This is a genomic window from Flavobacterium soyae, from assembly GCF_021245985.1.
GTDB lineage: Bacteria > Bacteroidota > Bacteroidia > Flavobacteriales > Flavobacteriaceae > Flavobacterium > Flavobacterium soyae.
In genome coordinates this window covers 57,672-115,342 of record NZ_JAJQXA010000004.1, presented here as the reverse complement: position 1 = coordinate 115,342, position 57,671 = coordinate 57,672, and the positions used below count along the sequence as shown (strand labels likewise).

Genomic DNA, 57,671 nt, shown 5'->3' with positions numbered 1-57,671 from the left:
CAAATACTACTGAAAGAATGAAAATAAGCGGTTCTGGAAAAGTAGGAATTGATGTAACAACGTTTCCAACAAATCCACTTTATGCAAACTATAAACTTTTTGTAAAAGGAGGTATCTTAACAGATGAAATTCGTGTTAGTTTAAGTTCAAATGGAACTTGGGCTGATTATGTATTTAATGATAATTATAAATTAAAGCCTTTATCTGAAGTAGAAAGTTTCATAACTGCTAATAAACACTTACCAAATGTTCCTTCTGCTAAACAAGTAAAAGAAGATGGAATTAACGTATCAGAGATGTTTAGAATTCAACAAGAAAAAATAGAGGAGTTAACACTATATATTATAGAGCAGAATAAAAAAATAGAAGCACTTGAAACGATAGTAAAATCTAAGAAATAGTATAAAAATCATTTTTAAAAAGAAGAATGATTTGATTTTAAAAACAGCATTTATATATTAAATAACTGCCTAATTAATTTTAGGCAGTTTTGTTTTTTATGATAGTTCTATAATTTTCAAAACACTTACATTTGCGTTGTATAAATAATCATTATGAAAAGAATACTTATTACCGGAGCAGCGGGTTTTTTAGGATCACATTTGTGCGATCGATTTATCAAGGAAGGTTATTTTGTTATTGGAATGGATAATTTGATTACTGGAGATCTTAAAAACATTGAGCATTTATTCAAATTAGAGCATTTTGAATTTTACCATCACGATATTACAAAATTTGTCCACATACCTGGAGACTTAGATTATATTTTACATTTTGCTTCACCGGCAAGTCCTATAGATTACTTAAAAATTCCAATTCAGACTTTAAAAGTTGGTTCGTTAGGAACGCACAATTTGTTAGGATTGGCAAGAGTTAAAAAAGCTAGAATTCTTATCGCTTCAACTTCTGAAGTGTACGGAGATCCTTTAGTACATCCGCAAACCGAAGAATACTACGGAAACGTAAATACAATTGGGCCCAGAGGCGTTTATGACGAAGCTAAACGTTTTCAGGAATCAATAACGATGGCTTATCATACTTTTCATGGAGTAGAAACCAGAATCGTTCGTATATTTAATACATACGGACCAAGAATGAGACTAAATGACGGACGTGTAATTCCTGCATTTATTGGGCAGGCACTTCGCGGAGAAGATTTAACTATTTTTGGAGATGGTATGCAGACCCGTTCATTTTGTTATGTTGACGATCAGGTCGAAGGTATTTTTAGATTGCTGCATTCTGATTATGTATATCCTGTAAACATTGGAAATCCGGATGAGATTACTATAAAAGATTTTGCAGAAGAAATCATAAAACTTACAGGTACAAATCAAAAAGTAGTATATAACCCATTGCCTGTAAATGATCCATTGCAGCGTCAGCCGGATACGACCAAAGCAAAAGAATTATTGGGATGGGAAGCAAAAGTAAGCCGTTCCGAAGGGATGAAAATTACTTATGATTATTTTAGATCACTTTCTAAAGAAGAACTTTCTAAAGAAGAACATAAAGACTTTTCAAGTTATATTAAATAATATCAATTAGAATTGTTTTCGAACTATATAAATTTGTATACCATAGTACAGTAGCTATATATGACTGCATTTCACACAGGAAGATATTCAAAATATATTCGGCCAATAAGTATTTTAATCGACCTGTTTGTGATCTCGATAGTCAGTTTTTTTGTTTTTAATAATCAGGTTTCAAATATCTGGATACTTATTTTATATCAAAATGCAGCATGGGGTATAGTTGCATTTTCGATTAAATTTTACAATGTATACCGTTTTACGACGCCAATAATTATTGCATCAAAAATAATAAAACAAGCAACTCTGTTTCTTCTAACGATTATTGCATTTTTCCCATTTTCAAGACAAGCGATTTTTAGCGAGTCAAAGATTGTAGTATTTATAACTTTGATTCTAGTTCTGGTTACGGTTTTTAAATTTGCTTTGTTTTTTTATCTAAAAGAATATAGAATTATAACCGGCAGTAATTATAGAAATGCTGTTATTATTGGGTTTACGCCAGAAGCGATTCGATTAAAAGATCTTTTTGAAACAAGAAGAGATTATGGATATAGGTTTCTGGGATATTTTTCAGATAAAAAAATAAGCCAAAAAATTACAGGTAAACTAGCTGATTTAAAATCCTTTGTGATTGAGAACGAGGTCGACGAAATTTATTGTTCTTTAAATGAAGTTTCGAATAAAAGTTTGAAAGACCTGATTGATTTTGCAGATGAAAATAACAAAACCATAAAGTTTATTCCAGATACAAAAGAGATTTTTTCGAAAAACTTAAAAATAGATTATTACGATTTTTTTCCGGTGCTTTCGTTAAAACAAACAATGCTTAATGAGCCGGCAATAAAATTTATGAAACGCCTTTTTGATGTTTCATTTTCAATATTAGTGATTGTTTTTTTGTTGTCATGGTTAATTCCGTTACTGGCGATTTTAATAAAATTAGAATCAAAAGGACCGGTATTTTTTAAGCAGGGAAGACCAGGAATAGAAGAGAATGAATTTGTATGTTATAAATTCCGTTCGATGTACATTAATAAAACAACAGAAAAAGAAGCTTCAAAAGACGACCCTCGTGTTACAAAAATGGGACGATTTATGAGAAAAACAAGCATCGATGAGCTTCCGCAATTTATAAATGTTTTGTTAGGAGATATGTCCGTCGTAGGACCAAGACCGCATTTATGGTCTCAGAATAAAGAATATGGTAATAGGGTTAAAAAATACATGATTCGTCATTGTGTAAAACCCGGAATTACCGGATTAGCACAAGTAAGCGGATTTAGAGGAGAAATAACAGCAGAAAGAGACATGATTAACAGAATAAAATTTGACGTTTTTTATATCGAAAACTGGTCTTTAATTCTAGATTTAAAAATAATTTCGCAAACGATAATAAACATTTTTAAAGGCGATAAAAAAGCATATTAATGAACAATCTGGTATCTATTTTAACACCGACATATAATACTGAAAAGTTTATTAGAGCTACTATAGAATCAGTTCAAAATCAGACGTACCAAAATTGGGAAATGATTTTGGTTGATGATGCGTCGACAGATGAAACGGCCAAAATTATTTCTGATTTTGCAGATAAAGACAGCCGAATAAAACTCTTCAAATTACCTAAAAATTCCGGAAATGGCTTTGCAAGAAATGTTGCTTTAGAAAAAGCTTCCGGAAAATATATTGCTTTTTTGGATGCCGATGATTTGTGGTTTACAAATAAACTCGAAAAGCAGCTTCAGTTTTTAAAAGCAAACAATCTACCATTTACTTTTAGTTTTTATGATTGTATCGATGAAGAAGGTAATAATTTAAACAGAAGAGTAGAAGCGCCTTTAAACCTAACGTACAATCAATTGTTTTTTTGCAATTACGTTGGCAATTTAACCGCCATTTATGATGCAGATTACTTCGGAAAAATTGTAATTGAAGCTACCCAAAAAAGACAAGACTGGCGTTTATGGCTTACGATTTTAAAACAAATCAAAGAAACAAAACCAGTTCCAGAACCTTTAGCTTTTTATAGAATTAGAAAAGATTCTATTTCATCTTCAAAATTTAAATTGATAAAACACAACTTTGGTGTTTATCGAGATTTTCATGGTTTTAATTTCGTGTCTTCTGTTTTATTGATGATACGATTTCTATTTACTCAGCTGGTTATAAAACCAAGATATATAAAGAAAGTTTAAATATTCTCTCTAAGGTCGCAAATTGCGACCTTGAAAAATCGCGATTAGAATTTGGAGGTCACAATTTGTGACCTCCAATTATCAAATGAAGTTGTTTTAAGATAGAATATTCGCAAAAACTTGAGGTCGCAAACTGTGACATCAAGTTTCTAAGGTCACAATTTGTGACCTTAGAGAATTAATTTTTATACCCAATCTTGATTCTTTCAATTTCATTTTCTTTTTTCTCAGTTAGTTCATCTAAATAAGAAAAAACCAGTTCAATATTTTTATCATGATTCTCTAACTTCTTTTGAATGTGAAGAATATCAACTTTAATTTCTGTTGTATCGAGAAGCATTTTTCTCACTTTCGTGAAAATACGCATGATTTGAATATTGGTTTGAATCGCTTTGTCGCTTTTTAACACGCTTGATAGCATTAGAACTCCATGTTCTGTAAAAACAGAAGGGAGTTTTCTAATTCCTCCCCAACTTGATATCACAAATTGTGATTTCAAGTTATTAAATTCACTTTGTGATAATTCAAACATGAAATCTTCAGGAAATCTAGCAATGTTTCTTTTCACTGCTTGTTTCAAAACTCTTGTTTCAATTCCATAAAGTAGAGCTAAATAAATGTCAATCATCACTTTTTGACCACGGATAAAATATATTTTATTAGAAATACTTTCTTCAGAAAGCAGAGATTGATCGTCCATAAGTTTTTATTAGAAAAACAAATGTAAGATTTTATTTATATTTATAAATATGATTTAAACTGTTTTAATTTCCCACGATTGGATCTTTCTAAAACAGATTTTCTTGTAAAAGTGAAGTTTAAATTGGGCTCTAAATATAAATCTATGGCTTCTTTTATTTTTTGAATTTGTTGTGAAACCAATTCTTTTTCAGCAGCATATTCAATTTCAAAAGTATCTAAATGAGTTTGTTTGATTATAAATTCTTTTACGTTTCCATCATCTTCAATAATGCTTTTGGTTACATAATAAAATGTCAAACCAGGAGATTTTTTCCCGCTTGGCAAAATCGCAACATCATTTGTTCTCCCAATTAATTTTTTTAAGATAGGCTTTTGAGGAGTACTTTTTTCATCGAGAATCCCAATGTCGCCAATTTCATATCTGATAAAAGGGTTTGCTTTATTGAATAAAGATGTAATTACGATTTTGCCTTCTTTACCGTAAGGCAGAACCTCATTGTTTTCATCTAAAATCTCTACAAAAAGAGTTTCAGCATTTACCTGCCATTCGCCTTGTGGATTTTCAAAAGCAATTAAATCAAGTTCAGAAGCGCCATATTCACTGATAATTGGAATACCAAATTGTTTTTCCAGCAGTTTTTTATCCGTTTCAAAAAGCATTTCCGAAGTCACAAAACAAGCTTTTAATGTTGGACAGATTTCATTTAATATGATATTTTTTTGTTCTAAAAATTTAGCAAATAATACAATAGAACTGGTATAACCATTGATATAATCGAATTTTTTCGATCTGAATTTCTGCAGAAATTTCTCGAAAATTTCATCAGATAAATCAAAAACCGGAAATCTAAAACGATGCGTTAGAAAATCTTTGAAACGTTCTTTTTGATATCCAATAAAATCCATCGGAATTCCATAAAAGCGTGCTTGGTACGAATGATTAAAATCAATATTAAACCAGCCAAAACGCATTATATTTGACGCCCAGGTTAAGGCGTGCGAGTATTTATCTTTAGCAAAAACAAAAGGAGTTCCGCTTGATCCGGATGTTTTGTTGAGGTAAATATTGCTTTTTGAGTAACCGTTTGAAAGTCTTTCTTCGAGTGGTTTTTGTAAATTTTGTTTGTTCAAAATGGGTAAATTTTCCCAATTTTGAACATTTATATTTCCAACTAATTCTCTATAAAAAGAATTATTCTTTAAATGAAAATCAACAATTTCTTTCTTTTTACTTTCGAGAAATGAAACATATTCTTCTTCAGAAAAATGAACAATTTTATCCAATTCGGCTTTGGCTTTCTTTATAGGAAAACCATTTAATTGAAGGGAAAGATCAAAAAGACGAATCATTTTTAGGATAATTTTCGTCAAAAATAATATTTACCAATTACTAACAGCGAAGAATCAACAAGTTTTTAAGATTTAATTATTTTTTACGTGTAAAAGCAATTATTTTTGCACCACAACATAAATACAACTATACCATGACAATTTTATTATTGGGATCAGGCGGAAGAGAACATGCTTTTGCGTGGAAAATGATTCAGAGTCCGCTTTGCGAAAAACTTTTTGTTGCACCAGGAAATGCAGGAACAGCTGCAATTGCTGAAAATGTAGCAATTGCTCCAACTGATTTTGAAGCAATAAAAGCATTAGTGCTTAAAGAAAATATAAGCTTAGTAGTCGTAGGGCCAGAAGATCCGTTGGTAAAAGGTATTTATGATTATTTTAAAAACGACGAAAGTTTAAAAAATATCCCGGTAATTGGGCCATCAAAATTAGGAGCGCAGTTAGAAGGAAGTAAAGAATTTGCAAAAGAATTCTTGATGAAACATAATATCCCGACTGCAGCTTACGATAGTTTTACTGCCGAAACGGTTGATGAAGGATGTAAATTTTTGGAAACATTACAACCTCCATTTGTTTTAAAAGCAGACGGTTTAGCAGCAGGAAAAGGAGTTTTGATTATTCAGGATCTTGAAGAAGCAAAAACAGAACTTAGAAACATGTTGGTTCACGAGAAATTTGGAGCAGCAAGTTCAAAAGTGGTTATCGAAGAATTTCTGGACGGAATTGAATTAAGCTGTTTTGTTTTAACAGATGGAAAAAGCTATAAAATTCTTCCAACAGCAAAAGATTACAAAAGAATTGGTGAAGGTGATACAGGATTAAATACAGGCGGAATGGGAGCAGTTTCTCCAGTTCCTTATGTTGATGCTGTTTTGATGGAAAAAATTGAAACACGTATCGTAAAACCAACTATTGAAGGTTTCCAAAAAGACGGAATCGAATATAAAGGATTTGTATTTATTGGTTTGATCAATGTAAAAAACGAACCAATTGTTATTGAATACAATGTAAGAATGGGAGATCCTGAAACTGAAGTTGTGGTTCCTAGATTAGAATCTGATTTAGTTGAATTGTTCCTTTCGGTTGCGAATCAAAAATTAGATGAATTCGAATTAAAAATTGATCCAAGAAGTGCAACTACAATTATGGTAGTTTCTGGCGGATATCCTGAAGATTTCGAAAAAGGAAAAGTTATTACAGGTTTAGAAAATATTACTGATTCGATAGTTTTTCACGCCGGAACAAAATTAGATGGCGAAAATGTCGTTAGTAATGGAGGACGTGTTTTGACAGTAACATCATACGGAGATGATTTTCAACAGGCCATAAAAAAATCTTACCAAAATATAGATAAACTAAATTTTGATAAGATGTATTTTAGAAAGGATATCGGCTTCGACTTACTTTAAGAAAGAGTGAGCCGTTGTATCTTGGTTTTCAGTTCCTGCAGCATCAAAAATACGTAATTGTTTAATCCAATATACGATTGCTGCAGAACAGATAATCATAAAAATCCAGTTGATAGTGTTTGCACCAAACCATGTAACTAATTCCAAACGACGTAAAAAGTCAAGGGGAGCAAACAAAATGTTAACGAATAAGTATTGTATTCCTTCAAAAAAAGCTGTCATAATTTTATAAAATTATATGTTATTATTGTTTTAACGCATTGAAGCAAAATTCAAAAAACAGAGAATCTTTTTTCAACTTGTTGGTTTTCCTTTTTAAACAAGTATTATATTTACAGTCACAAAAGTATAAAATATCCTTATGATAACAAGTGTTTTTAAAAAATCTACGCCATTAAATTATTCATTGGTTGTAATTTTGATACTGGTTTTCTTCTTTATGTTTCAAATTCGAGAAACGTCTTGGATAAATTCTTATTTTACGATATTTCAAAAAGTAAGTTTACTGTGCTTTATTTTTGCTTCATTTTTCATGATTAATTTCATTGTCAAAAAAAACGGGCTCAGTAAAGATAACGGTTACGCGATATTTTTCTATTTATTATTCATTCTGTTTTTCCCAACAATATTCAATCACCCAAATGTTGTTTATGCTAATTTCTTTGTATTATTGGCACTTCGCAGATTGATTTCACTTCAGTCTTTAAAATCATCAAAAGAAAAAATTTTCGATGCTTCTTTTTGGATTTTTATGGCTTCTTTATTTCAATTTTGGAGTATTCTCTTTCTTATTTTAGTTTTTATATCGATAATTTTTCACGTTTCGAGAGATTATAGAAACTGGGTTTTGCCATTTATTGCGCTTTTGGCAGTAGCAGTAGTCTTTTATATGATTTCATTAATGTTTCACATTGATGCTGTTAAGTTTGTTCAGGAACGTGCTATAATCGATTTTAGAATAAATTATTTTAAGAATAATTACGAAAATGGAGCGCTTTCGATATATGCAGCGGTTGTCGTATTTTTTGTGTTTTCAATGTTAACAACCTTGTCAAACAGACCGCAGATTGTGCATACATCATATAAAAAAGTTGTGGCTTGTTTTTTTATTGCTGTTCTTGTTTATATTATTTCGCCAGACAAAAGCAATGATTTATTATTGTTCAGCATTGCACCATTAGCAATGATGGCGGCAAGTCATGTAGAATATATGCAGCAAAAACTCAATAACGAAATTGTATTTTATGTGTTGATTTTGTGCAGTTTATTTACTTTTTTCTCTCAGTTATAATTTACTTCCGTACGCAAGATCACCGGCATCACCTAGTCCTGGAACAATGTAATTTTTCTCATTTAGTTTTTCGTCTAAAGAAGCAACCCATAAATGGCAGTTTTCGGGAAGGTTTTTTTCAAGATGGGCAATTCCTTCCGGTGCAGCGATAACAACTACAATATGAAATTCTGTTGGCGCAGCATTTTCTACTAACTTTTTATGTACAGCAACGATAGACTGCCCAGTTGCAAGCATAGGGTCAAGAAGTAAAACCGTTTTATTATTTAAGTTTGAAATTGCCTGATATTCAACTAAAATTTCAAACTCATCGTCATTATTTGGATGATGTCTGCAGGCAGAAACAAAGCTGTTTTCGGCATGGTCAAAATAATTTAAAAAACCATTATGAAGCGGTAATCCGGCCCTTAAAATTGGACATAAAACCAAATCAGGTTCAATCTCTGTTGTTTTTTTAATACCCAGCGGTGTTTGAATTTCAACATTTTTATAAGGTAAAATTTTGCTTAATTCATAAGCCATAATTTCCCCAATGCGTTCAATATTTTTTCTAAAACGCATGCTGTCGTTCTGCACATTTACATTTCTAATTTGTCCCAGAAAATGATTTAGAACACTATTGTTTTCAGATATATAATGAATTTTCATGATGTATTTTTAATTTATTAACGAACTATTATATAAAAACAAAAATTAATTTCTTTTTTTCGCAGCATAAAAGTATAAAAAGTATCTTTGTATCTCTAAAAAATAAAGACATGTTTTCAAAATTAGCATATTCTGTTTTCGAACAAAGCATTAAAGATTATCATCAATTTGATAATGTTGACCAGCCTATAAACAATCCATTTCCAAAAGATAAATTCGAACATTTATTATATTTAAAAAACTGGATTGATACTGTTCAATGGCATTTTGAAGATATCATTCGTGATCCGCAAATTGATCCCGCAGCGGCTTTGACTTTAAAAAGACGAATCGACGCTTCAAATCAGGAGCGTACTGATATGGTTGAATATATCGATAGTTACTTTTTGCAAAAATACAGTCATGTAAAAGCAAAAGACGGAGCAAAAATCAATTCTGAAAGCCCGGCTTGGGCATTTGACAGATTGTCTATTCTGGCGTTAAAAATTTATCACATGAACGAAGAAGCGACTCGCGCAGAAGCGACTCAGGAACATAGAGATAAATGTCAGGAAAAATTAAATATTCTTTTAGAACAAAGAACAGATTTATCTACAGCAATCGAAGAATTATTGACAGATATCGAAAATGGTGATAAATTCATGAAAGTATACAAACAAATGAAAATGTATAACGACGATGATTTGAACCCGGTTTTATATCAAAATAAAAAATAATTTGGCAGAGTTGTCTAACAGCCAGATTAAACATATAGCCGTCATGAGACTATCCGCAATGGGAGATGTCGCCATGACGGTTCCTATTTTACGTGCTTTTGTAAAGCAATATCCAACGGTGAAACTGACCGTTATTTCGCGTCCTTTTTTTAAACCTTTTTTTGACGGAATCCCGAATCTTGAGTTTTTTGCTTTTGATGAAAAAGAAAGACACAAAGGTTTTACCGGGCTTTTACGATTATTTAACGATGTAAAAAAACTCAAAATAGATGCTTTTGCAGATCTTCATAATGTGTTACGATCAAAAGTGGTGAGTTTGCTTTTTGCTTTAAGCGGAAAAAAAAGAGCAACCGTTGATAAAGGCCGTGAAGGAAAAAAAGAATTAACTAGGGCAGAAAACAAAATTTTCAAGCAGTTACCAACCATGTTCGAAAGACATGCAAAAGTATTTGAAGAGCTTGGTTTTCCTGTAGATTTATCATCCCGAAACGTCGGGATTGAATTTCCTAAGAAAGCAGTTTTTGGTGCAGAAATCACAGATTTGGTTGGAGAAAATTATCAAAAACTGATCGGGATTGCTCCTTTTGCCCAATACGATTCTAAAGTTTATCCTTTAGATTTAATGAAGGAAGTAATAACAAAACTGGCAGAAAATAAAGATTATACGATTTTGCTTTTTGGAGGAGGAAAAAAAGAAATTGAAATTTTGAATTCACTTTCAGAACCTTTTAAAAACGTAATAAACGTTGCCGGAAAAATTAAATTTCAGCAGGAATTAAAATTAATAAGCAATCTTGATGTAATGCTTTCTATGGATTCTGGAAATGCGCACATTGCAGCAATGCTTGGAGTAAAAGTCATTACGCTTTGGGGCGCAACACATCCTTATGCCGGATTTTTACCTTTCAATCAAAGCTTAGAAAATGCTTTAACTTCAGACAGAAATCAATATCCAAAACTGCCAACGTCTGTTTACGGAAATAAAATTGTAGAAGGTTATGAAGATGCAATGAGAACAATTTCTCCAGATGAAGTTGTTTCTAAAATAAAAAACCAATTATAATATATTATTGTCAGACTGAGCGAAGTTGAAGTCTTCTGAGCATATAAGTCTTTCGACTTCGCTCAGGGTGGCAAAAAGCAAGAATTAAGGTTAAATAAAAAATTCCAAATTCCAATTGTAACGTTGGAATTTGGAATTTTTTTTATTGGAAATTTTATATAATTTATTTTGGAATTTCTCATAAATCCAGAAAAAGATATCCCAATGCTTTCTTTTTATTTTTATCAACTACAACTTTTACAAAATGATTTTCTTTTTCAGTAGTTAATAAAATGTATTCAAAATCATTGGTTGAATTTCTGTAAACTTTATGTACCAATTGAGATTCTTTAATTTTTTTCGATAAAATTTTAGCTGCTTTTAATTCACTTACATAAGGCCAAATATTAAAAAAGCTATCATTAGAGATTGATATTTCTGTCATTCCCTCATTCTTTGAGCAATCATACTTTTCTTTTGAAAGTAGTTTAGGAGCTTTTCTTTTTTTTCTTTTTTTGATTACGAAGTAGAGACAAAAAAGAGAAGTTATTACAAAAAGTAATATAAAAGTTAGACGGAGGTAGTGATGCATTGCCATAATATTGAATGTTTTAAAAACGTGTTGACAAGTCTTAAGTACACTACTAATATACTAAATTTCAAGCATGTTTTTTAAAAATAACCCAATAATCTAAATGCTTTTTTGTATATTTCTTAAACCAGAAAAGTATACTTCCAAAATTTTAAACCTGATAAAAGAAATAACTCACAAAAAAAATTCCAAATCCCAATAGTAAAATTGGAATTTGGAATTTTATATTTTAGAATTTAACAGACTAAACGTCGTCGTAGTCAATATAAATAGTATCTGAAGTTGGGTGTGCCTGGCAAGTTAAAATTAAGCCTTCAGCAATTTCACTATCAGTTAAAATAGAATTTTTTGTCATTTCAGCTGTACCGGCAGTAACCCTTCCTAAACAGCTGCTGCAAATTCCGCCCTGACAAGAATAAGGAGCATCAACGCCATGTTTTAGAGCGGCATCAAGAATGGTTTGTTTTTGAGACATCTCAAAAGTAACTTCTTCATCATCAACTAAAACTGTAATTTTTGTATGTCCTTCTAATGAAGTTTTAATTTCATTTTCCTGAGAAGAAGTAGTAAAAAGCTCAAATTTAATAGCAGATTCTTTTACGTTTTTCTCTTTCAAAACATTCGAAACTGTATTGATCATTTCTTCAGGTCCGCACAAATAAAACTTATCAAATGCTAATTCTTTGTGTTTGTTGTTCAATACAAAATTCACGGTTGATTTTTCGATTCTTCCAAACAATGCATTTTCAACTTTCGCCTGGCTGTAAACATAATGCACAAAAAAACGGCCAACATACTGTAGTTGTAAATCGTGTAATTCCTGATGAAAAATAGTTGCTTCAGGAGTTTTGTTTCCGTAAACCAATACAAATGAACTTTTTGGCTCATTCTTTAAAACTGATTTTAAGATAGAAAGTACCGGAGTGATTCCGCTTCCGGCAGCAAACGCCACATAATTTTTTTGTCTTTCAGCATCAGGTTCAAAAGTAAATTTTCCTTCCGGATGGCCCACTTCAAGAACATCTCCTGCTTTTAACTTTGTATTGGCAAACTGAGAAAACAAACCGCTTTTTACGGCTTTAACTGCAATTCGCAATTCGCCGCTTTCTGGCGCAGAGCAAATAGAATAAGCACGACGAATTTCTTGATTATCAAGCGTTAATTTTAAATTTATGTATTGTCCGGCTATAAATTTATAGTCTTGTTTAAGTTCTTCTGGAACATTAAAAAGTATTGAAACAGCATCGGCAGTTTCACGTTTTACCTCTTTAATTATAAGTTTTAAGAATGAAGGCATGATTTAATTTTTTTGCAAAAGTAGCAAACCATAAGTAATTGACACTTACTAAAATATTTTTTTTAACTTTTTTTGTAACGTTTTCCTACATTTGATCTCTTACTACAAAAATCAAAACCAATTAACCATGATTAAAAAGTTTATTTATCTCGAATGGAAAGCCTTTATCAGGTCGGCATCATTTGGTAAAAATCTGGCAATGAAAATTATAATGGGATTTTTAATGATCTATTTTTCATTAATTTTTATTGCAATGGGTATTGGCGCATTTTATATTCTTAAAGAGATGCATCTGGAACCATTAGTAACCGTAAACCGATTTCTGATTTATTATTTTCTTTTTGATTTAGTAATTCGTTTACTGCTGCAATCAATTCCTGTTTTGAACATAAAACCATTATTAGTTTTACCTTTTAAAAAACCCGTAATTGTTCATTTTTCATTGGGCAAAACCGTTTTGTCCTTTTTTAATTGGGTTCACGCTTTATTTTTTGTTCCGTTTTCAGTTGTTTTGGTAATAGAAGGATATGATATAACAGCTATTATTTTTTGGAATCTGGCAATGCTTTCTTTTATATATATCAACAATTTTTTGAACATAATTTTAAGTAATATCGATAAATTATTTGTTGTTTTTGTTGGATTAATTCTTGTTTTAGGCGGCGCGCAATATTATAAATTGTTTGATGTTACAACTTTTACAACTCCCTTTTTTCAAGGACTTTATACTATAAAAGGGTTGTTTTTAATTCCCATTTTAGTATTGGCTGGCTTATATATTTTTAGTTTTAAATTTTTGAAAAAAAATCTATATCTCGATGCCGGGCTTTCTGTAAAAGAAGATGTTGCAGTAACAGAAAATCTTTCGTGGCTGAATCAATTTGGAACTTTGGGAACTTTCCTTAAAAATGACATTAAACTTATCAAGAGAAATAAAAGATCAAAGACAACTATTTTTATGAGTGTTCTCTTTTTATTTTATGGATTTTTGTTTTTTGGAAATACGCACCAGCCGCCTGTAATGCACATTTTTGCCGGAATATTTGTTTCCGGTGGATTTTTGTTTGTCTTTGGGCAGTTTGTACCAAGCTGGGATAGTTCGTATTACCAATTAATGATGACCCAGAATATTCCGTATCGCGGTTACATCACTTCAAAATGGTGGCTTATTGTTATCGCTACTTTTTTCTCGACAATAATTGCATCGTTTTATTTGTTTTTTGGCTGGGAAATTTACCTGACAATTGTAGTTGGAGCGATTTACAATATTGGAGTTAATTCACATTTGGTTCTTTTAGGCGGCGCTTTTACCAAAACGCCAATTGATTTAAGCAATGCCGGCGGTGCTTTTGGAGATAAAAAAGCGTTTAATGTAAGTGCGATGTTATTAACGCTCCCAAAAATTTTACTGCCTTTGGCATTGTATGCAATCGGACTTTATTTAAATAACAAAAACCTCGGATTAGCCTTAGTTGCCGGCGCGGGCGTTTTAGGTTTTATTTTTAAAGACAAGGTTTTTTCTTTAATCGAAAAAAGATATAAAATCGAAAAGTACAGTACAATAAATGCTTATAAACAAAAGAGTTAATTAGAGAATCTGTCAATTTGATAATGAGATAATTTTATCAGATAGAAATCTAAAATCAACAATCCAATATCTAAAATTACACCATGATACAAGTAAATCAACTTTCAAAAAAATATAACGGTACTACAGTTTTAAATATTCATAATCTTGAAATTCCAAAAGGGCAGAGTTTTGGATTGGTAGGCAACAACGGAGCAGGAAAAACAACTTTTTTCAGCTTACTTTTAGATTTAATCCAGCCTTCGACAGGAAATATAACAAGCAATGATATTCAGGTAAATACGAGTGAAAACTGGAAATCTTTTACAGGTTCTTTTTTAGATGAAAGTTTCCTGATTGGCTATCTGACTCCCGAAGAATATTTTTATTTTATTGGAGATTTACGCCATCAAAATAAAGCTGATATTGATGCATTGTTAGCCAGACATGAAGAATTTTTTAATGGAGAAATTTTAAACAATAAAAAATACCTTCGCGATTTATCTAAAGGAAATCAAAAGAAAGTTGGAATTATTGCAACACTTATTGGAAACCCTGAAGTAGTAATTTTAGATGAACCTTTTGCAAATTTAGATCCAACAACAGTGAGCAGGTTAAAGAAAATTATTAAAGAATTAGCTGAAAATCCAAAGGTTACCGTTTTAGTCTCGAGCCACGATTTACAACACACCGTTGAAGTTTGTGATAGAATAGTTGCCCTTAATAAAGGTGAAATTGTAAAGGATATTCAAACCTCAGAAGAAACCTTACAAGAACTGGAATCTTTTTTTGCTGTATAAGTCCCTAAAGTTTCAAAAAAGAAGTGTATTTTTACAAGTCATTATACTAAAAATGCTTTTTAGAAGTTAATGCTTTAAAATCAGTTCTATTGAAAAAGAATACTCTTAAATATAGTTTTTTTCTCACATTTTTTCTCTTTTTGATAGCATGTTCTACCAAGAATAATACTTTTGTGAACAGAAATTCTCACGCTTTAAGTACAAAATACAATATTTTGTATAACGGAGGAATTGGTCTTGAAAAAGGACTGCTGTCTATTCAGGCCAACAATCAGGATAATTTCTGGAAACTCCTTCCAATTGAAAAAATGCAGTTTGATGAAAATTTTTCGGAAGGATCTAAAACAAAAAATCCTGATTTTGAAAAAGCAGAAACAAAAGCAACAAAAGCAATTCAAAAACACTCCATGAATATTGGAGGAAGAGAAAGAAACTATCAAATAGATGAAGCATATTTAATGCTTGGAAAAGCCAGATATTATGATCAGCGTTTTATTCCGGCCTTAGATGCATTCAATTATATTCTTTACAAATATCCAAATAGCAGCAATATTTACACTGCTAAAATCTGGCGCGAAAAAACCAATATGCGTTTAGGAAATGATGCGATTGTGGTTAAAAACATTAATTTGTTATTAAAGAAAACAGATTTAGATAAACAGACATTTTCGGATGCCAATGCTTTATTGGCCGAAGCTTTCCTAAATTTAGAAGAAAGAGACAGTGCCGTTGCCAAACTTAGAATTGCAGAAGAATTTTCAAGAATAAATGAAGACCGCGCCCGTTATAAATTCATCTTAGGGCAGATGTATCAGGAAGTTGGAAATAAAGACAGTGCAACATATTATTATGATGGTGTGATCGACATGAATCGCAAAGCCAATAGAAAATATATGATGCACGCTTATGCAAAAAAAGCACAGATGTACGATTATGAAAAAGGCAACGACACCATATTTTTAAAAATCTATAATAAGTTAGTTGCAGATCGTGAAAACCGACCTTATTATGATGTTCTTTTTTATGAAATGGGAGTTTTCTATGATAAAAAGAAAGACAATGAAAATGCATTAAAATTCTACAATAAATCTTTAGGCAGAAAATCTACAGATCCCTACTTAATGGCATCGGCTTATCGAAATATTGGAAACATGTATTTTAAAAATACAGATTATACAATGGCTGCTAAGTATTATGACAGTACATTGACAAAGTTAGACCCAAAAACAAGGGAGTTTACTTTTATCGAAAAAAACAGAAAAAATCTTGACAACGTAATTAAATACGAAGGAATTGCAAAACGAAACGACAGTATTATTAAAGTATACGGACTGCCAGATACTGAAAGAAAAATTTACTTTGAAAATTATATAGCAGAACTTAGAAAGAAAGATGAAGCTAAACGAATTCAGGAAGAAAAAGAAAAAGAGAAGTTAGCTAATATTGACCGAAACACAAATGCATCGAATGCACCAACTGCAGTAAATCCGAATTCATTAGGTAAACCTATAGATCCTGATGACGGAATAAGACCCCCATCTGGAAATGATGCTGCTGCAAGTACTTTTTATTTTTATAACCCAACGACAGTTGCCTACGGAAAGTTGCAGTTTAAAAAAATGTGGGGTAACAGAACGCTTGGCGGAAACTGGAGACTGGCCACAATAAAATCTGCAAATGATGCAGCGATGCTCAATGACAGTATAAATGAAGCAGAGGCTGCTAAATTGAAAGACACAGTTGTTATAGAAAAGTATACAACTGCTTTTTATGAAAAACAGCTTCCGAAAACACAAACAGCAATGGACAGTATTGGTAAAGAACGCAATTTTGCCTATTATCAATTAGGTCTTATATATAAGGAGAAATTTAAGGAATATAAATTGGCAAGTGATAAACTGGAACAATTACTTAAAAATAATCCTGAAGAAAAATTGGTGCTTCCGTCGATGTATAATTTGTATAAAATCTATCAAATTACTGATCCGGAAAAAGCAGCAAAAATTAAATCAGACATAACAACAAATTATCCAACTTCGAGATATGCTCAGATTTTGAATAATACAAATGCTGATGATATAGCGTCACCCGAAAAGGAATACCAAAAATGGTATAAACTATTTCAGGAAGAAAAATTCGATATTGTATTAGATAATATCGATAATTTAATCAATCAATATTCCGGAGAAGATATTGTTTCTAAATTTGAATTACTAAAAGCAAACACTTTAGGAAAAGTCAACGGATTAGAAGCCTATAAAAAAGGTTTAGAAAACGTGGCAGATAATTATCCAAATAGTGAAGAAGGAAAAAATGCCAGAGAAATTCTTGAGAAACAAGTTCCAACTTTAGAAAGACTTAGTTTTACAACTGTAGATAATAAAAACTGGAAAATTTTATATTTAATTCCTAATAATGATTCTAAAACGCTTAAACAAATTGAAGAAGCTATTAGAGTATTTTTGTTAGTCGAAAATTTTGAAAGATTAACAACTTCCTTTGACAAATATAATAGAACACAAAGTTTTGTGGCTATTCATGGTTTAAAATCAGAAGCATATGCCAATGATGTTGCGGGAGTTTTGAGAGATGATAAAAAATATAAAATTGTACATCCGGCAATAATTATGTCAACGGATAATTACAAAGTGGTTCAAATTAAAAAGAACCTAGACGCCTACCTCGCCCCAAAAAACCCATAATATAATGTTTGACAAAGTAAAAAAAAACGGAACAGAACTTTTAGGAAAAACAAACCGAATTGTTGAAGGAACTTCTATTGTAGGAGACATTGTCTCAAAAGCTGATTTTAGATTAGATGGCGAATTGATTGGAAATTTCACCTCGCAGGGAAAATTAGTGATAGGCGCAACAGGCGTAATAAAAGGAGAAATCATTTGTAATAATGCTGATATTGAAGGAGAATTTCATGGAAAAATTAAAGTTCTCGAAATCCTTAATATTAAAGCATCGGCAAAAATTCACGGCGAAGTTGCCGTTGGAAAACTTTCTATAGAGCCGGGAGCAGAGTTTACAGCAACATGTACAATGCTTACTCATAATAAAGAAGTAACGGTAAAAGATGGAAAAGGATCCGAATAAAAAACAAAACAATAAATGGATAGCCCTCATAAATATTCCTATTCAAATGGGGGTTATTATTTTTTTGTTTTCTTATTTAGGAACCTGGTTAGATGAAAACCATCCAAATGAAAAGATATACTATAATAAGATATTGGTTATGGTTGGTGTTGCAATTGCATTATATAATGTAATCCGTCAGGTAAACGAAATCAACAAAACAAAGTAAATTAAGTTTTAAAAACAGCTTGAATAAATATTGCATCTTTGCAAAAAATTGTTCAGGATGTTTTTAAAAAACTACAAACTTATTCTTCATTTGCTTATTCTGGCATTTGCTTCCTATGTAATACATAAGGGAGCTTTTTATGTTTTTGAAATCAACGATCAAAACTTTTATTATAGTGTAGAAGTATTGTATTTGATCTTTTTATTTTTTTCTGTCTTATTATTAATACTAACAGTAAAATTCAAAAAAGATAAATTCGACAGCATCGGAATGTTTTTTATGCTTGGAACTTTTATTCAAATGTTTCTGTATTATTTTGTTTTGCGGCCGATTTTATCTGATAAGATTCACAATATCCGTGTTGAAAAAATCAATTTTTTCGTAACATTTATTCTGTTTTTGTTATTTCAAACGATTTTAACTATCCGATTATTAAATGAAAAGCGTTAAAATGAGGATTCTTTAAAACAAGGTTCAAAAATAATTTTTCATATCCTTTTGAATATTAATAAAAAATGTACCTTTGCACCAAATTTTAGAAACATAAAAAATAAGAATTTCCACAGATATGGTGATTTCAAACAAACCACTCAGATTTATTCTTGCAGCTTTTGTAGCTTGTCTTCCACTAATGAGCTTTTCTAATTCAGAAAAAGACTCGGCGCATGTTCAAACTGAAACAGCTCATGAAGCAGCTTCTGAAGGGCACCATGCAGAACCAACTGATGTAAAATCTAAAATTAAGGCATTTATTGGCCACCACGTTTTGGACTCTCATGATTTTACTTTAACACAAGATGATGAGACAGGTAAATATTATGGATTTCCATTACCGGTAATTATTTGGGATAATGGTCTTCAAATTTTTTCTTCTTCAAAATTTAACCACGGTCATGCAGTAGCAGAATCAAACGGAAATTATTACGTGATTAATCATCATGATGGTAAAATCTACAAAACAGATGCTGCCGGAACAATTACAGAAGATGAAAAAACTGGTCATCCAACAAATGTTCGTCCGTTAGACTTTTCAATTACAAAAACAGTACTTTCTATTTTTGTTGCAGCTTTATTAATGTTTTGGTTATTTACAAGTTTAGCAAAATCATATGCTAAAAATGGAGGAATCGCTTCTGGAGCAGGAAGATTTTTCGAACCGCTTGTAGTTTTCATTCGTGACGAAGTTGCTATTCCTAATATTGGCGAAAAGCATTATAAAAAATACATGAGTTATTTATTGACAATATTTTTCTTTGTATTGTTTTTAAATATTTTTGGATTAACCCCACTAGGAATTAATGCTACAGGTAATTTAACAATTACATTTTCGTTAGCAATTCTTACTTTCTTAATTACAAACCTTACCGCAAATAAAAACTACTGGGGTCACATTTTCTGGATGCCGGGAGTGCCAAAACCAATGCGAATTATTTTGGCTCCAATTGAATTGTTAGGAGTTTTCATCAAACCATTTTCATTAATGATTCGTTTGTATGCAAATATCTTTGCAGGTCACATTGTATTAATGAGTATCATTGGATTAATGTTTATTTTTAAAAGCTGGATTGGAAGCAGTTTATCTTTTGGATTATCATTTGCACTTTCTATACTAGAGATTTTAGTTGCATTTTTACAAGCCTATATTTTTACAATGCTGTCTGCACTTTATTTTGGTTCAGCAGTAGAAGAGCATCATCATGAGGAAGCTCACCATTAAAATTAGATTTCAGAGTTTAGCTTTTCAGATTATTTCAATCTAAAAGCTGCATTCAAAAATCTAAAATCAAATTGAATGTTTAATTTTTAATATATACATATATGAACGGTTTAAATTTCATTGGAGCAGGATTAATCGTAATCGGAGCTGCTTTAGGTATTGGTAGAATTGGTGGTTCAGCAATGGACGCAATTGCTCGTCAGCCAGAAGCTTCAGGAAAAATCCAAACAGCTATGCTTATTGCTGCTGCACTTATTGAAGGAATTGGTTTCGCTGCGTTATTCGCTGCTTAATTAAAACACAAAAAACAATAGTTGCAACGGTTGGTTGTAACTATTGTTTTAAAAATAAAACATTAAAATTGCCTTGGCAGTTAAAAAGACATAATTTAAAATTTATAATCATATATAATGGAAAAGTTAATAAATCAGTTTGAGTTCGGTTTGTTCTTTTGGCAGATTCTAATATTTGTTGGATTAATATTTTTATTGAAAAAATTCGCCTGGAAACCAATTCTTGATGCAGTAAACGAAAGAGAGCAAGGTATTAAAGATGCATTACTTTCTGCTGAGAACGCTAGACAGGAAATGGAAAACTTGCAAGCTGACAATCAAAGAATATTGAACGAAGCTCGTGCAGAACGTGATGCTATGTTAAAAGAAGCTCGCGAAATGAAAGAGAAAATGATTGCTGATTCTAAAAACGAAGCACAAGCACAAGGTCAAAAAATGATCGAACAGGCTAAAGCCGCTATCGAAAGTGAAAAAAATGCTGCAATGGCAGAATTGAAATCTCAAGTTTCAACTTTATCATTAAGTATTGCTGAAAAATTATTGAAAGAAGAATTATCTAACAAAGAATCTCAAACTAAATTAGTAGAGAAAATGTTAGGTGACGTAAAGTTAAACTAAGATTATGGCAAGTACAAGAGCAGCAATTCGTTATGCAAAAGCAATTCTAGACTTAGCAAACTCTAAAGGTGTTGCCGAAGTTGTCAATAACGATATGAAGTCAATTGCTTTTGCAATTGAGACAAATGCAGAATTGAGTACATTTATTCAAAACCCAACTACAAAAGTTGAGGTTAAGCAAAGTGCTCTTTTAGAAGTTTTCGCAAATGTAAATGGTGTAACAAAAGGTTTATTTCATTTATTATTTGAAAATAAAAGATTTGAAATTCTAGATGCAATTGCAGTAGAATACAGCAAATTATTTGATCAAAGTAATGGTATTGAAGTAGCAAAAGTTACTACAGCAATTCCTATGGATGCTGTATTAGAAGCTAAAGTTTTGGCTAAAATTGCAACTTTGTCAGATAAAAAAATTACAATTGAAAATATAGTAGATCCTTCAATCATTGGTGGATTTATTTTAAGAATAGGAGATAATCAATACAATGCATCAGTAGCAAACAGATTGCAAGTATTAAAAAGAGAGTTAAGTAATTAGTTTTATTACACATAAAAAGTGTCTAAATTATAAATTAAGATGGCGGAAATCAAACCTGCTGAAATTTCAGCAATATTAAGAAAGCAAGTAGAAGGTTTTGAATCTGGTGCTACGCTAGAGGAAGTAGGAACAGTACTTCAAGTTGGAGATGGTATTGCTCGTGTTTACGGGCTGTCTAATGTTCAATATGGTGAGTTAGTAGAATTCGATAACGGTATGGAAGGTATCGTATTGAACCTTGAAGAAGACAACGTTGGCGTGGTACTTTTAGGACCATCAACAGGAATCAAAGAAGGATCTACTGCAAAAAGAACTCAACGTATTGCTTCTCTTAAAGTAGGTGAGCAAATGGTAGGACGTGTAGTTAACACTCTTGGTTTTCCAATCGACGGAAAAGGACCAATTGGTGGAGATTTATACGAAATGCCTTTAGAAAGAAAAGCGCCAGGAGTTATCTTCCGTCAGCCAGTAACTGAACCATTACAAACTGGAGTCAAAGCGGTTGATGCTATGATCCCGGTAGGTCGTGGACAACGTGAGCTTGTAATTGGTGACCGTCAAACAGGTAAATCAACTGTTTGTATCGATACAATCTTAAATCAAAAAGAATTTTTTGATGCAGGAAAACCTGTATTCTGTATATATGTTGCAATTGGACAAAAAGCTTCAACTGTAGCGGGAATCGCAAAAATGTTAGAAGAAAAAGGAGCAATGGCTTATACAGTTATTGTTGCTGCAAATGCTTCTGACCCAGCTCCAATGCAAGTTTACGCTCCTTTCGCAGGTGCTGCAATTGGAGAATACTTTAGAGATTCAGGTCGTCCGGCACTTATTGTGTATGATGATTTATCTAAACAAGCTGTTGCTTACCGTGAGGTTTCTCTTTTATTAAGAAGACCACCGGGACGTGAGGCTTACCCTGGAGACGTTTTCTACTTGCACTCTCGTTTATTAGAGCGAGCTTGTAAAGTAATTGCTGATGATGGAATTGCTAAAAACATGAATGACTTACCAGATTCTATCAAGTCTATCGTAAAAGGTGGTGGTTCTTTGACTGCTTTACCAATTATTGAAACTCAGGCTGGTGACGTTTCTGCATATATCCCAACAAACGTAATTTCGATTACTGATGGTCAGATTTTCCTTGATGGAGATTTGTTCAATTCAGGGGTTCGTCCTGCAATTAACGTAGGTATCTCTGTATCTCGTGTTGGAGGTAATGCTCAAATTAAATCAATGAAAAAAGTTTCAGGAACTTTAAAATTAGATCAAGCTCAATTCCGTGAATTAGAAGCGTTTGCTAAATTTGGTTCTGACTTAGATTCTGTTACTTTAAACGTAATTGAAAAAGGAAAAAGAAACGTTGAGATCTTGAAACAAGGTTTAAACGATCCTTATACAGTTGAAAATCAAGTAGCTATTATTTACGCTGGTTCTAAAAACTTATTAAGAAACGTTCCTGTAAATAAAGTAAAAGAATTTGAAGCTGATTTCTTAGCTTACTTAAACAGTAAACATAAAGATACGCTTAACGCGTTGAAAGCTGGTAAATTAGATGACAACATTACTGATGTTATCGAAAAAGCAGCAAAAGAAATTTCAGCAAAATATAACTAATTAGATAATTGGTAAATTAGATAATTAGAAAATGACTTATCATTGTTCTGATTATCTAATTTTCAAATTGTCACATTTTCTAATTAATAGATGGCAAATTTAAAGGAAATCCGTAATAGAATTACTTCCGTTTCATCGACGATGCAGATTACATCGGCTATGAAAATGGTTTCTGCTGCAAAGCTTAAGAAAGCACAAGATGCAATCACTGCAATGCGCCCTTATGCCGAGAAATTAACGGAGTTACTGCAAAATCTTTCTGCTGCACTTGAAGGTGAAGTAGGAGGAGATTACACTACACAACGTGAAGTAAAAAAAGTATTGCTTGTTGCTATAACTTCAAACAGGGGTTTGTGTGGCGCATTCAATTCAAATGTTATTAAAGAGATTAAGAATCGTACCGATTTTTATGCAGGAAAACAAGTTGACGTTTTTGCTATTGGTAAAAAAGGAAATGATGCTTTAACTAAAACGCATAAAGTTCACGGTCATCATAATGCAATTTTTGATAATTTAACTTTCGAGAGTGTTGCCGGAATTGCTGATAATTTGACTGAAAAATTCTTATCTGGAGAATATGACAGAATCGAATTAATCTACAATCAATTTAAAAATGCTGCGACTCAAATTGTTCAAACAGAGCAGTTTTTGCCTTTAGCACCGCTTAAATCTGATGCAGCAGTTTCTACTGGAGATTATATTTTTGAACCTTCAAAAGAAGAAATTGTTTTGACTTTAATTCCTAAGTCTTTAAAAACGCAATTATACAAAGGTATTCGTGATTCATTTGCTTCAGAGCATGGTGCACGTATGACAGCTATGCATAAAGCAACTGATAATGCGACAGAATTAAGAAACCAATTGAAATTAACTTACAACAAAGCACGTCAGGCAGCTATTACAAACGAAATTTTAGAGATCGTTGGTGGTGCAGAAGCTTTGAATGGATAATTAATTCATTGATATATAAAAAATAGCCAGCAAATATTTGCTGGCTATTTTTTTTTGGAAGTTTTCTTTTTTAAGAATATATCTATAAACAAGAAATTTTATAAAATGGTGATTCTCAATTTACCCAAAAACTGAGAATCAATACCATTTTATAAAATTATTGACACAGATTTTATCACTCTGTTGCTTTGTTTTTCATGGGAACAAACTAGCTTTATTAATCCCAGTGCTCTGTTTTTTTAAGGGTTACATTTCAGCAGAATCAATCCCTGTGCTTTGTTTTTCATGGGAACAAACTAGCTTTATTAGTCCCAGTGCTCTGTTTTTTTAAGGGTTACAATACAGCAGAATCAATCCCTTATGCTTTGTCTTTTATGGGAACAAACAAGCTTTATCAGTCCCAGTGCTTCCTTTTTTATGAGGGTTGTATCTAGCTTTCTCAATCCCTTTGTAACAAATTTAAGAAAGACCATTAAAAAAAAGTTACATAATTTTCGGCTTTAATTTATATATTTCACATGTTAGGGTGTTGTTAATTATATAACTCGCTTAAAAAAAATAATTAATTTTGACCTCTATTTCTATCACAATGGCTTTACAAATACGCGAATTTACTACGATTGACGAAATGCTGGCTCAAATTGACACCATTAGATTTTTATATCCCAACTTGACTTTAGAAAAATACCAATCATTTCTTTCTGAAATGGTTCCACATAATTACATCCAGATTGGAGTTTTAGAAAATGAAGTTTGTTTGGGTATTACAGGATGTTGGTCAGCAACCAAATTATGGACAGGAAAATATCTCGAAATTGACAATTTTGTGGTAAATCCAGAATATCGCTCTAAAGGAATTGGAAAAATGCTTACGGATTATATTGAACAAAAAGCACTAGACTTAGGCTGCAGCAGTATTGTTCTTGACGCTTTTACGGGAAATTTTGGGGCACATAGATTTTATTATAATCAGGGATATGGTCCAAAAGGTTTTCATTTTGTGAAAGTTTTAGACGAAAATAAATTAACACATTAAAATTATCGCTAAGTTTTTTTATTGAACCGTCAAAAACACTAATAAAACCAAAGAATTGGTTATTTTTGTTTTGCGAACTTTATTACTAATTATTTTGGGATTATATAAAAATCTATTCAAACAAACTGCAATTTATGGACTGGCAACCGTTTTACCACGAATGCTCAGTTTTTTATTGGTCAGATTATATACAGGTATTTTACCGACCGCCGAATATGGCGAAGTTTCAATCGTTTTGTCTTGGATGGTTTTCTTTAACGTAGTTCTTTCTTATGGAATGGAAACCGCCTTTTTTAGATTTTATAGTGCCGAAGAAGATAAAAAAAATGTAATCGCTACTTCTACAATATCAATATTTTGGTCATCAATTGGATTCTTATTTGCGGCTTTAATTTTTAGAAATACCCTGGCAAACTGGGCCGAAGTTGATGCGCAGTACATTACTTATTCTGTTTGGATTTTAGTTTTAGATGCATTGGTTTTAGTACCGTTTTCAAAATTAAGAGCTAATCAAAGGCCAATGGTTTATGCTGCTATTAAAATTGGAAACGTGGTAATTAATTTACTGCTGAATATTTTCTTTTTACTGTATCTGCCAAAACTTGCAGCTTCACATCCTAATTCGGTTTGGGATAATTTATATGTAGAAAATTTCCAGATTGCCTATATTTTCATCGCTAACCTGCTGGCAAGTTTAGCAACTTTCATTGTACTTTCTCCAAATTATCTTTCGCTTGGGCGAAAATTTGATCCCATACTTTGGAAAAAAATGATGAAATACGGTCTGCCAATTTTAGTTGCCGGACTTGCATTTGCAGTTAATGAACATTTCGATAAAATCTTATTAGGATATTTACTTCCTGAAAATCTTGCAAAATCAGAAGTTGGAGCATATTCTGCCTGTTATAAACTAGGTTTATTTATGGTTTTGTTTGCAACCGCTTTTAGATTAGGAATTGAACCTTTCTTTTTCAGCCATGCAAAAAACGAAAATGCACCGCAGACTTATGCCGTAATTACAAAATATTTTGTGATTCTGGGTTCACTGATTTTATTAGGAGTTATTGTTTTTGCAGACATTCTTAAATATCTTTTATTAGACAATAAATCCTATTGGGAAGCCATGAAAGTAGTTCCGTTAATTATTCTGGCAAATTTCTTTTTAGGAATCTATAACAATTTATCGGTTTGGTATAAGTTAACAGACAAAACAAAAATTGGAGCATACATTTCAATTGTTGGAGCAATTGTAACCTTGCTTTTAAATTATTTTTTAATTCCAAAGTATAGTTATTACGGTTCAGCAATTGCAACAATTTCTGCCTACGGAAGTATGATGTTAATATCGTATGTTTTAGGAAACAAATATTATCCTATTCCATACGACATGAATAAAATTTCGGCTTATTTAGGAATCTCAATTTTATTTTCTGCCATTTCTTTTTACGGATTTAGAGAAAATTATTTCGTTGGAATTCCATTATTGTTAGGCTTTATGTACTTTGTTTATCACAACGAAAAAGACACAATCAAAGGAATAATGAATAGAAAGTAAAAGTGCTTTTTTAATCTTTTATAATAAAAATGAAAATACAAATTATCAATAAATCACAACACGATTTACCAAATTACGAAACAATTGCTTCTGCAGGAATGGACTTGCGTGCCAATATTATAGAACCAATTACGTTAAAACCTTTAGAAAGAACAATTGTAAAAACCGGACTTTTTATTGAATTGCCAATTGGTTACGAAGCACAGGTTAGACCAAGAAGCGGTTTGGCTGCAAAAAAAGGAGTTACCGTTTTAAATTCTCCGGGAACCGTCGATGCTGATTACAGAGGTGAAATAGGAGTGATTTTGGTAAATTTATCAAATGAAGAATTTGTAATTGAAAACGGAGAAAGAATTGCGCAGTTAATTATAGCCAAACACGAAAGAGCAGAATGGGTTGAAGTTGAAGAACTAACAGAAACTTCAAGAGGAGCAGGCGGATTTGGAAGCACTGGAGTGAAATAAGTTTCCAGTTTCAGTCGCAGTTTACAGTTTTTTTGATAAGGCTGTAGAACTTCTGTAAATTTTAAAAATTAAAACTTGAACTAACCAAACTGAAGATTTTTTTAATCTTCCCACATAAAATAAAAATAGATGAAAATAATCGTTCCAATGGCGGGTCGCGGATCAAGACTGAGACCTCATACTTTAACTGTTCCAAAGCCATTAATTCCGGTTGCAGGAAAATCAATCGTGCACCGTTTAGTGGAGGATATTGCAAAAATATTAAAAGAACCAATTGAGGAAGTTGCATTTATTCTTGGAGATGAGGCATTTTTTGGAGATGATGTTGTCGCAAGTTTACAAGATTTGGCACAAGGTTTAGGAGCAAAAGTTTCAATTTATCGTCAGGATTTACCTTTAGGAACCGGGCATGCTATTATGTGTGCAAAAGAATCGTTATCTGGACCAGCGGTTATTGCTTATGCTGATACTTTAATTAGAGCCGATTTTGAATTAGATCCGGCAGCCGATGCTGTAATTTGGGTAAAACAAGTTGATCAGCCGGAAGCTTTTGGTGTTGTAAAATTAAATCAGAATAATGAAATTATAGAATTGGTTGAAAAACCAAAAGAATTTGTTAGTGATTTGGCTGTGATTGGAATTTATTATTTTAAAGAAGTTGGAGATCTGAAAAAAGAGCTTCAGGGAGTTTTAGATAATAACATTCAAAATGGAGGTGAATATCAAATCAACGACGGCATCAAAGCCATGATGGCTAACGGTAAAATTTTCAAAACCGGAAGTGTTGACGAATGGATGGACTGCGGGAACAAAGATGTTACCGTTGAAACCAACAGTAGAATGTTAGGATTTTTGCATAATGATGGAGAACATTTAGTTGATTACGATGTAACTTTAGAAAATGCAACAATCATTCCTCCATGTTATATTGGTGAAAATGTTGTGCTGAAAAATGCAACAGTTGGACCAAATGTTTCAATAGGAAAAGGCTGCCATGTAATCGACAGTTCTATTAAAAATAGCTTAATACAGACTTATTCTCAAATAAAAAATGCTAACTTAGATAATGCTATGATTGGAAATCATGTTAGTTATGATGGAAAATTTACAAGTATTAGCATTGGAGATTATTCGGTTTTAGAATAAAAAAGAGATTTGTAAAAAAATGAAAAAAAGGATTTTGATAATTTTATTTTTTGCTTTACTAAGCAATTCAGCTTCGGTTTTCGCACAAACGGAACCAGAAGATATTGCTTTAGCACCAGATGAATACCAAGATGCTTTTTACGAATCTTTGAAACAAAAAGGGATCGAAAACTACGATAAAGCAATAACATCTTTAGAAAAATGTATAAAAATAAAGCCTTCAGATGCTGTCGCTTATTTTGAACTTGGAAAAAATTATCTGGCATTAAAAGAATATCAAAATGCCCAAAAAGCATTTGAAAAAGCCACACAGCTAAATCCAAAAAACAAATGGTATTGGTTAGGAATTTACGATGTAAGTTATGAAACCAAAAACTATCCTCTGGCGATAGAAACGATTCAAAAAATCATTGTTTTTGATGAAGAATATAAAGACGATCTTATTTCGTTATATATGCTTACAAATCAATACGATAAAGCGCTTGTGACGATTAACGAAATGAACGATAAATTCGGAAAATCAGAAGATCGTGATCGCTATAAAACACAGATTTTATCACAGGGGAAATATCAAAACGCTGAGATTTCAAATTTAATTGATCAAATTAAAAAGAATCCGAAAGAAGAATCAAATTATGTAAATCTGATTTTTTTATATTCAAAATCAGAAGAAACAGATAAAGCTTTAGAAGTTGCAAAACAATTGGCAAAAGAAATTCCAAATTCTGAATGGGGACAAGTAAGTTTGTTTAAAAGTTATTTAGATGCAAATCAGGCAGACAAAGCCATTAAGTCGATGAATGTAATTTTGTCAAGCTCAAAAATTGATTCAAAAATTAAACATCGAACTTTAAATGAGTTTTTGATTTATGTAAATAAAAATCCGCAATATGCTCCGGATTTAGAAAAAGCCATTTCTTATTTTGACAATGATAAAGATGTTGACGTTGCTAAAGAAATTGGAAAATTTTATCATAGTAAAAACCAGTTTGAGAACGCTATTAAATATTACGAAAAAGATTTAATTGCCAATTCAGACACAGATCGTGAAACTAACTTGCTTTTGCTTGATGCTTATGCTCAGGCAAAACAATTTGCACCAATGACAAAAAGAGCTATGACGATGATCGAAGTTTATCCAAGCCAGCCTCAATTTTATTATTATGCAGGTTTGGGAAGCAATCAGCTGCAACAATTTAAAAACGCAAAAACCGTTTTAGAAATGGGACTTGATTATGTCGTTGATGATAAAAAATTAGAGGCAAATTTTAATATTCAATTGGGAGAGGCATATAATGGATTAGGAGATGCTAAGAAAAAAGAGGAATACTTTTTGAAGGCAAATGAATTATTAAAACAAAAGAAGTAAGGAGAAATTAAGATGAAAAAATATATTGCAATTGCATTAATGCCGGTTTTTATGATTTCATGTAAATCAAAAGCCGTCGTTGTTCAAAACAATAATACTACCGAAGTTGTCGCAAAAAAAGACAATAAAGCAATCGAAAAACATTACGAAAACAAATTAGATTTTTCGACTTTAAGTATAAGAGCAAGCGCAAGATATGAAGACGAAAAGCAAAGTCAGAATGTTACAGCCGATATAAAAATCGAGAAAGATAAACAGATTTTAATAAGTGTTAGATTCTTAGGAATAACAATGGCAAAAGCTTTAATAACGCCAACAGTTGTAAGTTATTACGAAAAAATAAACGGCACTTATTATGAAGGGGATTTTAGCAGTTTGAGTAAATGGCTGGGAACGGAATTAGATTATAATAAAGTTCAGAATTTATTGATTGGAGAAGCTTTTGATGATTTAAGAAAGGGAGATTATACACAGACAATTGTAGAAAATCTTTTTCGTTTAGAAGATCAAAAAGAAGAGAATATTAAAAAAGCATTTTATTTAGATCCGGAAAAATATTTGCTTCAAAAAGAAGAGATTTCGCAGCCATCTGAAAACAGAAAATTAGAAATTAATTATTCAGATACTAAAACTTTCAATCAGGGAACTATTCCAACATCATTAGTAATTAATGCGTTGCAGCCAAAAGGAACAACCAATATTAATTTGAATTATAATAATATATCATTTAATGAAGAACTTTCTTTTCCGTATAGTGTGCCGAGCGGTTATAAAAAAGTTTTAATTAAGTAAATTTGTAAAAAGATAAATAGAAAGATGCCAAAATTTCTCCTAAGCCTAATTTTTGTTTGCGCCACGACTTTTGTCTGGGCACAAGATTCGCAGCAAGAAAAACTTGAACAGCGCAAAGCGCAGATTCTTCAGGAAATAAAAGACAACGAAAAAATGCTGCAGTCTGTAAGGAAAAAAGAAAAATCAGCAGTGAATGAATATTTAATTCAGGCAAATAAAATTAAACTTAAAGAAAAGCTGATCAATACAACAGCAAAGCAGGAAAGAATTTTAAGCAACGATATGTATATTAACCAGGTTCAGGTTAATAAGCTGAAAAAAGAACTGGCTGTTTTAAAAGAAGATTATGCAAAAATGATTTTGAAATCGTATAAAAGCCGTTCTGAGCAAAGCAGGGCAATGTTTATTTTATCTTCAGAAAGTTTTTTACAAGCCTACAAAAGAGCGCAATATTTAAAACAATATACTAATTTCAGAAAAAATCAAGGTTTAGAAATTCAGTCTAAAACTGCACAACTAGTTGAATTTAATGCAAAACTAGATGGGCAGAGACAAGTTAAGAAAAAGATTATTGTTGAAAACGAAAAAGAAAAACAAAGTTTAGAAGTAGAGAAAAAAGAACAGCAAAAGCTTGTTAATGCGATTAAAAAAGATAAAAACAGAATTGCTGCTGATATTAGAGCAAAACAAAGCGAATCAAAAAGAATTGACAGACAAATTGATCGTTTGATTCGTGAAGCAATTGCCGAAGCAAACAGAAAAGCAGCGTTAGAAAAAGCAAAAGAAAATCCTGGGTCTACAACTGTAAAACCAGTCTCATCTTCTAAAATCGCAATGACTCCGGAAGATAAAGTTTTAGCTGCCGATTTTAAAGCGAATAAAGGAAGACTGCCTTGGCCGGTAGAAAAAGGATTTATTTCACTAGGTTATGGAGATCAGCCTCACCCACTATATCCTTCAATTTCTGTACATAATTCAGGAGTTGAAATTACAACAGAAGACGGGGCAAACGCAAGATCTGTATTTGCAGGTGAAGTTTTCAGTGTAATGGTTTTATCTCCGGTAAATACCGTAGTTATGATTCAGCATGGAGATTACTTTAGCGTTTACCAAAACCTGAGTAAAGTATTTGTAAGCAAGGGAGAAAAAGTTTCTATCAAACAAAGTATTGGAAAAGTAAGAACTAGCGGCGATACCGGAAAAACGGTCATCAAATTTTTGATTCTGCAAAATACAACAAATACTGATCCTGAAAATTGGTTACAAAACAGATAATAAAAAGGGAGCTATTTTAGCTCCCTTTTATTTAATCATATTGTTCTAAAAAATATTTAATAACATCAGTTGTTGTTACAATCCCTTTCAGTTCTCCGTTGTCTACAACCGGAAGAGCGTGAAATTCTTCTTTTACAAATGTCGATGCTAAATCCTTAATAATAGTATCAGAAGAAAGAGTTTTTGGTTTTGATGTCATAACCTGAGGAATCGTAAGCATGTCTAAAATAGCTTCATCAACACCCTCTTGTCCGTCGAACAAAGCACCAAAAGTAAGACGGTTCACATCTGTACGGCTGATAATGCCCACTACTTCTTTACCGTTTACAACTGGAATATGTCGAATAGAATTCGATTTTAATTTTTCTACTACTTTTCTTAAATCGTCATTTTGATTTACAGTCACCACGGTTTTAGTCATGATGTGACTAATTGGTTCTCTTTTTTTCATAATAGATCAGTTTTATATTTACACCAAATATGTAAAATAATTCTGATAAATAATATGATTTTTATCAGCTTTTATAAGAATTAAAAAAGGTAGAAGACAGCTGTTTCTTGAGAGTAGTACATTAAAAACAAGACAAAAATTCAATAATAATTCTTTACTTAATTTGAAATTGCATCGAATGAATTTAAAAATAGTATTTTTGCACTATGGAAACAAATAGACAGAAAAAAATAGGCAGTGTCATCCAAAAAGATTTGGTTGATATTCTGCAAGGTGAAGTGCGAAAAAATGGAGTTAGCAATTTGGTAATTTCAGTATCCAAAGTTAGTGTAACCTCAGATTTATCTGTGGCAACGGTATATTTAAGCATTTTTCCTCAAGAAAAAGCAAAAGAAACTTTAGAAGGAATAAAATCAAATACAACTTTAATAAAACATGATTTATCGCAGCGCGTTCGTCTGCAATTGCGTCGCGTACCAAATTTGGTTTTCTTTATTGATGACTCATTAGATTATATAGAAAAAATTGACAATGCATTAGCAGGAAAAGAAAACCCTATTGAAAACCGTGATCTTTTAGAAAAAAGAAGAAAATCATAAATTGAATTTCCCATTTTACATAGCCAAGCGTTATCTTTTCAGTCTTAGTAAAAATAACGCTATTAATATCATCAATTTAATTGCCAGCATGGGAATTATTGTTGGTACAATGGCTTTGTTTGTGGTTTTATCTGTTTTTAGCGGATTAAAAGTTTTCAGTCTTTCGTTTACAAATGAGATTGATCCAGATTTAAAAATGACAAGTACGTACGGAAAATCATTTTTAATTTCACCCCAGCAAGAAAAAGAGCTGAAAGAAATTAATGGTGTTGCCTGTTACACAAAAATTATTGAAGAACGGGTTTTGTTTTTATTTAAAGACAAACAGCGTGTTACTTATTTAAAAGGTGTTGACAGTATCTATCCGGTTGTAAACAATATTAAAGTAAAACTTTTTAACGGACAATGGCTAAAACCAGATTCGTATCAAGTTGTTATTGGTTACGGAATCGCTCAGGATTTTTCGCTGGGAATTCTTGATTTCGAAAACCCGCTGCAGATATTTGCTCCAAAACCCGGAAAAGGAGCAATTGACAATCCCGAAGAAGCATTTAATAAAACAGATGTTTTACCCGTTGGGATTTATTCAATCAGCGAAGATTTAGATTCGAAATATGTTTTTGCCGATTTAGGTTTAACACAGGAATTATTAATGTATAAGCCAAATCAAATTTCGGGAATCGAATTTAGGTTAAAACAAAACGCAGATGAAAATGCGGTGAATGCACAGATTAAAAAGATTTTTAATAATAAAGTCACTATAAAGAATAGAGAGCAATTGAATGAGTCTTTATATAAAATGCTCAATACCGAAAATATTGCTGTTTATTTAATTTTTACACTTGTAATTATTGTGGCACTTTTCAATTTGATTGGAGCTTTAATTATGATGATTTTAGACAAGAGGACAAATTTAAAAACCCTTTTTAATCTGGGAACAGAAATAAACAGTTTGAGAAGAATTTTCATCCTGCAAGGAACTTTACTAAGTGTTTTTGGAGGTTTGATAGGACTTTATTATGGGATTATATTAGTCACATTGCAGCAAAAATATGAGCTGATAATGATCACGCCAACGCTGGCTTACCCAGTTGTTTTTACACTTGAAAATGTTGTAATCGTAATGACAACAATTGTTTCCCTAGGATTCGTGGCATCACTTATTGCCAGCAGCCGTGTAAGTAAAAAATTATTAGATTAATATTTTCTTTCAAAATATTACTTATATTTACCGCCTTGAAAATTCACAGCATATGATAGTTTCTGCCTAATCCTATTTTATTTTTAAGAATAATTAGGATACTTACGTTTTTTACTTTTCAGTTCAGATAAACACATCTGGACAAATTTTATCATTTATCCTAATATATCATGACAGAAACAACTATACAAAAAAGTTTTTTTTCTAAATTTTTTACCACTTTAAAACAAGCCTTAAAAGGCGACGAATCATTTGATTATACTGCCGGAAGTATAAAGAAAGCCGTAATTCTATTAGCCATTCCGATGGTTTTAGAAATGATGATGGAATCGGTTTTTGCTTTAGTCGATTTATATTTTGTCGGACATTTGGAGCATAGCAGTTTTGCTATTCAAACGGTTGGTTTGACCGAATCTGTGTTGACTATTATATATTCTCTTGCAATAGGAATGAGCATGGCTGCAACAGCAGTTGTAGCAAGGCGTATTGGAGAAAAAGATCCGGTCGCTGCCGCAAAAGCCGGAATGCAGGCCATAATTGTAGCATTTGCCGTTAATGCTGTCCTGAGTATTCTCGGAATTATTTATGCAAAAGACATTTTACTCTTCATGGGCGCATCTGTTGAAGCGGCTGAGCACGGTTTCAGATTCACACAGATTATGATTGGCTCAAGTTTATGCATTATGCTTTTATTCCTTATTAACGGAATTTTCCGTGGAGCAGGAAATGCAGCCATTGCAATGAAAAGTCTTTGGATTGCCAACATTTGTAATATTATTTTATGCCCGATTTTAATTAACGGTCTTGGGCCAATTCCTGCTTTTGGTCTAGTTGGAGCTGCCTTGGCAACAACTTTAGGAAGAAGCATTGGAGTTTTATATCAGGTTTATCATTTGTTCTCTGGAAACGGAATTTTAAAAATTAAAACAGCGTATTTCGCTCCAGACTTTAAACAAATAAAAGCGTTAGTTAAAATAGCTGCACCGGGAATTTTACAATTTGTAATTGCATCATGCAGCTGGATTTTCTTAGCACAATTAGTAGCAACAACCGGAGGCGATCACGGTTCTGCAGGATATCAAACGGCACTTAGAATAATGATGTTTTTCATTCTTCCGGCCTGGGGATTAAGTAATGCGGCAGCAACTTTAGTTGGGCAGAATTTAGGAGCAAAACAAATTGAACGTGCCGAAAAATCGGTTTATACAACAGCAAGGTATAACGTAATTTTCATGGCAGCGATTATGATTATTACTTTAGGCTTAGGCCAATATATTATTTCATTTTTTACCAATGATGAAATGGTTAAAACCATTGCGGTCGAAGCACTGCAAATTATGAGTATCGGATTTATCTTTTACGGAATCGGGATGGTTTTGATCAATACTTTTAATGGAGCAGGAGATACGTGGACACCAACCGGAATTAATTTCTTCGGGTTTTGGCTTTTTCAAATTCCGCTGGCTTTTGTATTAGCCAAACATTTTAATATGGGGCCAACCGGAGTTTTCATCGCAATTCCCGTTGCCGAAACTGCTATAACTTTAGCTGGAATCTTTTTCTATAAAAGAGGAAAATGGAAAAGAGTTCAAGTGTAATTTTATAAAAGGCCTTCAAATCGAAGGCTTTTTTTATATAAAAAAGTTAAATATTAGAAAAACCATTTTTAAAAGCATAAAACATTGTACATTTGAGCGTACAATTAAAAGTACACATTATGAAAGCAATTACAATATCTACATTGAGGAAAAATATTAAAAACTATTTTGATGAAGTGTCAGAATCGTCAGAAATAATTGTTGTTCCCAGAAATACAGAAGAAGATGCAGTTGTAATAATTTCAATGAAAGAGTATAATTCTATATTAGAAACACAACATTTATTATCAACTAAAGCAAATAGAAAAAGGCTTTCAGAATCTATTGAACAAATGGAAAATGGAAAATTGACATCTTATAATTTAGACGAATTGTAGCAGAAGAATATGGATATTTGTTTTACAAAAAATGGCTGGGAAGAGTTTGAATATTGGATTGAAAACGATACAGATACTGCAATAAAAATAAAAGAATTAATTAAATCGATTAGAGAAAATCCATTCAAAGGAATTGGTAAACCAGAACCATTGCGACATGATTTAAAAAGTTTTTGGTCCCGAAGAATTAATGGAGAACATCGATTGGTTTATAAAGTATCAGGAACAAAGGGGGTTGATCAAAAGTGTATAATTATACAATGTCAATTTCATTATGATGATTAATAAATACAAAAAAGACCTAACGAAAGGTCTTTTTTGTATTTCAATTCTTTGTCAAATTTCAAAACTCAAAGATTATATTTTAAACAAACTCATATCCAGCATAAACCTGTTCGATTTCTTTCATAATGGCGAATAAATCTTCTGGAGCATCAGTTGTAACTAATTTTTGTTTGAATTCTTTAAAAGAATGAATACCTTTAAAATAGTTGGTATAATGACGACGCATTTCTACAATTCCTAAACGCTCGCCTTTCCAATCCATTGACCATTGCAAATGATTTCTCGCAGCCTCAACACGATCAATAACCGTTGGAGCAGGTAAGTGTTCACCCGTTTTAAAATAATGCTTGATTTCATTAAAAATCCACGGATAACCAATTGCCGCGCGGCCAATCATGATACCGTCAATTCCATATTCATTTTTATATTTTAATGCTTTTTCAGGACTGTCGATATCGCCGTTACCAAAAATAGGCATTGTAATTCTTGGGTTGTTTTTTACACGTGCAATATGAGACCAGTCAGAATGGCCTTTATACATTTGAGCACGGGTTCTGGCATGAATCGTTAAAGCCTGAACACCAATATCCTGAAGTCTTTCTGCAACTTCATCGATATTAATTGAACTTTCGTCCCAGCCTAAACGTGTTTTTACCGTAACAGGCAAATCTGTCCCTTTGATAACAGCTTGCGTCAAACGCACCATCAAATCAACATCTTTTAAAACCCCAGCTCCAGCACCTTTACAAACTACTTTTTTTACTGGACATCCAAAATTGATATCTACTAGATCTGGTTTTACAGTAGAAACAATTTTAGAAGACATCTCCATTGCTTCTTCATCACCGCCAAAAATCTGAATTCCAACCGGGCGTTCATAATCAAAAATATCCAGTTTCATGCGGCTTTTTATAGCATCACGAATTAATCCTTCCGACGAAATAAATTCAGAATACATCATATCAGCTCCATGCGTTTTGCATAATCTGCGAAACGGCGGATCACTAACATCTTCCATCGGTGCGAGTAATAAAGGAAATTCGGGTAATTCTATGTTGCCAATCTTGACCATCTTCATAATTTTTTGCAAAATTACAACATTTAGTTCAATTTGTACCAAATTGGGGTTCAAAGGTTCAGAGTCGCAAAGATTCAAAGGTTTTTTTTATATTGCTGATTAAGAGCCTTTGAACCTTTGTCCCTTTGCAACTTTGTACCTATACTAAGCCCTGTAGTCAAAAAATCTAATTGGTTTGCGGCTCATTGGATTAAAAACTAAAGGATTTAAAGTTTCTTTTGAGGCAAATTCTATTTTTGGCGTTACTCTTAGTTTCGCTCTAAAGTGATCTTTAATTTCCTGTAGAAATTCTGGTGTTTGATTTTTAACTGCAATTTTTATCACGATTTCATCCGTGCCTAAATCGTTTGTAGAGATTTCGATAATATGATTTTCGATATTGTCAAATCCGCTTAAAACATCGTTCATCGCTGGCGGATAAAGCGTTGTCCCTTTGTATTTTATCATTTGCTTTTTACGGCCAACAACAGGACCAACACGCAAAGTATTTCTCCCGCAGGCGCAAGGCTCGTTATGAAGCTGTACAATATCTCCGGTTTTAAAACGCAACAAAGGCATTGCTTCAATACCTAAAGTAGTAAAAGTAAGTTCGCCTGTTTCTCCGTCTTGAACGGGTAAATTATTTTCGTCCAAAACTTCAACAATGATTAATTCCGGATGATGATGACCGCCGTTTCCATGTTCACATTCTGTAAAAGCCGTACTCATTTCGGTCGAAGCATAAGTCGAAAACAACTTAATATTCCATTTATCCGTGATTTTTTTAGATAAAGTATTCATCGAAAAATCCTGATCTCGCAAAGATTCTCCAATGCAGATTGCCCCTTTTATGCTCGAATTATTATAATCGATTCCATGAATTTCGGCATATTCAATCAACTTCAATAAAAAGGACGGAACGGTAATTAAATAACTCGGGTTGTATTTTAAAATCGAATCCCACTGCATTTCCGGAATTCCGGCACCAACACGAATTACACCGACTTTCAATTTTCTTAGACCGAGAAAATATGCCAAACCAGCCATAAATTTTCTGTCGATTGTCGTCATTAATTGTACAACATCGCCTTCGGCAATTCCGGCGCAGGCAAACGAAATGGCTTCGTTATAAGCCAAACGATCTAAATCAGAATCGGTTAAACCAAAAGTCACAGGATCGCCTAAAGTTCCTGAAGTCGAGGCATAGTCGATAATTTTATTTTGCGGAACGCATACAAAATCATCATTATATTGCTGTAAATCTTCTTTTGTAGTAACAGGTAAATGTTGTAAATCTTCAAGGGTTTTAATTTTTGAAATATCAATATTTTGTCCGGCAAAAAGTCTTTTATAAAAAGGAGAATTTTGACTGATATATTGTAAAAGTTCAGATAGTTTTTTTTCTTGAAAAATTTTAATTTCTTCTAAAGAATCTTTTTCTATTGCTGGAATCATTTTAATTTTCTTTTGATTTTTTTTAAATATTTTTCAATTTTTTCTTTTTCAGGCAGCGTCGTAATTTCTTTGGTCAACGCTTTTTCAAAATTAAGTTTTGCCTGCTTAAAATCTTTTATTTGGTAAAAGTACAATCCTGCCTTATAATATACAACCCAATAATCAGGGTTTAATGATTGATAATTTTGAATGAATTCTGAAGAAATTGTTTCTTCCTTACTTTCAAGAAACGAATCTATTTTATCATCTTCGATTTTGAATTTTTTATAATTACTAAAAGCAGCAGTTTCTAAAAACGGATCTTTGGCAATATTTAAATTTTCTTTTTGAAAAGAATTTAAAGAATCATTTTTTCTTTCGCCAAAAACGGAATTTAAATCGTAACAAACAAATTCGCCCAATTGATACGGATTTGCCGAAACCCAAACTAATTTTTCTTTCGGTTTAAAAATAATTCCGTGGTGCGCCATTAATTGGTTCAAAGCTTTTTCGGAACCGTAACCAAGCGGAATATCTTTTAGACCATTTTTATTTCGAAGAATTTCCGAAGCAATTTCGGGATTCACTTTTGGGTTTTCTGCCAGAAGTTCCTGCATCCTTTCAAAGCGATATTCAGAATGACTGTTTACAATTTGTTCCTGATTTCGTTTATCATCTTTGAAAACGTCGCCCTGAAAATGATTCGAACATATCAACTGATCGGTATTTGGAACATCGTAAACATCCATTTTTGTTGGTGAAACTTCAATTAAAATTGCTTTATTGTCGTTTGCACTTCCCACCATTATTGATTCAGAAACAAATACTTTTCTCTTTTTTGCAATCGAAATGGCTTCGTCTATGTTTTTAGCGTGCTGTAAAATTTCGCGTGTCAAAATCGAAATGGGTGTTTTGGCAATTAGCGGAATTTTAGATTTCGAAGCATTAATAGTTACCGTTAAACCTTCCTGATTCATTCCGGAGACGGCACCAACCATTCCCGGCCAGGTAACCATCATAAATTTGTAACCTTCTTTGGGCTTTATAAACGCCACGATTTTATTTTCCGCGAAAGCGTCATTCACATAAAAATCAAAATTACGTCCGAGGATTAAATTTCCATCTTCTGTTTTTTCATTCCACGCAGCAAAAGACGAACAGCCAACCAAAGCCAAATCTTGTAAAGCGTGGCCAATATCGTGCGCCGCATGAAGATATAAACCACGCTGATATTTGGGCGCAATGTTATCAAGTTCATCTGAGGTGTATTCAGAAACGCCATAAATTTCTGTTTGATATTCTTCGGGAACATTCAAATATAATTTTCGATTGTACCATTTTAAAAATTGGCGGAGTATTTTTTGTTCAAAACGGGACGGAATAAAATCTTTTACTTTGGAGAAAAAAATTTGCTGTTGATTTTTTAAAAGAGAATCAGTTAAGGCTCCGGTGTTTAAGCCAATTTCCAGCGGATCACCTTCGACATACAATTCCCAAATGCCTTGTTTATTTTTTAAAAGAGAATTTTTTCCGGAAATAAAAATAGAATCAGATTTTTTTACAACGATTGGTTTCGATGAATTATAGGTCGAAAGATCCGGTTTATGACGCATTGATTTTGATGTTCCGCAGGAAACAAACAAGAGTAGAAAACCGATAAAGAAGAAAAGTAAGATTCGGTTTTTCATGATTTCTATTCAGATTCGGAATTAATTTTCGTAACCAAATATTCTTTGCCCACAATTTCAGAACAAGTTGAAACGGCACCAATTGTTACACCCAAAACACCATGCATATTGATACTCTGCCCTGTAAGATATAAATTATCCAATTTGGTTTTTGCCGGAATCAGCGTTTTCATCGGATTGTTGGAATCTTTCACATAACCGTACATATTTCCGTTATAACCACCAATATAATCGCGATACGAAAGCGGAGTAGAAGTATGAATTGATTTTATACAATCTCCGATTCCCGGAAATTTAAGTTCGATTTCGTTTAAAAATTTGGTCGTTTTTCGCGATTTAAATTCCTCATAACTTTCGCCGCGATCGCTCTTTTCGGCTGTTGTATTAAAAGTATCAACCCAGGGCGCAACATCTTCATATTTCATGTACGTTATAAACGTCATTCCTTCTGCCCAAATTTCCTCTTTTTTTGAAGCATTCATCGAAGCCATAAAACCTTTTGGCCACGAATCTTCATTATATTCATGTGCCGTCCAGACTTCGCTGCTTTTCTTAAAATGATAAAAATTATGATTGATATATTTAAAAGTTTCCGGCTTAAAAACAATGTATAAACTAAAGGCAGAAATAACACCTTCCAAACTTTGTACACGATTAACAAAAGCTTTCCTGAAGTTTTCTTCGCCAGCCATTTTTAAAGTTGTTTTGGGTTCAATATTTGAAATAAACATCGATCCAAAAACTTTCGTTCCATCTTTTAATTCAACAAAATTGACTTTATTATCTTCAACATTAAAACGGGTAACTTCTTTATATTTATAAAATTCGCCGCCGTATTTTTTAAGTTGTTTTAAAAGCTGTTTTGTAATCTGGCTTCCGCCATTAATGCATCGCCACGAACTTTGAATATAAGAGTTTACAGATAAGGCATGAACGTAAAAAGGCGATTTATCAGGAATGCCGGCATATAGAAAATTAGAACCCGCCAGAACTGCTTTTAGTTTTTCATTCTGCGTACATTCTTCAATCGTTTCTTTTGCATTTAATGACAAAATCTCGTTTTCATATTTACCTTCCCAGTTTAAATTATAAAGTGGAAAAGCATCGCAGATGGTTTGCAGTTTTTCGCAGTATTTTTCAATATTTGTTTTTTCTTCAGGGAAAAAAACGGCAAGCTGCTTTGCAAAATTTTCATAACCCTGCGCATGCGGATATTGGTTTTGATCGTCTTCAAACGAAATCATATCGTAACAATTCTCGTCTAATTTTTTTAAATTGAGATGATCAATAATGCCGATGTATTTAAAATATTTATAGAGATTTTGACCTTCGGCTAAACCTCCTATATAATGGATTCCGGTATCAAAAATAGTTTTATCACGAACAAAAGTCTGCAGATTTCCACCGTATTGATTGTTCTTTTCGAGCACACAAACGCTATAGCCTTCTTTAGCTAAAATTATAGACGAAACCAATCCGCCTAAACCGCTGCCAACAATTACTACATCGTACTGCTCTTTCATTTACTTTTTATTTAATACAATTATCGCATTTTCTTCTGCAACAACTTCGAAACCAAAATCCTTTAATTTAGTTTTTAAATGAGAAGAATTAACTAAAATTATTGAAGAAGCTGCAGTCACTTTTTCAAGATCCGAAGCATAATTTTCATCAGAAATTAAAACGATTTCATATTGATTTTCAACTACAGAATCTAGTGAATCCAGATAGGATATTTTTCTCTTTTTTAGAAAATAATTTGTTTTGGCAACCAATACTTTTTCTTCATCATTTATAAAAGAAAATATTTTTCGCTGCGGTTCCTGTAATGCCAATAAAACGTCTAATTGCCCATAATCATTGCCAAGATGTAAAATTTTTGCCTTTGGATTAATGTGTTTATTTAAATTGAAATAGGTTTCTAAATTCTGCTTTAAATCTTTTTTTACAGCATCGCCAATTTCAATTTCTTTATAATCGTAACTATTAATCAGCATTTTTTTGAAATAATCCGGGCCTTCTAACTGCTGGCGAATTTTGCGGTGTTCTGCTTTAAAAAAGGTACTTATTTGTTTTGTTCTTTCGGCATAATTATTCCCGAAAGAAGTATTTTCCGGCGTAATTCTTTCTAAAATAGTAAGGGTTAAAGTTCCGTCGTGAATGACAAAATCTCCTTTCGGGATTAACTCTGAAGCACCATGAATGACAACCGGAATGATGTCTAGCTTAAATTCTTCAGCAAGGAAAAAAGCACCTTTGTGGAATCGTTTAATAACATTATTTTCTGAGCGTGTTCCTTCTGGGAAAACCATTAACGAATATCCTTGGTTTACTTTTTTACGTAAATGTTCAACGCCGCCTTCCAAACCTTCAGAAACCGGATAAAAACCAGCTTTCCTGACAACGCCGCCAAAAATAGGAGAGTTGTAAACCCAGTCGCTTACCAAAAATATAATTTTTGGACTCAGCATTCCAATGGATAAAATATCTAAAAATGAAGAATGATTCGCAATAATAACGGCTGGTTTTTCAAACGTTTCATTAAAATTATTAACGACTTTTTTGTGTATAAAAGGGTTAGAATATAATACCGATTTCATGTATTTTGAAACGACATATCGAAAACCCTGCATTTTTGTTTTTTTGCTGAGCGGCAAAATCGGCATTAATGTAAAACTGAAAATAGACATTAAAATACCGCCCAAACCGTAATAGAAAAATGACATTACACCAAAAATAAAAGTGCGTAATTGAAAAGGCGGATTTCCGTTTTTAGGTCTGTTTGACAAAAATAATTTAAATAGAATTGGATAAAATATAAACGTAATAATTAACGCTGCAAAAACCCCAATTAATGAAACAGAAGAAATAGAACGCAGCGCCGGATGTTTGGCAAAAATCATGGCGCCAATCCCTAAAATAGTTGTAATTACCGCCAGAATAATGGATGTTCTGTAAATTGCAATTTCGTTTTTTCCGTTTGTATATTCTTTCTGTAAAGCACTTGTCATGAAAATACTAAAATCGACACCGTGACCAAAAATTAAAGTGCAGACAATCATGCTGAAAATATTCATTTGAATGCCAAAAATACCCATAATTCCGGCCGTTACAATTCCCGTTAAAGCAATTGGAATACAACTTACGATTACCAATTCAATTCTTCTGAAAAAGAAAAACAGAATTAAAATTACCGCAACAAAAGAATAATTGACAAGTGAATTAAAGTCGGTTTTTAGAGTGCTGAAAAAAGTTTCGTTCATTTGCTGACGATCAATTGCAATAAGATTTTCTTTTGCAGAAGTCAATTTTACAAATTTGTCGCGCTGTTCCGGCGTGACTTTTACTAAAGTAGAAATCGTATAAAAACCATTTTTTTCGGTTACAAATTCTTTCAGCTGTAATGCCTGGATTTTTAAATAATCTTGGGTAGAAATAGGTTTAAAATCAAAATCTAAATGATCAAAAAACAGTGAATAAGTGGTTGGTTTAAAACCGAGTTTTGAACCTTCGGTAATTAATTGAGATTTTAAAATTTGTTTTTTTTCTGAGTTCCAAAACGAATTCCATTTTGCAATTTTTTGAAGCTGTTCTTTTTGCGAAAGCACAATTCCGCCAACAGAACTAAAATTCAAAATTTTGTCTTGTTGTTTTGCTGCAGATAAATCGGCAAAAAGCTTGCTGTTGTTCTGCAAAACTTCTTCCATGCTTTTTCCGTAAGCCGCAACATAAATAGTTTTTGAAGTTAGGCTGGTACTTTCTTCCAATTGTTTTTCGGCCGCTTTAATATCTTTCGGAACAAAATTTAACTGCGACAAATCGTTATTGAAACCAACATCGTTATACGTAAAACAGCAAATAATGGTAATGATAACACAAAAACCAATTAAGAATTTGTTGTTATGAAATGAAAAATGAGCTAGTTTATCGATTGCATTTTTCTTGTGTTCAAAATTGTTTTCTTTTGGTTTGTATAAATGCGGAACAATCAAAAGCGAAAAAATTCCGGCTGCCATTACGATAACGGCTGCAAAAATTCCGAGATCATTCAGCGCATCAGATTTTACAAAAAGCAGACATAAAAAAGCAACAGCAGTTGTTGAACTGCTCATAATTACCGGCATTGTAATGTCTTTATACAATGTTTTGATGTCGCTGTTATGTTTGTAATGTGTCAGAATGTGAAGCGAATAATCGATCGTGATTCCTAATAAAATAGAACCAATTCCGAGAGAAATGGCTGAAATTTGTTCTTTTACAAAATATAAAAACGCAACGGCAAATAAAGCTCCGAAAACCGTTGGCAGAAAAATAATTAACGGGATTAATATTTTTCTGTAAAACAAAATCAAAATCAGCATTAGCGTAATCATTGCGATTGTTGTTGTTAAAACAATATCGCTTTTAATTTGTTTGGCATTTGCAGCCGCAATTAATGCTGAACCAAAATAACTCACAGAAGTTTTTCCTTTAAACGGTGTATTTAAATTTTCCTGAATTGATTTTAGTTTTTCGGCAAAAATGCTGTTTTTTTCTGTTTCGCTTGAAGAAATATCTGAGGTTATAAAAAGCAGTAATTTCTTTTTATCCTTTGTCATTACAAACCCATTGTCGAGCGTAAAATCGTCGCCAATATTTAATTGCTGTAATTTTTTTAAAGCGATAAAAGAAATTCCGAGCGGATCCTGTAGAATAAAATCTTTTGTAATAAATCCCGACGGCGAAATAATCGATTTATAATTTCCCTGAACGGTTGCTGCAATACTATCTTTTTGAAGTTTAGTTTGAATGGCAGTATAATCTTTATCTTCAAGAAAAAGCGGCAGATTATTGTAAACAAAATCGATAGTTTCCTGGATGTTTTCTTCATCAACTTTTCCCTGAATTCCGGTTATGTAAGGTTTGCAGGATTTGGCAACGCTGTCTGAAAAAGTGGCTGCGATTTCTTTTAAATCTTCGGCAGAACCATTTTTTTCGAGTTTGAAAATAACGGTTGTTTTATCGGCAAAGTTTAATTGTTTTAAAACTTTTGCAGTTGCATCGGCTTTGTCATTTGTTGGGATAAGTTTGGTTATGTCTTCTTCAAACTTAATCTGCGAAGCAAAAAATCCAAATACCAAAAGCATCAAAACAGCCAAAAGAACCGAGAGAGATTTTCTTCGGTTTACAAATAAATGAATGGCGTAAAAGTATTGATGCATAATTATTTATTATTGTTTTTTGCCACAGATTATATGGATTAAAATGATTTTTTTTTGCCGCGAATTTCACGAATTTTCACGAATTTATTTTTTGAAATTCAAAGCAACGAAAATCTGTGTAAATCACTTTAATCTGTGGCAAAAATATTTACATTATTTCTGTATCATTAATTCGTGAAAATTCGTGAAATTCGTGGCAAACCGACACAGATAGGAAAATCATTTTAATCCATATAATCTGTGGCAAAACCTTATTTAATATTCGTTTTGTTTTTAGAACTAAAAGCGCTTAAAAGCAAATAACTTATTAAGCCAGCTGATAGTGCTAAAACGGATGCTAAAATAAGACTTCCGACGATATATTGTGCAGCGTTTTTTTGAATATCATCAAGTGTGGCCGAACTATCTAAAATTAGCGGCGCATCGCTCGAAATAAAAAGACTTCCCGTTTTTAAAGAACCGTAGATTACCAGTGGAATAAACGGAGGAAAACTTACATTTGACGACAAAAAAGCGATTACTTTATTGAGCCTGAACAAAGCGGCAAAAGTAAAAAGAAGTATGGTTTGAAATCCCCAAAAAGGCGAAATTCCGATGAAAATCCCCAAAGCAATTGAGGCAGATTTTGTGAAATTAGAATCGTTGCTTTCTAAAATATCTTCTAGAAAAAACTTTTTAAAACCTTTTTTTTTTGCTCGCCGAAAGAAATCGCGAGGTTTAATATACAGCAAAGCATTAGTTACCAAAACCGTATTCAAAATACTGATTCGGGTAAAATCTCTGAAAGGGCGAAAATGCGAAACACGTTCTGCCGGATCATACAAAACCTGAATTGGAATATTTTTTACTACAATTCCTTTCCATGCTGAACGAACAATCACTTCGATTTCAAACTCAAATTTATTGGTGTAAAATCGTTTTGGAATTAATTTTAAAGGATATAATCTAAAACCAGATTGTGTGTCCTGAAGTTCAATTCCGGTTTCAAACTTGAACCAGAAATTAGAAAATTTGTTGCCAAAACTGCTTTTCTTCGGAACATTTTCCTGCGTCATGTTTCGGCTTCCAATTAAAAGTGAATTGGGTTCATTTTGAATTGCTGAAATGAAAACAGGAATATCAGAAGCAAAATGCTGCCCGTCAGAATCTATCGTGATGGCATATTCAAAATTCATTTCAATTGCTTTTCTAAAACCATTTCGCAGCGCTCTTCCTTTTCCTAAATTTTTAGGATGATGAATTTGAGTAAACTGTGAATACTGTTTTAAAATTTCGCTGGTTTCATCTGTTGAACCATCGTTTACAATAATGATATTTTGAGTGAAATCTAAAATAGAATCCAACACTTTTTTCAATGTTTTATGGTTATTGTAAGAGGGTACAATAACACAAAAAGAAGTTGAATCGAGCAGTTCCTGCTTTGATAAAATAGGTTTCATTGAGAATTTTTCATGAGTTTATTTTACAAACTGCTTCTCCTTGTCAGAGAAACTTTTTGATTGTAAAACAAAATCTTTTAGATAATTTTTCAAAGCACCATTTTGCTCGGCATAATGTGCTGTGATAAATTTTTTATCTTCTTTAATATTTTTTTTATAACCCGTAATTCCAGGAACATTTTCCTGAATACTTAACCTGATCATTCTAATCTCGATATTATCAGGGTCAATTTTTATAGTCGATTCCAGAAGTTTTGCACCCTCTTTAAAACGATCAATTTTATTTTTTAATTTATCTTTAAACTTCGAATCCAGCAAAATTGAAGCCGCTTTGTAAGCAACTAAAACTGGATCGTCGTTAGTTGAAACGCCGGCAAGTTTTTCAGTAAATTCTTTAGCATTTGTTTCAGACTTTGTGACATCAGGATACATTTTGCGGATAGAAGCCAAATCTGGCGTTACGGCAAAATTTATCCATAGAAGTAATGACAAAAGGAATTTCATAATTTATAATTTTTTATACACATTGCTTAATTTTAAAGCAGCAGTGTCGTTAAAATATGTCGTGTTTTTCACCTTTACCAAATCATCTTCTGTGGTTGTAATGTCAAGTTCTAAACGCAGTTCCGGATTCGTCTCCGGATTAATTAATGCCATGAATTTTACATTCGAAAGTGTTTGTATTATCAAAGAACTTTTTGTGATTGACTCCACAAGTTCCTTAATAATCTGAATCATGCAAACGCCCGGCATTATTGGGTTTTCAGGAAAATGACCTTTAAAAACCTCATGATTGGCATTAACTAATATACGAATATTATACTTAGCATCGCCTGTTTTCTCCTCTGAAAGTACTTTGTAAAAGTCTTTTAAAACCATAAAATTTTATTATTTCACATCAAAAGAATAGGTAATACCTATTTGAAAATTGACATTAGTATTATAATCACCAAAAAAGTAATCGTTGTTAGAATTATTATAATAATAATTGCTGTCTAAAACATCAAAAAGACCTTTTTTAAATCGAAATTCAAACCCAAGTCCAGAAGGCATTCTGTAAGCAAGCCCAGTTACAAAAGACAAATCGTTATACGTTTTTCTAAAAGCTAAATTGTCGCTTAAAAGAACATCTAAAGCCGGACCAAATTGTACCTGAAAACCCTGACCAAATGTAAATTTATTTATCATAGAAATAGATAAATAACTCATTTGTAAATCCTGATAAATGACTCTTTCTGTTTGTGTATCCGGGTCAGTAAAATTTCGGGCAACATTATTAGATCCTTGTCTGATATAATTTATTTCGGGCTGCAGTGCATAACGTTTGGTTAAGTTTATTTCTCCAAAACCGCCAACATAAAAATCTGGTCTGTAATCAGCATGCATTTCTGAAATTGTCGACAAACTCAAACCAGCTCTTAAACCGGGTTTAAAAGCTGTCTGTGCCTGTAGTTTTATGATTGTAAAAAAAACGAATAAGACAAACGCTAATTTCTTTTTATACATTATTTTACTTTAAAAGTATAGCTGATACCTATTTGAAAAACCTGATTTAAAATAACATCATCATAATAATAATCGTTATTATCAATGTCGTCATAACCGTAAATATCAACAAATCCTTGTTTAATTCTGGCTTCAAAAGTTAATCCATTTGGAAGCGTATAACCCACACCGCCCACAATGGCAAGGTCAAAACCTTCAGGACTCGTGTTTATATAGTTATCGCCCACTTTAATATCTAAAGAAGGCCCGGCCAAAACGTGAAAACCTTTCCCACCAAAATGATATTTTGCAACTGCACCAAGTGTCAGGTAATTTAATTCATATTTTTCAGAATAATAACGGCCGTTTTCAAAATATCTTCCTTCATCCCCTTGTCTAGAATAGGTTATCTCAGGCTGCAGCGAAAAATATCTATTAAATTTAATGTCTACTAATCCACCAATATAAAAATCAGTTTTAGAGCTATTATCATCAATATTGGTTAAAGTTGAGATATTTAAACCGCCTCTAAGTCCAGGGCTAACTTTTACCTGTGCTTGCGATTTTACAAGACCGATAAATAAAACGAATGCAATTAAGGTTATTTTTTTCATCTTTTTATTAGTTTAATTTTATGGTTAGTTTAATTTTCTACTCTGATTTAAAATAATTTAGCTCAATTTTAAGCTTAATATTTTGATGAATAATCTGAATCTTTTCAGCAAAAATATTGTTTTCTGAATTGAAATACAGCGTAAATTTTTCTTTTGTTTTAGATGCGTGAACAATCTTTTCTAATTTTTGATCTTTTTTTGAAATAAAAATATAATTGTCCCGTTTTCCATCAGCCGATTTATAAATGTTATTTGATTCGTTTTCAAATTGTTCCTGAATCAAATATTGTTTTTTTAAAAGCAGTCTAAAATCTTCTTTTAAAGTATTAATTAAAATTTTCCGATCTAATTCTGATACAATCGAATTGACTTTAAAATCATTTTCAGAGATTTCAAAATCCATTAATTTGTTTCCGAATTCTGTTGTAAAAACAATTCGGTGTGTGGTGTCGTTTATTTTTTTTGCAATGAAAATTCCCGACAGTTCATTTCCGTAAACGGATATATTAGTTTTATAAACATAATCAGTTTTTGAATCTGAAAAATACGGAACTTCATAAGACGTTTTGTCTAATTTTTTAGGTGTATAGTTTTTTGTGACCGAGCCGCAAGAAACCAGTACAATTACCAAAAAGCAATTAATTAGTAAAAACTGAATCGTCGATTTTTGCATTGATTACTTTATTTTTAAGTACAATTCGGGTATAATCCTCAGATGATTCTAATAATTTTACCTGAACTACAGTTGCTTCTTCCTTGTCAAAAGTCAGTTCAATTTGTTTGATGTATTTTTTCAGCGTCGCATCTTTCGGAATAAATTTCGCCAGATTCTGACCTTTTAATTTAAAATACGAAATTGTAAATTCTTTATCATCAAACATATTTCCGCTTACACTTCCAACAATCAATTTATTAATTCGTGCAAAGATTTTACTGTTACCAATATCAACCGCACTTTTCTTTCCTTCGTCGTTAATCAGGATTTTTCCGTTTTTGAAAACAATGCTGTAATTGTATGGTTTTTTATATTGCCATTGCAAAAGTGCCGGCTCTTTAAAAACCATTTTTCCTGATGTTTCAATATCTTTCGATAAAAAATCCAAATGTTTGTACTGAACAAAATCCGTACTTAAAGTTTTGATTTTTTTGGCTACCACATTTACATCTTGTTTAAAAGAAGCAATTTCAGCATCGGTCATTTTTTGTTCCTGAGCGAACAAAGAGCTTGAAATAAATAGAATTAGTAATGCTATTTTAGTTTTCATATTTTGTTTAAAATTGTGCTTTAAATTTTTTTTGCCACAGATTAAAAGGATTTACACAGATTATTTATTTAATGTTTGATAAAAATCCGTTTTATCTGCGTTCAATTTCATAAGCATTAAGATTGAGTAATTCTTCAATCGAAACCACTTCATAGTTATTTTGCTGTAAAAATTGCAAAAACTGTTCCAATACCAAAACAGAGTGTGATCCCGTGTCGTGCAAAAGTACAATTCCGCCCGGAGAAACCCGTTTTATGATGCGATTGAAAATTAATTCCTGATTTTTTGTTCCTCCATCAAGAGAACGAATATTCCAGCCAATTGTTTTATGTCCGGTAATTTTTAAAACTCTTCGAATCGAAGGCGTCGTAACTCCGTAAGGCGGACGAAAGAAGTTTATTTTTTTTGAAGTAAATTTTTCCAGAAGCGCATCTGTTTTTTCGATTTCTTCTTTTATTTGTCTGGCATTATAAAAATCAAAAAATTTAGAATGCGAATAAGAATGATTTCCAACCAAATGTCCTTCTTCAACAACTTTTTGAATAATTTCAGGATGTTTTTCAATGTTTTTTCCGATGCAGAAAAAAGTAGCTTTAGCATTGTATTTTTTCAGAAGTTCCAAAACTTGTAAAGTAAATTCACTTGGGCCGTCATCAAAAGTTAAGGCAATTTTTTTCTCTGTTTCCAGCGGATTATTACAGAAAGCTTTTACATGATAATTAGAAGAAATTATAGAAGAACCAATTGCATTTATTCCGATCCAGATAAAAATTATAGCAAAAAAACACCACAGATTTATTGCCATAAAAAGATTCAGAAGAAAAACTAAAAGCAATAAAAAGATAAAAAAGATCGAGATGTTTTTATGCGTTATCATTTTGAAAGTAACGTAAAACTATGATTTTTTCCGTTTAACTGATTGTATAATAAAATGGTTTTATAAGCTGGTTTTACAGCCGAATTTACTTTTATAATTTCTGGAATTCCCTGTGTTTTTAAAATCTTCGAAGCCATCCAAAAAGCAAAAGCCGAAGCCGTATCATATTCACCGCTCAAATGTTTGTAATATAAAACAGGAGTGTTGGCGAAAGCATTTCCAGCCAGATTTTTATAATAATTTTCGAAAGAAGCATTTCCGTCAAAACCTAAAACCACAGCATCAATATCTGAAATTTCTAAATTATTTGATTTTAAAAATAATTTAATTTCTGTTTCAATTTCGTTTTCTTCCAGTGTATTTACGATTGCAATATCCAGAAGCTCGGCATATGTATTATCTTTTCGTTCGTTTTCTAAAACAAAAAAACTGGCACCTTCCCCATAAACCGCACCGTTGGTTTTAGAATTTAAAACATCATACGGAGCAGAATTATCTGCTTTAATTCGGCCGTTTAATTTAAAAAGCGAAGTCGTATAATCACCATTTTCATCAACGCCGCCAACTAAAATTGAATTTGCTTCCTCTTCTTCGATCTGCATTTTAGCATCTAAAAGTGCCGATTCAAAAGAAACCGCGCCGTTTACATAAGTAAAATTATAACCTTTACATTGCTGTAAAAGTGCAATTTGCGCACCAACTGTATTGTGCGTAGATTGAATAAAAGAAGTTGGCGTTAAAAATTCTTCTTTATTATCTAAAATACTTTTCAGGAATTTTTCAGAATCTTCGATGCATCCTAAACCCGTTCCGGTAATAATCGCATCGACTTGTTCGACATTCGCATCTTTCATGGCTAAAGCCGAAGCTACGATCCCGTTTTTCACTCCTTTTGCCATTCTGCGGCTTGCAGCTGGCGAAATATATTCTTTGTATGCCGGCGGAACAATCGCCAGTACATTTTCATCGTGATTTACATTGGCTTCTTCTAAAAAAACAGTATCAAATGTTTTTTGAGTCGAAATACAGCCTACTCCATTTATATATGTTTTTTTCATTAGCTTTTTGAAAATATAAGGGTTGAACAATTTCCTCCAAATCCAAAAGAATTAGATAAAACGTGTTCGATATTTTTAGTTATTAATGAAGTCTGCGGTGTCAAATCGAATTCTTCCATTTGCGTTTCAAAATTCAAATTCGGATAAACAACATTATTCTGAATTGACAAAACGCTGTAAACGGCTTCAATTGCCGCTGCTGCCGCTAAAGTATGTCCGGTAAACGGTTTTGTAGAACTAAAATCAGGAACTTTTTCTTCTTCGTAAATGCGGCGTAAAGCTCTTCCTTCAGATAAATCGTTGTTTGGTGTTGCAGTTCCGTGCACGTTGATGTAATCAATTTGAGAAGGTTTTAAACCCGAAACCTCAAAAGCTTTTTTCATTGCCAAAAAAGCGCCGTCTCCATTTTCTGAAGAAGCCGTTTGATGAAAAGCATCATTTGCATTTCCGTAGCCCGAAACTCTTGCCAGTACTTTTTTGTTTTGTTTGGCCACAATTTCATCCGATTCTAAAACCAAAAAAGCAGCAGCTTCTCCAAGATTTAATCCTTTTCTGTTATTGTCGAAAGGCTTGTTATAATCATCAGATAAAATCATCAAAGTCTTAAATCCGTTGATGGTGAATTTTGACAAAGCATCGGCTCCGCCCACAATTACGCGATCCAATTTTCCGGTTTTGATTAATCTTGCACCCAGCATAATCGAATTTGCTGCAGAGGAACAAGCCGTACTAATTGTTGAAACCATTCCTTTTAAACCTAGTTCTTCTGCAATTTTATCGGCAACATCACCGCCGTCGTGACAGGTGATATATTTTACCAGTTCCGGTTTTTCGAAATAATCGTAATAATGTTTCTCCGTCATGTCCATTCCGCCCACACTTGTAGCCGAAATAAGTCCGGTTCTAAATTCATTGATAGAGGTTATGCCGGCATTTTCAACAGCTTGTTTGGCTGCCAAAGTTCCAATCATAGCGGTTCTCGAAAAATTATTATCGCTGTTTAATTCCAGTTCGCGGATCAATTCATCGTTGGTTTTTTTAATTTCACCTACTTTGATAACATCTGCATGAACTGTAGAAATATTAGAGATACGGGAAATCCCGATTTTATTTTCGATTAATGAATGGTAATTTTCCTCAACCGAATTCCCGATTGCGGAGATAATTCCCATTCCCGTTATTGCAACACCTTTTGCCATTTTAGATTTATGATTTTAGATTTTAGATTCTTGGAACTTTTTCAAAGTTCTTGGATTTTAAAACATTTTAGATTTAGATTTCCAACTGAAATCTAAAATCTAAAGTCTAAAATCTGAAATCTATTTAGTTCTGTTAGCACTAATATATGCCGCCATAGTTTCGATAGACTGGAAAATTGTTTTTCCTTCTTTCGGATCTACTAATTTAATTCCGTAATCTTTATCTAAAATCACGATCAATTCAAGTGCATCAATCGAGTCTAAACCTAAACCATCTCCAAACAAAGGATCGTTATCAGCAATGTCTTCAATTGCGATATCTTCAAGGTTTAGAGTAGTAATAATTTTGTTTTTCAATTCTTCTTTTAATGCTTCCATGATTATTTATTATATAATGTATTGATAGTTTCGTTTGTATATTTTGTGCTTTCTGCTGCGCTGATTGTGCAGAGAAAAGCTTTATAATTGTCATTAAAATATTCTACCCAGCCGCACAAAACCATATCTGCTTTATTTGTATTCAACAGAATATTAGAATAATTCGACATAAATTCCGTGTTAAAGGTGTCAAATATAAAGAAAGAATTTTCACTTTTCAGCTGATGACGGATACTTATTTCGCCCAGACAAATATTTGGCAGCGTATAAACGAAAACCGCCGGACTCGGAAAATAGTTTTCTTTATCTGAAATTGATTCCTGATATTTTACATCGGTATCTAAACTCGACGATTTATTTGCTAAAACCAAAGCGATATTATGTTCTTCCTCATTCGAAGTTATCGGACTCAAAAGCAATTCTGATCCTAAAAAAACCAGTTTGCTCAAAGCATCCATTTTGAAAAACTTTGGATACTGCATTTCAAAATTGCGATAGGCTTGTTTAGAGAAATCTGCAAAATCTGTTGGTTCAATTTTGAATACAGAAGCTCCATTCAAAACAATTTCATTGTTTTGGATGGTGATGTAGGATTGTATGTAGGTTTTGTTTTGAGTCATTGTTTTTTTGTAACTTTGCCAAGTTATGAAATTCTACGAAAAATATCCGAAATTAAAAAACAGGAGCTTTTTATCAAAAGTTCTTGCTGATACTGTATTTTCTACAATGTCTTTAGAAGACCAGCAAGTTTCTAAGAGAAAGGTTGTGAAAATTGTTGATACCATTTTAAAGGAGAAAGAATTAAAAGGAAATCAATTCTTCACTAATTAATTGAGTTAATAATTTATAGTCTCCATTGTCTGCAGCTTTCATTGCGCTAATATAAAATTTCCTGCTTTCACCTTCTCTGTGATATAACTCTAAAGGTTGATATCCAAACTTTAAAGCGATAAGATTCATTAAAATCCTTCCTGTTCTTCCATTTCCATTATTGAAAGGATGAATTTTTATAAACTCATAGTGTGCATAAACTAAACAATCAATATGAGCTTCTAAACTTTTGGCAATGGAAATTTTAAAATTAAGATTGTCTAGAAACTGATACATGGCATGCAAAACCATTACTGGTTTAGGAGGAATTAGTTGTCCAACAGAAACTTCCGTTGTTCTCCATTTTCCAGCCCAATCGTAAAGTTGTTCAAATGCAATTTTATGAATTTCCAAAACGAGTGATGTTGAAATCTCAACATCAGTTTCTAGTTCAAAAGTAAAAAGTTCAGCTTTAGCAATTCCAGACGCTTCAACTTCATTAATTTGATTTTTATCAGTCAAACCAAGTAAATTATCGTCTGGAAAAGGTGTCCAATTAGTTTGATTTTCCATCTCTCATTTTATCTTTTCAAAAACAACCGCCGTATTACAACCTCCAAATCCAGAAGCCGTCTTCAAGAAATACTCAATAGTTGTCTTTTGATTTTTCTCAATCACATTTACAGCTTCGCTAACCCCAATTTCATCAAAACCTTTTGATTCAAAAAGTGTATTTTGGTTAGCAGATTCTATCGCAATTACCGTTTCTAATAATCCCGAAGCGCCTAATGTATGACCGTAAAATCCTTTTAAACTATTTACAGGAACATTTTGTAAACCTAAACGGTTTAAGGCAATCGCTTCCATTTCGTCGTTAAACGGAGTTGCAGTTCCGTGTGCTGAAATATAATTTAATTTGTCGGCTTCGATTTGAGCTTCTTTCAAAGCATTTTGAATACTTCTGAACAAACCTTCACCTGTTCTTGACGGACCCGAAATATGATTTGCATCGTTTATGGAACTGTCGCCAATTACTTTTATTTTGGCATTTTTGGCTTCTGCCGAAATTAAAACGGCAGCTGTTGCTTCGCCTAAACTTACTCCGGTTCTGTTTTTAGAATATGGTTTACAAGGCAGATCGCTCATGGCTTGGAATGCATTAAAACCAGATAAAACAAATTCTGAAACTTCGTCGCCGGCAACAACAAAAATATTGTCGTAAAGTTCAGACTGAATCATTCTCTTAGCAATTGAAACGGCTAAAATTCCTGAAACGCAGGCATTTGAAACTACAATTGGTTGTGTTTTAAATCCGAAGAAATCTGAAATGTTTTTAGCTAAAACATCTAAATGTGCGTTGTTAAAACTTTCTTCAGAATTGTTTTTTAAAGCCGTTACATTTCCTTTTGTAGTAGAAAGTATAAAAGCGGTTTTTGAATTTAATTCAATTTCTGAGTTTTTGATAATGGGTTCTAAAGCCAAAATCATCATTTTCTCTAAACGGGAATATTTTGTCTCAGTGCTGATTTTTGAAAAAGCACTGTTTATTTTTTCATCAGAAATAATCGAAGCATAAAATGAATTGGGCATTAAAGAAATGTCATTATGAAGCTGAATGCCCGAATTGCCGCGAAGAATAGCTTCAACATTCGATTCGACATCAAAACCTAAAGGTGTGATACAATTGGTTTGCGTAATGTATATTTCTTTTAACATTTTATGATTCTCAGTTTCTCCTGCAAGGTTTTCAAAACCTTGTAGGTATTTATTTTAAAGCTTTGTCTGAAAAAATGGCTCGCAGATTTTACAGATTAAGCAGATTTATACAGAGTATTTATTCTATACCTGCAAGGTTTTTAAAACCTTGCAGGAAACGAATCCTGATTATTTTATTTTTTTATTCGTGAAAATTAGTGAAATCCGTGTTTTATAATAATAATCCAACTTTCTTTTTCCATTCAGCATAAAAAGGAGGGTTTGTCAACATTAAATTTCCTTCTTTATCTAAAAAAACCTGAACGGTTTCTCCTGTACACGCAATTTCACCTTTATCATCAATAATTTTAAAACGGTAAATCATTTTTGCTGCAGGCGTGTCGACAACGGTTGTTTCAATTGTTACAACATCGCCATAACGTAAAGACAATTTATGTTCGCAGGTCGATTTTACAATTGGCGTTGTGTATCCGGTTTTGGCAATATCCAAATACGTAAGTCCGTGCTGACGGCCAAACGCTTCGCGTCCATCTTCAAAATACGTAATGTAGTTTCCGTGCCAAACAATTCCAAGCGGATCAGTTTCGTTAAAACGAATTCTGATTTCGTGTGTAACTGTCAGGTTTGTAGCTTCGTTAAACTGCTCTTTTCTTTTTATCATAAAATAATGCGATGGCTGTGGTAAGAATAAAAAACAAAAATAATAAACTTATTTTTGGGATGATTTCCAGAAAAGAAACGTTGCGTAAAAGAACGTCATAAAAAGCATCTAATCCCCAATTCATTGGAGACGATTTGGCAATAATCTGCATGATTTTCGGCATGGCAAAAACGGGAACCCAGATTCCGCCAATTGCTGCTAAAATGATCACGCTCGTTGCGCCAAATGGAGCCGATTGTTCCTGTGTGCTTGCAATAGTTCCTAATAAAATTCCGAATCCAATTGCTGCGAAGCCTGAAAATAAGGCAACGACACTCATTAATGCTAAATGTCCTTCAATATTTAAAGATGGAAGTCCGATGGATGGAAATAGAAAAACAGCAACGGTAACCATCATATAAAACTGAATCATACAAATGACAGAGTAAGTAATGGTTTTTCCAATAATCA

General features: G+C 32.4%; 60 protein-coding genes (2 of these 60 cut by a window edge). 32 read left to right on the top strand and 28 right to left on the bottom strand.

Annotated features, from left to right (window positions below):
• The 4 genes from LUU93_RS07015 to LUU93_RS07000 form a co-directional block, all read left to right on the top strand.
• A protein-coding gene (locus LUU93_RS07015) for a hypothetical protein (protein WP_232679710.1) crosses the window boundary here: on the top strand, positions 1 to 401 show its 3' portion. It extends 349 nt beyond the left edge of the window; 401 of the gene's 750 nt are visible here — the last part of the coding sequence; its start codon lies off the left edge, out of view; its stop codon occupies positions 399 to 401.
• A gap of 153 nt (positions 402 to 554) precedes the next feature.
• On the top strand, positions 555 to 1,538 hold the full coding sequence (locus tag LUU93_RS07010; protein ID WP_232679708.1) for a UDP-glucuronic acid decarboxylase family protein: 984 nt from the start codon (positions 555 to 557) through the stop codon (positions 1,536 to 1,538).
• A gap of 60 nt (positions 1,539 to 1,598) precedes the next feature.
• Positions 1,599 to 2,966, top strand: coding sequence for an undecaprenyl-phosphate glucose phosphotransferase (locus tag LUU93_RS07005; protein WP_232679705.1), 1,368 nt, complete (start codon positions 1,599 to 1,601; stop codon positions 2,964 to 2,966).
• Positions 2,966 to 3,733: a glycosyltransferase family 2 protein gene (locus tag LUU93_RS07000; RefSeq protein ID WP_232679703.1), complete on the top strand. Its 768-nt coding sequence runs from the start codon at positions 2,966 to 2,968 to the stop codon at positions 3,731 to 3,733. The genes LUU93_RS07005 and LUU93_RS07000 overlap by 1 nt, the downstream gene beginning before the upstream one ends.
• 178 nt (positions 3,734 to 3,911) lie before the next feature.
• Here LUU93_RS07000 and LUU93_RS06995 read toward each other — a convergent pair whose 3' ends face one another.
• Positions 3,912 to 4,433, bottom strand: coding sequence for an ORF6N domain-containing protein (locus tag LUU93_RS06995; protein ID WP_232679701.1), 522 nt, complete (start codon positions 4,431 to 4,433; stop codon positions 3,912 to 3,914).
• Positions 4,434 to 4,474: 41 nt separating this feature from the next.
• Complete coding sequence (locus LUU93_RS06990; RefSeq protein WP_232679699.1) at positions 4,475 to 5,785, bottom strand: phenylacetate--CoA ligase family protein; 1,311 nt, start codon at positions 5,783 to 5,785, stop codon at positions 4,475 to 4,477.
• A gap of 134 nt (positions 5,786 to 5,919) precedes the next feature.
• Between LUU93_RS06990 and purD the strand changes: the two genes are divergently transcribed.
• Positions 5,920 to 7,194 (top strand): phosphoribosylamine--glycine ligase, encoded by a 1,275-nt coding sequence (gene purD, locus LUU93_RS06985; RefSeq protein WP_232679697.1) that lies wholly within the window; start codon positions 5,920 to 5,922, stop codon positions 7,192 to 7,194.
• Here the strand turns inward: purD and LUU93_RS06980 are convergent.
• Positions 7,186 to 7,416, bottom strand: coding sequence for a DUF6341 family protein (locus LUU93_RS06980; protein WP_232679695.1), 231 nt, complete (start codon positions 7,414 to 7,416; stop codon positions 7,186 to 7,188). The two genes, purD and LUU93_RS06980, sit on opposite strands and share 9 nt — an antisense overlap.
• A 139-nt stretch (positions 7,417 to 7,555) precedes the next feature.
• Here LUU93_RS06980 and LUU93_RS06975 point away from each other — a divergent pair, with 139 nt between their 5' ends.
• Entirely contained in the window at positions 7,556 to 8,485 is a 930-nt protein-coding gene (locus tag LUU93_RS06975) for a DUF6427 family protein (protein ID WP_232679693.1), read from the top strand.
• Here LUU93_RS06975 and upp read toward each other — a convergent pair.
• Positions 8,480 to 9,133 carry a uracil phosphoribosyltransferase gene (upp, locus tag LUU93_RS06970; RefSeq protein ID WP_232679691.1) on the bottom strand — a complete coding sequence of 218 codons (654 nt, stop codon included), beginning with the start codon at positions 9,131 to 9,133 and terminating at the stop codon, positions 8,480 to 8,482. The two genes, LUU93_RS06975 and upp, sit on opposite strands and share 6 nt — an antisense overlap.
• 110 nt (positions 9,134 to 9,243) lie before the next feature.
• Between upp and LUU93_RS06965 the strand changes: the two genes are divergently transcribed.
• Both LUU93_RS06965 and LUU93_RS06960 read left to right on the top strand, forming a co-directional pair.
• Positions 9,244 to 9,849 carry a DUF4254 domain-containing protein gene (locus tag LUU93_RS06965; protein ID WP_232679690.1) on the top strand — a complete coding sequence of 202 codons (606 nt, stop codon included), beginning with the start codon at positions 9,244 to 9,246 and terminating at the stop codon, positions 9,847 to 9,849.
• A gap of 43 nt (positions 9,850 to 9,892) precedes the next feature.
• Positions 9,893 to 10,912, top strand: a complete 1,020-nt coding sequence (locus LUU93_RS06960; protein ID WP_232679688.1) for a glycosyltransferase family 9 protein — start codon at positions 9,893 to 9,895, stop codon at positions 10,910 to 10,912.
• A 178-nt stretch (positions 10,913 to 11,090) separates the two neighbouring features.
• Here LUU93_RS06960 and LUU93_RS06955 read toward each other — a convergent pair whose 3' ends face one another.
• Both LUU93_RS06955 and LUU93_RS06950 read right to left on the bottom strand, forming a co-directional pair.
• Positions 11,091 to 11,336, bottom strand: coding sequence for a hypothetical protein (locus tag LUU93_RS06955; RefSeq protein WP_232679686.1), 246 nt, complete (start codon positions 11,334 to 11,336; stop codon positions 11,091 to 11,093).
• Positions 11,337 to 11,727: 391 nt separating this feature from the next.
• Positions 11,728 to 12,780, bottom strand: a complete 1,053-nt coding sequence (locus LUU93_RS06950; protein WP_232679684.1) for a ferredoxin--NADP reductase — start codon at positions 12,778 to 12,780, stop codon at positions 11,728 to 11,730.
• Between the two features lie 127 nt (positions 12,781 to 12,907).
• Here LUU93_RS06950 and LUU93_RS06945 point away from each other — a divergent pair, with 127 nt between their 5' ends.
• The 18 genes from LUU93_RS06945 to LUU93_RS06860 all read left to right on the top strand — a co-directional run bounded on the left by LUU93_RS06945 (position 12,908) and on the right by LUU93_RS06860 (position 31,828).
• Positions 12,908 to 14,368, top strand: a complete 1,461-nt coding sequence (locus tag LUU93_RS06945) for a DUF5687 family protein (RefSeq protein WP_232679682.1) — start codon at positions 12,908 to 12,910, stop codon at positions 14,366 to 14,368.
• Positions 14,369 to 14,451: 83 nt separating this feature from the next.
• Complete coding sequence (locus tag LUU93_RS06940) at positions 14,452 to 15,147, top strand: ABC transporter ATP-binding protein (protein ID WP_232679680.1); 696 nt, start codon at positions 14,452 to 14,454, stop codon at positions 15,145 to 15,147.
• An 89-nt stretch (positions 15,148 to 15,236) separates the two neighbouring features.
• The gene (gene porW / locus LUU93_RS06935) at positions 15,237 to 17,849 is read left to right on the top strand and encodes a type IX secretion system periplasmic lipoprotein PorW/SprE (RefSeq protein ID WP_232679678.1); all 2,613 of its coding nucleotides are present in this window, start codon (positions 15,237 to 15,239) and stop codon (positions 17,847 to 17,849) included.
• 4 nt (positions 17,850 to 17,853) lie between these two features.
• Positions 17,854 to 18,249: a bactofilin family protein gene (locus tag LUU93_RS06930; RefSeq protein ID WP_232679676.1), complete on the top strand. Its 396-nt coding sequence runs from the start codon at positions 17,854 to 17,856 to the stop codon at positions 18,247 to 18,249.
• Complete coding sequence (locus LUU93_RS06925) at positions 18,230 to 18,457, top strand: AtpZ/AtpI family protein (protein WP_232679674.1); 228 nt, start codon at positions 18,230 to 18,232, stop codon at positions 18,455 to 18,457. The genes LUU93_RS06930 and LUU93_RS06925 overlap by 20 nt, the downstream gene beginning before the upstream one ends.
• 568 nt (positions 18,458 to 19,025) lie before the next feature.
• Positions 19,026 to 20,174, top strand: coding sequence for a F0F1 ATP synthase subunit A (gene atpB / locus LUU93_RS06920; protein ID WP_232679672.1), 1,149 nt, complete (start codon positions 19,026 to 19,028; stop codon positions 20,172 to 20,174).
• Positions 20,175 to 20,275: 101 nt separating this feature from the next.
• The gene (gene atpE, locus LUU93_RS06915) at positions 20,276 to 20,467 is read left to right on the top strand and encodes an ATP synthase F0 subunit C (protein WP_053472986.1); all 192 of its coding nucleotides are present in this window, start codon (positions 20,276 to 20,278) and stop codon (positions 20,465 to 20,467) included.
• Between the two features lie 117 nt (positions 20,468 to 20,584).
• The gene (locus LUU93_RS06910) at positions 20,585 to 21,085 is read left to right on the top strand and encodes a F0F1 ATP synthase subunit B (protein WP_232679670.1); all 501 of its coding nucleotides are present in this window, start codon (positions 20,585 to 20,587) and stop codon (positions 21,083 to 21,085) included.
• A 4-nt stretch (positions 21,086 to 21,089) separates the two neighbouring features.
• The gene (atpH, locus tag LUU93_RS06905) at positions 21,090 to 21,623 is read left to right on the top strand and encodes an ATP synthase F1 subunit delta (RefSeq protein ID WP_232679668.1); all 534 of its coding nucleotides are present in this window, start codon (positions 21,090 to 21,092) and stop codon (positions 21,621 to 21,623) included.
• Positions 21,624 to 21,662: 39 nt separating this feature from the next.
• A complete protein-coding gene (gene atpA / locus LUU93_RS06900; RefSeq protein ID WP_232679665.1) occupies positions 21,663 to 23,240 on the top strand; it encodes a F0F1 ATP synthase subunit alpha in 1,578 nt (525 codons plus the stop codon).
• A gap of 90 nt (positions 23,241 to 23,330) precedes the next feature.
• Positions 23,331 to 24,191 carry an ATP synthase F1 subunit gamma gene (gene atpG / locus LUU93_RS06895; RefSeq protein ID WP_232679663.1) on the top strand — a complete coding sequence of 287 codons (861 nt, stop codon included), beginning with the start codon at positions 23,331 to 23,333 and terminating at the stop codon, positions 24,189 to 24,191.
• Positions 24,192 to 24,780: 589 nt separating this feature from the next.
• Positions 24,781 to 25,227 carry a GNAT family N-acetyltransferase gene (locus LUU93_RS06890; protein WP_232679661.1) on the top strand — a complete coding sequence of 149 codons (447 nt, stop codon included), beginning with the start codon at positions 24,781 to 24,783 and terminating at the stop codon, positions 25,225 to 25,227.
• Between the two features lie 94 nt (positions 25,228 to 25,321).
• Positions 25,322 to 26,782 (top strand): lipopolysaccharide biosynthesis protein, encoded by a 1,461-nt coding sequence (locus tag LUU93_RS06885; protein WP_232679659.1) that lies wholly within the window; start codon positions 25,322 to 25,324, stop codon positions 26,780 to 26,782.
• A 29-nt stretch (positions 26,783 to 26,811) separates the two neighbouring features.
• Positions 26,812 to 27,246 carry a dUTP diphosphatase gene (gene dut / locus LUU93_RS06880; protein WP_232679656.1) on the top strand — a complete coding sequence of 145 codons (435 nt, stop codon included), beginning with the start codon at positions 26,812 to 26,814 and terminating at the stop codon, positions 27,244 to 27,246.
• Positions 27,247 to 27,375: 129 nt separating this feature from the next.
• The gene (locus LUU93_RS06875) at positions 27,376 to 28,392 is read left to right on the top strand and encodes a sugar phosphate nucleotidyltransferase (protein WP_232679654.1); all 1,017 of its coding nucleotides are present in this window, start codon (positions 27,376 to 27,378) and stop codon (positions 28,390 to 28,392) included.
• A gap of 19 nt (positions 28,393 to 28,411) precedes the next feature.
• Positions 28,412 to 29,761, top strand: a complete 1,350-nt coding sequence (locus LUU93_RS06870) for a tetratricopeptide repeat protein (RefSeq protein WP_232679652.1) — start codon at positions 28,412 to 28,414, stop codon at positions 29,759 to 29,761.
• Between the two features lie 12 nt (positions 29,762 to 29,773).
• On the top strand, positions 29,774 to 30,553 hold the full coding sequence (lolB1, locus tag LUU93_RS06865; protein ID WP_232679650.1) for a lipoprotein insertase outer membrane protein LolB1: 780 nt from the start codon (positions 29,774 to 29,776) through the stop codon (positions 30,551 to 30,553).
• Between the two features lie 24 nt (positions 30,554 to 30,577).
• Positions 30,578 to 31,828, top strand: a complete 1,251-nt coding sequence (locus LUU93_RS06860; RefSeq protein ID WP_232679648.1) for a murein hydrolase activator EnvC family protein — start codon at positions 30,578 to 30,580, stop codon at positions 31,826 to 31,828.
• Positions 31,829 to 31,859: 31 nt separating this feature from the next.
• Here LUU93_RS06860 and LUU93_RS06855 read toward each other — a convergent pair whose 3' ends face one another.
• The gene (locus LUU93_RS06855; protein ID WP_053472968.1) at positions 31,860 to 32,279 is read right to left on the bottom strand and encodes a CBS domain-containing protein; all 420 of its coding nucleotides are present in this window, start codon (positions 32,277 to 32,279) and stop codon (positions 31,860 to 31,862) included.
• A 206-nt stretch (positions 32,280 to 32,485) separates the two neighbouring features.
• Here LUU93_RS06855 and rbfA point away from each other — a divergent pair, with 206 nt between their 5' ends.
• The 5 genes from rbfA to LUU93_RS06830 all read left to right on the top strand — a co-directional run bounded on the left by rbfA (position 32,486) and on the right by LUU93_RS06830 (position 36,339).
• On the top strand, positions 32,486 to 32,878 hold the full coding sequence (gene rbfA / locus LUU93_RS06850) for a 30S ribosome-binding factor RbfA (protein WP_057121824.1): 393 nt from the start codon (positions 32,486 to 32,488) through the stop codon (positions 32,876 to 32,878).
• 1 nt (position 32,879) lies between these two features.
• Positions 32,880 to 34,079 (top strand): ABC transporter permease, encoded by a 1,200-nt coding sequence (locus LUU93_RS06845; protein ID WP_232679646.1) that lies wholly within the window; start codon positions 32,880 to 32,882, stop codon positions 34,077 to 34,079.
• A gap of 170 nt (positions 34,080 to 34,249) precedes the next feature.
• Positions 34,250 to 35,677 carry an MATE family efflux transporter gene (locus LUU93_RS06840; RefSeq protein WP_232679644.1) on the top strand — a complete coding sequence of 476 codons (1,428 nt, stop codon included), beginning with the start codon at positions 34,250 to 34,252 and terminating at the stop codon, positions 35,675 to 35,677.
• Between the two features lie 119 nt (positions 35,678 to 35,796).
• A complete protein-coding gene (locus tag LUU93_RS06835; protein ID WP_232679642.1) occupies positions 35,797 to 36,054 on the top strand; it encodes a type II toxin-antitoxin system Phd/YefM family antitoxin in 258 nt (85 codons plus the stop codon).
• A gap of 9 nt (positions 36,055 to 36,063) precedes the next feature.
• Complete coding sequence (locus tag LUU93_RS06830; RefSeq protein ID WP_232679640.1) at positions 36,064 to 36,339, top strand: Txe/YoeB family addiction module toxin; 276 nt, start codon at positions 36,064 to 36,066, stop codon at positions 36,337 to 36,339.
• 79 nt (positions 36,340 to 36,418) lie between these two features.
• Here LUU93_RS06830 and dusB read toward each other — a convergent pair whose 3' ends face one another.
• From dusB to LUU93_RS06745, 17 genes are all read right to left on the bottom strand, one after another.
• Positions 36,419 to 37,411, bottom strand: a complete 993-nt coding sequence (gene dusB / locus LUU93_RS06825; RefSeq protein WP_180857035.1) for a tRNA dihydrouridine synthase DusB — start codon at positions 37,409 to 37,411, stop codon at positions 36,419 to 36,421.
• A 150-nt stretch (positions 37,412 to 37,561) separates the two neighbouring features.
• A complete protein-coding gene (gene flxY / locus LUU93_RS06820) occupies positions 37,562 to 38,851 on the bottom strand; it encodes a flexirubin biosynthesis putative acyl-CoA ligase FlxY (protein ID WP_232679638.1) in 1,290 nt (429 codons plus the stop codon).
• A complete protein-coding gene (locus tag LUU93_RS06815; protein WP_232679636.1) occupies positions 38,848 to 40,518 on the bottom strand; it encodes a C45 family autoproteolytic acyltransferase/hydrolase in 1,671 nt (556 codons plus the stop codon). The genes flxY and LUU93_RS06815 overlap by 4 nt, the downstream gene beginning before the upstream one ends.
• 5 nt (positions 40,519 to 40,523) lie before the next feature.
• On the bottom strand, positions 40,524 to 42,041 hold the full coding sequence (locus LUU93_RS06810) for a phytoene desaturase family protein (RefSeq protein ID WP_232679634.1): 1,518 nt from the start codon (positions 42,039 to 42,041) through the stop codon (positions 40,524 to 40,526).
• Positions 42,042 to 45,719 carry an MMPL family transporter gene (locus LUU93_RS06805; protein WP_232679632.1) on the bottom strand — a complete coding sequence of 1,226 codons (3,678 nt, stop codon included), beginning with the start codon at positions 45,717 to 45,719 and terminating at the stop codon, positions 42,042 to 42,044.
• A 251-nt stretch (positions 45,720 to 45,970) separates the two neighbouring features.
• The gene (locus tag LUU93_RS06800; protein WP_232679630.1) at positions 45,971 to 47,158 is read right to left on the bottom strand and encodes a DUF2062 domain-containing protein; all 1,188 of its coding nucleotides are present in this window, start codon (positions 47,156 to 47,158) and stop codon (positions 45,971 to 45,973) included.
• Positions 47,159 to 47,176: 18 nt separating this feature from the next.
• Positions 47,177 to 47,662 carry a hypothetical protein gene (locus LUU93_RS06795; RefSeq protein ID WP_232679628.1) on the bottom strand — a complete coding sequence of 162 codons (486 nt, stop codon included), beginning with the start codon at positions 47,660 to 47,662 and terminating at the stop codon, positions 47,177 to 47,179.
• A 3-nt stretch (positions 47,663 to 47,665) separates the two neighbouring features.
• The gene (locus LUU93_RS06790) at positions 47,666 to 48,037 is read right to left on the bottom strand and encodes an ApeI family dehydratase (RefSeq protein WP_232679626.1); all 372 of its coding nucleotides are present in this window, start codon (positions 48,035 to 48,037) and stop codon (positions 47,666 to 47,668) included.
• Between the two features lie 9 nt (positions 48,038 to 48,046).
• Complete coding sequence (locus LUU93_RS06785) at positions 48,047 to 48,664, bottom strand: outer membrane beta-barrel protein (protein ID WP_232679623.1); 618 nt, start codon at positions 48,662 to 48,664, stop codon at positions 48,047 to 48,049.
• Positions 48,664 to 49,257 carry a porin family protein gene (locus LUU93_RS06780; protein WP_232679621.1) on the bottom strand — a complete coding sequence of 198 codons (594 nt, stop codon included), beginning with the start codon at positions 49,255 to 49,257 and terminating at the stop codon, positions 48,664 to 48,666. The genes LUU93_RS06785 and LUU93_RS06780 overlap by 1 nt, the downstream gene beginning before the upstream one ends.
• 37 nt (positions 49,258 to 49,294) lie before the next feature.
• Entirely contained in the window at positions 49,295 to 49,930 is a 636-nt protein-coding gene (gene lolB2 / locus LUU93_RS06775; RefSeq protein ID WP_232679619.1) for a flexirubin biosynthesis protein LolB2, read from the bottom strand.
• Complete coding sequence (gene lolA2, locus LUU93_RS06770; RefSeq protein ID WP_232679617.1) at positions 49,896 to 50,522, bottom strand: flexirubin biosynthesis/transport protein LolA2; 627 nt, start codon at positions 50,520 to 50,522, stop codon at positions 49,896 to 49,898. The genes lolB2 and lolA2 overlap by 35 nt, the downstream gene beginning before the upstream one ends.
• 91 nt (positions 50,523 to 50,613) lie before the next feature.
• Complete coding sequence (locus LUU93_RS06765; RefSeq protein ID WP_232679614.1) at positions 50,614 to 51,327, bottom strand: polysaccharide deacetylase family protein; 714 nt, start codon at positions 51,325 to 51,327, stop codon at positions 50,614 to 50,616.
• Between the two features lie 68 nt (positions 51,328 to 51,395).
• On the bottom strand, positions 51,396 to 52,457 hold the full coding sequence (locus tag LUU93_RS06760; protein ID WP_232679612.1) for a beta-ketoacyl synthase N-terminal-like domain-containing protein: 1,062 nt from the start codon (positions 52,455 to 52,457) through the stop codon (positions 51,396 to 51,398).
• Positions 52,457 to 53,656, bottom strand: a complete 1,200-nt coding sequence (locus LUU93_RS06755; protein ID WP_232679609.1) for a beta-ketoacyl-[acyl-carrier-protein] synthase family protein — start codon at positions 53,654 to 53,656, stop codon at positions 52,457 to 52,459. Before LUU93_RS06755 ends, LUU93_RS06760 begins: the two co-directional genes overlap by 1 nt.
• 120 nt (positions 53,657 to 53,776) lie before the next feature.
• Positions 53,777 to 54,034, bottom strand: coding sequence for a phosphopantetheine-binding protein (locus LUU93_RS06750; RefSeq protein ID WP_017496902.1), 258 nt, complete (start codon positions 54,032 to 54,034; stop codon positions 53,777 to 53,779).
• Between the two features lie 2 nt (positions 54,035 to 54,036).
• Entirely contained in the window at positions 54,037 to 54,654 is a 618-nt protein-coding gene (locus LUU93_RS06745) for a 3-oxoacyl-ACP synthase (protein WP_232679607.1), read from the bottom strand.
• Positions 54,655 to 54,679: 25 nt separating this feature from the next.
• Here LUU93_RS06745 and LUU93_RS06740 point away from each other — a divergent pair, with 25 nt between their 5' ends.
• Positions 54,680 to 54,865: a hypothetical protein gene (locus LUU93_RS06740; RefSeq protein ID WP_232679605.1), complete on the top strand. Its 186-nt coding sequence runs from the start codon at positions 54,680 to 54,682 to the stop codon at positions 54,863 to 54,865.
• On the opposite strand, the gene LUU93_RS06735 is transcribed toward LUU93_RS06740, so the two are convergent.
• The 4 genes from LUU93_RS06735 to LUU93_RS06720 all read right to left on the bottom strand — a co-directional run.
• The gene (locus LUU93_RS06735) at positions 54,836 to 55,417 is read right to left on the bottom strand and encodes a Fic/DOC family protein (protein ID WP_232679603.1); all 582 of its coding nucleotides are present in this window, start codon (positions 55,415 to 55,417) and stop codon (positions 54,836 to 54,838) included. The genes LUU93_RS06740 and LUU93_RS06735 overlap by 30 nt on opposite strands.
• Positions 55,418 to 55,420: 3 nt before the next feature.
• Positions 55,421 to 56,560, bottom strand: coding sequence for a beta-ketoacyl-[acyl-carrier-protein] synthase family protein (locus tag LUU93_RS06730; protein WP_232679601.1), 1,140 nt, complete (start codon positions 56,558 to 56,560; stop codon positions 55,421 to 55,423).
• Positions 56,561 to 56,771: 211 nt separating this feature from the next.
• A complete protein-coding gene (locus tag LUU93_RS06725) occupies positions 56,772 to 57,221 on the bottom strand; it encodes an acyl-CoA thioesterase (protein ID WP_232679599.1) in 450 nt (149 codons plus the stop codon).
• Positions 57,196 to 57,671, bottom strand: partial view of an ABC transporter permease gene (locus LUU93_RS06720; protein WP_232679597.1) — the 3' portion only. It continues 808 nt past the right edge of the window; the window shows 476 of its 1,284 coding nt (coding positions 809-1,284); its start codon lies beyond the right edge, outside the window — the gene reads right to left on this strand; its stop codon occupies positions 57,196 to 57,198. Before LUU93_RS06720 ends, LUU93_RS06725 begins: the two co-directional genes overlap by 26 nt.

Coding starts and splice junctions, on each gene's coding strand:
- LUU93_RS07010 (WP_232679708.1), top strand. CDS start 555: ATGAAAAGAATACTTATTACCGGAGCAGCGGGTTTTTTAGGATCACAT.
- LUU93_RS07005 (WP_232679705.1), top strand. CDS start 1,599: ATGACTGCATTTCACACAGGAAGATATTCAAAATATATTCGGCCAATA.
- LUU93_RS07000 (WP_232679703.1), top strand. CDS start 2,966: ATGAACAATCTGGTATCTATTTTAACACCGACATATAATACTGAAAAG.
- LUU93_RS06995 (WP_232679701.1), bottom strand. CDS start 4,433: ATGGACGATCAATCTCTGCTTTCTGAAGAAAGTATTTCTAATAAAATA.
- LUU93_RS06990 (WP_232679699.1), bottom strand. CDS start 5,785: ATGATTCGTCTTTTTGATCTTTCCCTTCAATTAAATGGTTTTCCTATA.
- purD (WP_232679697.1), top strand. CDS start 5,920: ATGACAATTTTATTATTGGGATCAGGCGGAAGAGAACATGCTTTTGCG.
- LUU93_RS06980 (WP_232679695.1), bottom strand. CDS start 7,416: ATGACAGCTTTTTTTGAAGGAATACAATACTTATTCGTTAACATTTTG.
- LUU93_RS06975 (WP_232679693.1), top strand. CDS start 7,556: ATGATAACAAGTGTTTTTAAAAAATCTACGCCATTAAATTATTCATTG.
- upp (WP_232679691.1), bottom strand. CDS start 9,133: ATGAAAATTCATTATATATCTGAAAACAATAGTGTTCTAAATCATTTT.
- LUU93_RS06965 (WP_232679690.1), top strand. CDS start 9,244: ATGTTTTCAAAATTAGCATATTCTGTTTTCGAACAAAGCATTAAAGAT.
- LUU93_RS06960 (WP_232679688.1), top strand. CDS start 9,893: ATGAGACTATCCGCAATGGGAGATGTCGCCATGACGGTTCCTATTTTA.
- LUU93_RS06955 (WP_232679686.1), bottom strand. CDS start 11,336: ATGACAGAAATATCAATCTCTAATGATAGCTTTTTTAATATTTGGCCT.
- LUU93_RS06950 (WP_232679684.1), bottom strand. CDS start 12,780: ATGCCTTCATTCTTAAAACTTATAATTAAAGAGGTAAAACGTGAAACT.
- LUU93_RS06945 (WP_232679682.1), top strand. CDS start 12,908: ATGATTAAAAAGTTTATTTATCTCGAATGGAAAGCCTTTATCAGGTCG.
- LUU93_RS06940 (WP_232679680.1), top strand. CDS start 14,452: ATGATACAAGTAAATCAACTTTCAAAAAAATATAACGGTACTACAGTT.
- LUU93_RS06930 (WP_232679676.1), top strand. CDS start 17,854: ATGTTTGACAAAGTAAAAAAAAACGGAACAGAACTTTTAGGAAAAACA.
- LUU93_RS06925 (WP_232679674.1), top strand. CDS start 18,230: ATGGAAAAGGATCCGAATAAAAAACAAAACAATAAATGGATAGCCCTC.
- atpB (WP_232679672.1), top strand. CDS start 19,026: ATGGTGATTTCAAACAAACCACTCAGATTTATTCTTGCAGCTTTTGTA.
- atpE (WP_053472986.1), top strand. CDS start 20,276: ATGAACGGTTTAAATTTCATTGGAGCAGGATTAATCGTAATCGGAGCT.
- LUU93_RS06910 (WP_232679670.1), top strand. CDS start 20,585: ATGGAAAAGTTAATAAATCAGTTTGAGTTCGGTTTGTTCTTTTGGCAG.
- atpH (WP_232679668.1), top strand. CDS start 21,090: ATGGCAAGTACAAGAGCAGCAATTCGTTATGCAAAAGCAATTCTAGAC.
- atpA (WP_232679665.1), top strand. CDS start 21,663: ATGGCGGAAATCAAACCTGCTGAAATTTCAGCAATATTAAGAAAGCAA.
- atpG (WP_232679663.1), top strand. CDS start 23,331: ATGGCAAATTTAAAGGAAATCCGTAATAGAATTACTTCCGTTTCATCG.
- LUU93_RS06890 (WP_232679661.1), top strand. CDS start 24,781: ATGGCTTTACAAATACGCGAATTTACTACGATTGACGAAATGCTGGCT.
- dut (WP_232679656.1), top strand. CDS start 26,812: ATGAAAATACAAATTATCAATAAATCACAACACGATTTACCAAATTAC.
- LUU93_RS06875 (WP_232679654.1), top strand. CDS start 27,376: ATGAAAATAATCGTTCCAATGGCGGGTCGCGGATCAAGACTGAGACCT.
- LUU93_RS06870 (WP_232679652.1), top strand. CDS start 28,412: ATGAAAAAAAGGATTTTGATAATTTTATTTTTTGCTTTACTAAGCAAT.
- lolB1 (WP_232679650.1), top strand. CDS start 29,774: ATGAAAAAATATATTGCAATTGCATTAATGCCGGTTTTTATGATTTCA.
- LUU93_RS06860 (WP_232679648.1), top strand. CDS start 30,578: ATGCCAAAATTTCTCCTAAGCCTAATTTTTGTTTGCGCCACGACTTTT.
- LUU93_RS06855 (WP_053472968.1), bottom strand. CDS start 32,279: ATGAAAAAAAGAGAACCAATTAGTCACATCATGACTAAAACCGTGGTG.
- rbfA (WP_057121824.1), top strand. CDS start 32,486: ATGGAAACAAATAGACAGAAAAAAATAGGCAGTGTCATCCAAAAAGAT.
- LUU93_RS06840 (WP_232679644.1), top strand. CDS start 34,250: ATGACAGAAACAACTATACAAAAAAGTTTTTTTTCTAAATTTTTTACC.
- LUU93_RS06835 (WP_232679642.1), top strand. CDS start 35,797: ATGAAAGCAATTACAATATCTACATTGAGGAAAAATATTAAAAACTAT.
- LUU93_RS06830 (WP_232679640.1), top strand. CDS start 36,064: ATGGATATTTGTTTTACAAAAAATGGCTGGGAAGAGTTTGAATATTGG.
- dusB (WP_180857035.1), bottom strand. CDS start 37,411: ATGGTCAAGATTGGCAACATAGAATTACCCGAATTTCCTTTATTACTC.
- flxY (WP_232679638.1), bottom strand. CDS start 38,851: ATGATTCCAGCAATAGAAAAAGATTCTTTAGAAGAAATTAAAATTTTT.
- LUU93_RS06815 (WP_232679636.1), bottom strand. CDS start 40,518: ATGAAAAACCGAATCTTACTTTTCTTCTTTATCGGTTTTCTACTCTTG.
- LUU93_RS06810 (WP_232679634.1), bottom strand. CDS start 42,041: ATGAAAGAGCAGTACGATGTAGTAATTGTTGGCAGCGGTTTAGGCGGA.
- LUU93_RS06805 (WP_232679632.1), bottom strand. CDS start 45,719: ATGCATCAATACTTTTACGCCATTCATTTATTTGTAAACCGAAGAAAA.
- LUU93_RS06800 (WP_232679630.1), bottom strand. CDS start 47,158: ATGAAACCTATTTTATCAAAGCAGGAACTGCTCGATTCAACTTCTTTT.
- LUU93_RS06795 (WP_232679628.1), bottom strand. CDS start 47,662: ATGAAATTCCTTTTGTCATTACTTCTATGGATAAATTTTGCCGTAACG.
- LUU93_RS06790 (WP_232679626.1), bottom strand. CDS start 48,037: ATGGTTTTAAAAGACTTTTACAAAGTACTTTCAGAGGAGAAAACAGGC.
- LUU93_RS06785 (WP_232679623.1), bottom strand. CDS start 48,664: ATGTATAAAAAGAAATTAGCGTTTGTCTTATTCGTTTTTTTTACAATC.
- LUU93_RS06780 (WP_232679621.1), bottom strand. CDS start 49,257: ATGAAAAAAATAACCTTAATTGCATTCGTTTTATTTATCGGTCTTGTA.
- lolB2 (WP_232679619.1), bottom strand. CDS start 49,930: ATGCAAAAATCGACGATTCAGTTTTTACTAATTAATTGCTTTTTGGTA.
- lolA2 (WP_232679617.1), bottom strand. CDS start 50,522: ATGAAAACTAAAATAGCATTACTAATTCTATTTATTTCAAGCTCTTTG.
- LUU93_RS06765 (WP_232679614.1), bottom strand. CDS start 51,327: ATGGCAATAAATCTGTGGTGTTTTTTTGCTATAATTTTTATCTGGATC.
- LUU93_RS06760 (WP_232679612.1), bottom strand. CDS start 52,457: ATGAAAAAAACATATATAAATGGAGTAGGCTGTATTTCGACTCAAAAA.
- LUU93_RS06755 (WP_232679609.1), bottom strand. CDS start 53,656: ATGGCAAAAGGTGTTGCAATAACGGGAATGGGAATTATCTCCGCAATC.
- LUU93_RS06750 (WP_017496902.1), bottom strand. CDS start 54,034: ATGGAAGCATTAAAAGAAGAATTGAAAAACAAAATTATTACTACTCTA.
- LUU93_RS06745 (WP_232679607.1), bottom strand. CDS start 54,654: ATGACTCAAAACAAAACCTACATACAATCCTACATCACCATCCAAAAC.
- LUU93_RS06740 (WP_232679605.1), top strand. CDS start 54,680: ATGAAATTCTACGAAAAATATCCGAAATTAAAAAACAGGAGCTTTTTA.
- LUU93_RS06735 (WP_232679603.1), bottom strand. CDS start 55,417: ATGGAAAATCAAACTAATTGGACACCTTTTCCAGACGATAATTTACTT.
- LUU93_RS06730 (WP_232679601.1), bottom strand. CDS start 56,560: ATGTTAAAAGAAATATACATTACGCAAACCAATTGTATCACACCTTTA.
- LUU93_RS06725 (WP_232679599.1), bottom strand. CDS start 57,221: ATGATAAAAAGAAAAGAGCAGTTTAACGAAGCTACAAACCTGACAGTT.